Source organism: Bradyrhizobium sp. ORS 86 (assembly GCF_045571475.1).
In the GTDB taxonomy this organism is placed as follows: domain Bacteria; phylum Pseudomonadota; class Alphaproteobacteria; order Rhizobiales; family Xanthobacteraceae; genus Bradyrhizobium.
Map to the genome: position 1 here is coordinate 4,367,620 of NZ_CP120699.1, position 55,726 is coordinate 4,423,345.

A 55,726-nucleotide genomic window follows, 5' to 3' on the forward strand; every position below is an offset into this window, starting at 1 on the left:
CGCTCGAGGGCCTCTATCTCATGGGCTGAGCGATCGAAGCGCTCAGGCCGCGGCCTCGAGTTCGGCATCGAGATCGGCGATCACGTCCTCGAACGCCGAGATCGCCTGCTGGATCGCCGCGATCTGCATCAGTTCCCAGTTGCTCAGCGGACTCTTGCGATTCTGCAATGCGACCACGAGTTCGCGCCGCTGCTCCTTAAGCTGAACGAGCGGTAAACCGTGATCCGGAAGATTTCCCATAGCTGATCCCCTGCCTTGGTCGGTCTCCGCTTTTACGGACAGGGTTCTGCGATCGACTTACGGAACTGCGGCAAATTTTAGCGAACCGGCCGTCCCCCGTAGTCTTACGTAATCGCCTCCGGCGCCAGCGCCTCATCGATCGCACCGAACAGCGCCTGCGTCACGCAGTTGGTTGCCCATTCGCTGGTGTGAAGATGCTCCGGCGCTCCGTCGTCGAGCTCGGAAAGCGGAATCCCGTCGTCGACCCACCGCTTCATCAGCGCGAAGCGACGGAACAAGTTCACCCGCTTGCTTGTGGTGACGTCGGCAATCATCGGCATGATCGTGTTGGCGAGGGTGAGCGCGCCTGATGTCCCGATGATGGCCTCGGTATATTGTGAATCCATCACCACGACATCGAGCGGAAGTGGTGCAAGCACATTGAGCCCCGCCTCGAGCGCGGCTTTCACCTCGGCAGGATTGTAGCTCTTGTAGACGGCATTGGTGCCGATCTGCCAGATCACCAGCACCGGCGCTTCGGCAACGACATCGGACTCGATGCGGGAAAATTCCTCGGGCGCTTCCTGCCCGCCGATCCCGCGGTTGATCACGTCGATCATGCGGCCGAAGAAACGTTGCCGCAGCAGCATTTCGAGCCGCGGCGGGAACGGCAAAATGCCGCCGGCGCCGGCCGTCGAGGACGAACCAAGCGCCACCACCTTGATCTTGCGCTGGCTCCTCAGAGCATCTGCGAAATGCGGCAATCGACGATTCAAGTTGATGATATCGGGATGAGTTTCACATGGCCGTGGCGCGGGCATCGCAAACATCCTTTGCGTGAATGAATTAATGAATACGCGCAGTAGGACGCGGAAATCGCGGCATTGCAAATGAAATTCGCCTGATCATAGTGGGTGCCATCTGCTTTTTGCCTGTACGGAGACCGTCATGAACGGAAAAGCCATCGTCATCACCGGCGCACTCGGCGCGCTTGGCAAGGTGGTCGCCGAAGAAGCGCTCGCGCGCGGTGCGCGCGTCGCCGGTATCGATCATGCAGCCTCGCAGCTTGCGGCGACGCCCGACCGTATCGAGCTCGGCAACGTCGATCTCACTGACGCGGCGCAAGCCAAGGCGGCAATCGACAAGGCAGCGGCGCATTTCGGCCAGCTCGATGCGCTGATCAACATCGCCGGAGGCTTCACCTTCGAGACGATCGCTGACGGCGATCCCAAGACCTGGCAGCGCATGTACGCGATGAATGTGATGACGGCCTTGAACACATCGCAGGCGGCGATCCCGTATCTCGTCAAGGCGCGGGCCGGCCGCATCATCAATATCGGCGCGCTCGGCGCCTTGCAGGCGGCGTCCGGCATGGGCCCCTACGCCGCCTCGAAGGCCGGCGTGCACCGCCTGACGGAGTCGCTTGCCGCCGAGCTCAAGGGCAAGGTCACGGTCAACGCGGTGCTGCCCTCGATCATCGATACCGCGGCCAATCGCGCCGCCATGCCCAAGGCCGACGTTTCCAAATGGGTGACGCCAAAGGAGCTCGCCGACGTCATCCTGTTCCTTGCCAGCGACGTCGCGAGCGCCGTCACCGGCGCGTTGCTGCCGGTCAACGGACGGGTCTAGAGCACTGTCGCACCGGCGTACGGCGCAGCCTGCCGAACCACGATCAGTCCGGGATCAGGAGACGCAGCTTCGACTTGAAGCGGATGCTCTGCTTGCCGGCGAGCGCGATGCCGTCACCTTCGGCGGTCTCGTCGGTATAGGTGCCGGTGAACCCGATGGTCACGACCTTGCGCTCCCACACCGGGCGCTCGCCATAGGTCGGCGAGTGTTCCTGGTTGGTGACCTCGCCCTTCCACTTGCCATTGGCGGCGGTGTAGCTGCCATAGGCAAAAAAGAACGAGTCGCCGCCGCGCATCTGGCCGTCACGCAGCACCATGACGCCCTGATTGCCGCCTTGAACGCCGTCGAGGAATTCGACGGTGATGTGATAAAGCCCGTTCCGGATCATTGAACTGGTCGCGCCTTGTCCCGCCGGCAACCATAGCCGCCCCGGTCCCCCATCGGCAAATCCCGTTCGCGTCGGCAGCCCCGATTCCGGGCTATGCTGCAGCGATGAGTCGCGGCCAGGAGCGCCGCCGGAGCCTTTCCGTTGGAAACCGCGCTATATCTGCCCGTCAAACGCTTCCTCGAAAAGCTCGGCTTCACGGTCAAGGGCGAGATCGGCGGCTGCGATCTCGTGGCGCTCAGCGGCGACGATCCGCCGGTTGTCGTGATCGGAGAGCTCAAGCTCGCCTTCAACCTCGAACTGATCCTGCAGGCAGTCGATCGCGCCGGCGCTGCGGATGAGGTCTGGATCGCTGCGAAGATTTCCGCCCGCGGCAAAGGCCGTGAGAGCGATGCGCGCTATCGCAACCTGTGCCGGCGGCTCGGCTTCGGCATGCTCGGCGTCACCAGTAGCGGCGACGTGGAGGTGCTGGTGAAGCCGCCGACCGCCGCCCCTCGCCGCGATCCGAAGAAGCGCTCGCGCCTGGTCGCCGAGCACCAGAAGCGCAAGGGCGATCCTGTGATGGGCGGCTCGACCCGTGCGCCGATCATGACAGCCTATCGGCAGCAGGCGCTTGCCTGCGCCTCGGCGCTGTCGGAAGGACCACGGCGCGTGCGTGATCTGAGAACCGACATTCCCGATGCCGGTAAGATCCTGCTGCATAATGTCTATGGCTGGTTCGACCGCGCCGAGCGCGGCATCTATGTTTTGACTGACGCCGGCCGCGCCGCGCTGAAGCGCTGGCCGCAGCAGCCGGTGGACCTTGCAGGTGCGACGGGAGCATCGTCGTAGAAGAGGAGATCGCGTGATAGCGCTGACAGTCCGGCCACGATCTCAACCGAACTTTCTCGCGCTCACAAGATTGAGAGACTCTGGTTGCATGGCTGGATTGCCATCTCACTTTCATATTGCAATGCAACATAGGGCCACCTACGTATCTCCCGCGATTCAAACATGAGGCGGCGATGAGCGGAGACTGGAACACCAAGTATGGCACCCGACGCGTGCGGCACGATCCGCCGACGCTGGAGGAAGCGATCTTCGCGGCCATGGGCATCACCGACGATCTCGAGGCCCAGGCCGAAATCGCCTCAGCCCTGATGGGCCTGCCCTATGATGACGTGCTGGCCGAGGTGAAGAAGACGGCGCGCGTCAGCGCCCGCACCGGCACCGCGACCCGGGTGATCGCCGGCGAACAGGGCGCCCAGCGCTCTGTCGTGGTCGAGCGCCGCGTCGTCCGGCGCTTCGCGACCGACAAGCGCACCGGCACCTGAAAAGCCAATCTGATTGCTGAAAACAAAAGGGCAATTCGCTGAGCGAATTGCCCTTTTTACTGCTGCTTCCGACTACGTGCTCAGGCCGCCCGGCCCCAACCGGACATCTGCATCACCATCCGCCAATAGGCGCGGTTCATGTCGACGATCGCGCGCGCGGCCTCGACCGGGGTCACCATCGCAGGTGTAGGCACCGGCTCGGCCTGGCCGTGTTCGCTGAGGTCGATGCTGCCGGTGGATTCGCCGTGGCGGAAGGTGAGCTGCGCACCGAACTTGGTGGCGAGCGCCCGCATGGCGTCGTTCTGTGCGCCGGTGGTGATGCGCAAATTGGTGTAACCCTTGGCGTGGGCTTCCGCGATCAGCTTGCGAAACAGGATGCTGCCGACACCCTTGCGGCGCATCGACCGCTCGACGCTGAAGGCGATCTCGGGCTGGGCGTCCGGTGACTGCTCCGGCGGATGCAATTCGGCTGCTCCGCGCACGACGCCATCCTCGAAATAGGCGATGATGACGGTGCCATCGTTGGCACACCGCTCGGCGTACCGACGGATGAAATTGTCGTCGATGAAGCCATGAAAGCGATCATGACGGCTGGTTCGATCCAGTCTCAGGAGATGATCGCGCAGCAGAGGCAGCTCCTCCTGCTGGCTCAGCGTTCCTACGGTGCCTTTGGCCAGCGCCGAGCTGATCGAATCATCGTTCATTTCATAACTCCTCTTGGTGGCCCTCGAGGAGGCGTTGAGTCCCTAGCAGGTCCTATATTGTGCGACGCACCATATAATTCAAGTCGCTGGATTCACTTAATTGACACACCTTTGAATTCGTTCCGGAATATCCGCCAAATCCTTATCATAATACCATCTGCGTCTGTGTGACAACAGCCACCAGCTTGCCATCCTCGGTCTCGAGCCGGGTCTGCCAGACCTGCGTCCGCCGTCCCCGGTGAACCGGCGTTGCCGTGGCAATCACGGTGGCCCCCTCCTCGGCACCGCCGATGAAATTGGTCTTGCTCTCGAGCGTCGTAGTACCCTTGGCGTCCTCGGGCAGGTTGATCACGGTTGCCGCCGCACCGACCGAGTCCGCAAATGCCATCACCGCGCCGCCATGGATGGTGTGATTGAGGGTGCAGAGCTCCGGACGCACGACCATCCTGGCGACCACGCGATCCTTGTCGGCCTCGGTGAAGGTGACGCCCTTCAGTTCCGCGAACGGCATCTTCATTGACTGGATCTTTTCGAGCAGGGTCATCAAGTCCTCCGGTTTTTTCTCTGGGCGTCATACGCGGGGCCCGCGTATCCATCGTTGCTCGCAAGGAGTTCCCGGCATGATGGATTGCCGGGCCGAGTCCGGCAATGACGTCGGAGGTAATGGAGCAGATGACGTCACGGCCGCAGTGACAATCGCGGGCGAGTCTGCCTAGCCTTAAGCAATGCGCGACTTCCCTCCCCGCCGGATCGTTTGCCTGACCGAAGAGACGGTCGAGACGCTGTACCTGCTCGGCGAGCAGGACCGGATCGTCGGCGTCTCCGGCTATGCGGTGCGGCCACCGCAGGTCCGCCGCGAGAAGCCGCGCGTCTCGGCCTTCATCTCCGCCGACATTCCGAAGATCCTGGCGCTCGCGCCCGATCTCGTGCTCGCCTTCTCCGACCTGCAGGCCGACATCGTCGCGGAGCTCATCCGCGCCGGCGTCGCGGTCCACGTCTTCAACCAGCGTGACCTCGCCGGCATCCTTGCGATGATCCGCAGCCTGGGCGCGATGGTCGGCGCCGCCGACCGCGCCGAGCAGCTCGCGACCGATCTCGCGCGGCGGCTTGCTGCGATCGCGGCAAGGCCGCGCCCCGCTCCGCGGCCGAAGGTCTATTTCGAGGAATGGGACGATCCGCTGATCAGCGGCATCGGCTGGGTGTCCGAGCTGGTCGAGATTGCCGGCGGGGCGGACGTGCTGCCGCATCTGCGCGCGCACAAGGCGGCGCGCGAGCGCATCGTCGCGCCGGACTCCGTGCGCGAGGCGATGCCCGACGTGATCCTGGCGTCGTGGTGCGGCAAGAAGGTCGTGCCCGACCGCATCCGCAAACGACCCGGCTGGGGCGACATCCCGGCGGTGCGCAATGGTCGCATCGTCGAGATCAAGTCGACGATCATTTTGCAGCCGGGACCGGCGGCGCTGACGGACGGACTGGACGCGATCGTCAAGGCGTTGTGGTCGACGAACGCGTAGGTGGGCAAAGCGCAAGCGTGCCCACCATCACGAGCACGACGTCGATGGGTGGGCACGGCGCGTCCGCGCCTTTGCCCACCCTACGCGATCAACGCAATCACGCTTTCTCCACCCCGCACCATTCCGTGACGAACAGCGCGATGGCCTTGGTGGTCTTCCGCAGCGACTCCAGGTCGACATATTCGTTGAAGCCGTGCATCGCCGCGCCGCTGGCGCCGAAGCAAAGGCTCGGGATGTTGTAGTTCAGCCCGTAGAAGCGCGTGTCCGTCAGCGCGGTGAAGGCACGATCTTCCACCGCGCCGCCGTAGACGGCCTGATACGCCCTCGCGAAAGCAGCCTCCGGCGCTGCGGAATTGGTCAGCTCGTAGCCTTCCGACAGAAATCCCGACCATTCGACCTGCGGCGGATTGTTGGAGAGGAAGCGGTGGTCGCGCGCCGCGGCGGCGACGCAGGCGAGGATCTCCTTTTGGCACTCTGATATCGACCAGCCCGGCAGCACCGCGATCCGGCAATCCACGTCGCACCAGGCCGGAACGCTGGAGGCCCAGTCGCCGCCCTTGATGATCCCCGGATTGAAGTTGATCGGATGATTGACGTCCTTGAAGTGGCGATCGGCCTTGGCGCGCTCGTTCCAGGCGATCTCGAGTTTCTCCAATGCGTGGACCAGATGATACGCCGCCATGATCGCGTTCGAGCCCGCGCCGGCCTCGAACACGTGCACCGGGAAGCCACGCACCTTCAGGCGAAACCAGATCACGCCGACCTGCGAGCGGATCATCTTGCCGCTGGTCGGCTCCGGGATGAAGCAGGCATCGGCGCGATAGCCGCGCTGCAGGGTCGAGAGTGCGCCGACGCCGGTGCTCTCCTCCTCGATCACGGACTGGAAGTGAATCCGCGCCGTCGGCTTGAGCCCGGCCTTGGCGATCGCATCCAGCGCATAGAGCGCGGCGATCGTGCCCGACTTCATGTCGCAGGCGCCGCGGCCGTACATCTTGCCGTCCTTGATGACCGGCGAAAACGGCGGCGTCTCCCACATATCGAGCGGACCGGTCGGCACCACGTCGCAGTGCCCCTGCAGGATCAGCGATTTGCCGGCATTGGTAGCCGGACGGTAGGTGCCGACCACGGTGCGTGCCTTGGAGAAATCATGCTCGATCGGGCCGAATCCGCGCAGATCCCTGAGATCGTCGAGATTGATGTGCCAGTCGTCGACCTCATAGCCACGCTCGCGCAGGAGATCGCCGATCATGTCCTGGCATGGGCCCTCGGCGCCGCGCGTCGAAGGGATCGACACGAAATCCTCGGTCGTCGCGAGCTGCTCATCGAACCCTTCGTCAACGGCATCGAGGACTCGTTGTCGCGTATCGGCAGTCATGCAGCAGCTCCATCGGGGATATTGGAAAGGCGGGAGCGCCACCGTAACCCGATTTCAGCCGGCCGGGTATTCCGCAAAATAGGCATCCCGCAATGCATCCTCGAGCAGACGGCCTTCTGAATAGCCGTCGAGCGTCGCAGGCCGCGTCACGCCGTCGAGCAGCCGCGGGCACGGCTCGGGCGCACCGAGCACGGTGCGCACCGGGATGCGCTCGGCATAGATCGGCAATTCGTAATCGTCATCGTCGTCGGCGACGCCCTTGGCGCGAACCTTGGCCGATGCCTCCTCGATCTCCATTGCAATGAACGAGGTCGCCTTGATCTCCTGCGTGCTGCTCGGCCTCAAGGTCGCGGTGCGACCAGGAAAGAAGCGGTCGACCATCGCGACGATCGCGCGCTGCTTCTCTTCCGGGTCGGTGACGAGATAGGCAGTACCGAACGCCATCACCGCGCGATAGTCGGCCGAATGGTTGAAGCCGCAGCGCGCTAGCACGAGGCTCTCGAGATGCGCGACCGTCAAGCAGACCTTCTGCCCTTCCGCCTGGTGCTCCAGCATCCGGCTCGCGCTCGAGCCGTGCCAGTAGAGCCTGGTGCCCTCGCGCCAGAAGAAAGTCGGCGTGCAATAGGGCTGGCCGTCGATCACATAGGACACGTGGCACAGCATCGAGGCGTCCAGGATCCGGTGCACGGTCGCATGATCATAGAAGCCGCGATCGTGGCGGCGCTTCACCCGGTTGCGGGACGACAGCGGGTAGGACGGAGTGGATGCGCCTTCGGTCACGGCAATGCCTCGCGAAAATTTGGAATCTGACGGCAGTTGTAGCGGCCCATTTGGTCTGCGATAGTGCCAATTCCATGCGAAAAATTCCGACCAATTCGCCGAAGCCCTCGCCGCCCCGGACCGAGCTGCCGCTGGACCTCGCGGGCCCCCATGTGACGCAAGGCGCGGCCTCGCAGCAGCGGCTCTATCAGGCGCTGTGCCACGCCATCGTCGGCGGCATCGTCAAGCCGGGTGAACCGCTGCCGCCATCGCGCACGTTGGCGAAGCAGACCGGCTTCCGCCGCAACGCCGTCACCACGGCCTATGAGCGGCTGATCGCCGACGGCTTTGCGGTCGCGACCGTCGGCTCCGGCACTTTCGTGGCCGCGCGCATTCCGGCACAGGTCTCCCCGCCGCGAAAAGCGAAGATCGCGATCGAGCCGCCTCAGCACAGCGCGCTGTCGCTCGGCTGCACGCATATCGACGAGCGCGCGCTGCAGCGCTTCCGCGCCTTCGCCGGCCGCCGGCTGCGTGCCTTCGGACCGGAGCACCTCCACTACGGCGACCCCCGAGGCAATCGTGAACTGCGCGCGGCGATATCAGACCATCTGCTGTCGACGCGCGGGCTGCGCTGCGACCCCGACCAGATCATGCTAGCGTCGGGCACACTGCACGCGCTGCGCATTGTGCTGAGCGCAATCCTCAAGACCGGCGACAAAGTCTGGTGCGAGGATCCCGGCTACCCGGCGGCGCGGCGTGCGATCGAGCATTGCGGCTATCGTCCGGTGTCGGTGCCGGTCGACGCGTCGGGCATGGTTGTCGGCAAGGGGCGGATGTCAGCGCCTCGAGCGCGCGCCGCCTATGTCACGCCGTCACATCAGTTTCCGCTCGGCGTGCAGATGTCGATGCCGCGCCGGCTCGAGTTGCTCGACTGGGCCAAGGACGCCGATGCGTTCGTGTTCGAGGACGACTACGACAGCGAGTTCCGCTATGACGGCGCGCCGCTGTTGTCGCTCGCAGGCATCGATCATTTGCGCCGGGTGATCTACATGGGCACCTTCGCCAAGTCGCTGTTTCCCGGATTGCGCATCGGCTACTGCGCCCTCCCCGAGCAACTGATCGGCCCGGTGACGGCGGCACGCGCCGCGCTCGACCGCTTTCCGGGCACGCTGCTGGAAGGTGCGGTTGCGGACATGCTGAACTCGGGCGCGTTCGCCGCCAATCTGCGCAAGGCGCGCAAGCTCTACCACGAGGCGCGCGACATCCTGGCCTCGACGCTCGCCGTCGCCTCCGAAGGTGAACTCACGGTTCCCGTGCCGTCGCAGGGCCTGCATCTGGTGGCGCGGCTCGCTCCGTCGACCGATCCGCGTATCGCAGCCGAGGCGAAGGCGGCCGCCTGCGTCGGCGGCTGGCTGCTTGCGGAGACCTATCATCGCGCGCGGCCATTACCCGGATTCGTGCTCGGATTCTCCGGTCATCCGATTCCGCAGCTCGTCGCCTCGGCGGAGCAATTGGCGCAGGCGACGCTCGCGGCGCTGCGCGACAACCGGAGCGCGCCGGCGAAGCCGCGGCGCCCTTTGAGAATCGCGACCGGCTGACTAAGCTCATTCGATCTCGGCCCGATGGCCTGAAGATCAGAACAAGTAAAGGAGATCGCGATGCGCCATATCGGACTTGGCGCGATGGTCGCCGTCATCGTGCTGGTTGCGATGGCAGTTCCTGCCTCGGCGCAGACCGTCTCGCGCGAGCAGGACATCGCGGATTTGCGGGTCGGTCAGCGCGTGCTGGTCGATGATGGATCGTGCCCGTCCGGGCAGATCAAGCAAGTCACGGGAGCGCAGTTGAAGGAAACTGGCGTGGTGCGCACCCGCACCTGCGTGCCGCGCCTCGCGCGGAAGTAAGGCGTCGAAGCAGGCTTCTTCGTCGCCTGCTTTCTCATCACCGTCCCGGAAACGCGCTACTCAGTTCGCGGCCTGCGGCTCGAACATGCATTGCAGCGTCGGCTTGGCGATCTTGGTGAAGGTCGGACCGATCTCGGACTGCTTCGACGCCGGCAGCCAGTCGTTCTCGATCGTCGGCACACCGGTCTCGCTGATGCCGCGCAGCACGGCCTGACGCAGGTCGCTATCCTCGATCGTCGCCACGGCGTGATCGTGCAGGCAGCCGCACACGGCTTCGGGATGCGCCCAGCGTCCCGCCATGTGAGGCACGCACTGCCGCACGAATTCATCGCGCGGCTCGGGCATCTTGAACAGTGAGCGGATCTGCATCGACTCCAGCGGGAGCTGCGACTGCGCGTGTGCGGACGAGGCCACGACCAGCGTTGCCAACATCGCCGCGGAACAAATTCGGAGCAACATGCGAAGCCTTTTCCGGCAATTTTCTCGTTTGCTTTGTCGCGGTCAGTTGGCTGCCATCACCATCGGGGCAACAGCGATAGGCGAGCCGTTGTAGGAGAAGGTACCGATGCCGGGCCGACTGCCGTCCGCGGACCCCGCTACGGACAGACCCGCTATCACGAATGCGAAAGCGAGGATGACGCTGATGGTCCGCATTTGACTGTCTCCGCTCCAGCGCTCGTCGTCCGCGCCGCTTGTTGGCGGCTTGATAACCAACTCGCGTTTCCGGAGTTCTGCGGCACAAGCGCAAAATGGTTTCGTCGCGCCAGAGAATTGTTTCGTCGGTCGCCACCCGACGAAACAATCGCCAAAAAAGACCAATGTTTTCAGTAGTGTTCATTGACCATCGTCGTGCCGTGATGGCGGGCTAAGCGCTCGGCGACCTACAGCTCTCTCTCCCTTAACTCTCCACTCCCCCCCCCGCTGAGACCGGCGGCCGCGTCGCAGAAGCCGACGGTGAACCGGGTCGCGGCTCTCCCGACTCATACATGGACCGCGCAACCATCTTCGCGGTGGCACGTTGCCGCCATCCCAATCTCCCACAAGGATGTCAGCCGTGGGCAATGGCAACATGGGCGTCGGCATTGAGTCCCGGGCCCGCGCTGCGGGTCAGCAGCAGCAGATGGCAGCGGCGATGCCGCAGCAAGGCGCTCACGTAATGGGCGACCATGAATGCGCGCCGCAAAAGCTGGTCCAGCTCGTCGGCTGCCGCGACCCGAAGATTCGACCCGAACGATCACGCTTCGAGTCGCGCGCGAAGCAGTTCGGGCAGACCAATCGCTAGATCACTCGTCACCTTAGATCTTCAGCTCAAGTCTTTGCACTGACTACTGAATAAACTCACCGCACTTCTGAACTTCGGTCTCACCGACGCCCCACGGCATGATCGGCACCGTCGAGGTCGAGTTCTTCGGCGAGCCTTCGATCAACTTGTCCGAGTACACCATGTAGACCAGCACATTGCGCTTGGCGTCACAGCCGCGCACGATCTGCATCTTCTTGAAGAACATCGACCGGTGTTGGCGGAACATATCGGCACCCTGGCTCATTCTATTCTTGAAGCGGATCGGCCCGATCTGCCGGCAAGCCAGCGAGATGTCGGACACTTCTTCGGCGAGACCAAGCCAGCCCTTGAAGCCTCCCCTCTCCGGCACCGTGAAGTGACAGGCCACACCCTCGACCTCGGGGTCGTCGACGCCATAGGTGGCCAGCTTGTCGTTAGGACTTACCCATTTGAACACAGTCGAGCGGCGAAAGATCAGGTCCGGCTCGTCAGCCGCTGCCGCAGGACCAAGCTGTCCCGACGCGACCGCGAAAAGCAGCAACGCGCAGCCCCAGCGGCGCAGGGCGCGGATGTCACACAGGTTCACACTTCTCAACGTCGTAGGTCTCCGTAGGTCTCTGCCGATGGGTAGCCGCGGATGCAGTGCGGAACGGCCACCCGGAAAGGCAGTGACAGATTGGTGATCGCAGGAGCGCTTTAACCTTATGTGAGGCTTTTTTGTTACGCTTTCCCCGAAAAGCTGGGGGCCAGGAAAGGTTTGATCGCTTGCGCTGGTGAACGCATTCCACGTTTGCGACAACCAATAGCTAGCTTGGACTGGATTCGGAAAATGCGCGAGAGCGGACGTCGGCCTACAATGCTTGATCTTGCCAATGGGCGCTTTTGGCAATTTGCGATCCTGACCGCGGCCGGTACCGTCGGCGCCTCCACTCAAGCCGACGCAACGGTCTACTATTGGAACGGACCCGACAGCGCCTATTACGGCGACCCTGAGCCGATGCCCATGCCGCACCGGCCGAAGGTGCGGCGCAATCCGACTAAAAAAGACGTCGTCGCGAGCAAGGAGACCGCCGCCAAACCGCAAGGTCCGCTGATCATCGCGATCTCGATCGAGCAGCAGAAGGTGCGCATCTACGACGCCAACGGTCTGTACGCGGAGAGCCCCGTGTCGACGGGCATGAAGGGGCACTCGACCCCGATGGGCGTCTTCAGCGTCATTCAGAAGCAGAAATACCACCGCTCCAACATCTATAGCGGCGCGCCGATGCCGTATATGCAGCGCATCACCTGGTCGGGCATCGCCATGCATGCCGGCGTGCTGCCCGGTTATCCGGCCTCGCACGGCTGCATCCGCATGCCGACGGCGTTCGCGGTCAAGATGTACAACTGGACGCGGATGGGCGCGCGCGTGGTCGTTACGCCGGGCACCATCACGCCCGAGAATTTCTCGCACCCGCTGCTCGTGGCGCAGAAGGTGACGCCGCAGCAGCCGGTCGCCGACGATCTCCTGAAGCAGGATGCGCCACTCGGCGTGAAGAGCGACAAGAGGGCGGACAAGCCGCAGACCAGCCTCGAACTACGGTCGACCGTTGGTCATGCCGACCAGCCAGATTCGCTGCGCGACAACACCCACACCGCCGATGCCAGCGGCACCACGCCGTCGGCAAGCGCATCAGTGACGATGTCCGATGCGCCGTTCTCGATGATCGACAAGCCCGGCAAGACGGCCGGACACGAGGCCAATGCGGCCACGAACAGCGGCTTGACGCCGGCATCGCGGGCCGCCGTCGTTTCTGACGATGACACCGTCGGTGAAACCTCGGTTGGGGAAGGAACGAAGACCGAGGTCTCCGCAAACGACCATGTGAAAGCCGAAGCCAATACTGCTGCGCAGAGCGCTGGCGCCAAGACCAGGCTCGCCGGCGCCGACGCGCCCAAGGTCGATGCCACGGGCAACGGCGCACCGGTCGCTGGTGCAGCAACGGCGACTGACGAGCCGGCCGCAACAGCAGACACACCCGACGCGAAGAAGGATCCGGCGCGGCTGCCGGGCCTCGCAAACCTTGACGTGCCCAAGCGCGGCGGCCAGATCGCGGTCTTCATCAGCCGCAAGGATTCCAAGCTCTATGTGCGGCAGAATTTTGCGCCGCTGTTCGATGTGCCGGTGACGATCGCGCCGAGCGACCGCCCGCTGGGCACGCATGTCTTCACGGCGGAGGCCGACAAGAAGGATCCCAACGTGCTGCGCTGGTCGGTGATCTCGCTGCCGGTCTCGACGCGCAACGCCGCACGCGTCGAGGCACAGGATCGCGCCTCGTACCACCGCAAAATGGCCGGCGCTGCAGCGGTCGAAGCAAAGCCGCTGCCGGATAGCCCGGCGGAAGCGCTCGACCGCATCACGATTCCCGCCGACGCAATGGCGCGGATCAACGAAGCGCTCGGCACCGGCGGATCGATCATCGTCTCTGACCTCGGCGTGAACCAGGGCGAGACCGGCGAAGGCACCGACTTCATCGTACCGCTGCGCTGATCACAGCCCCTCTCCCTGGCAGAATGTGACGGTTTGCGGACGCACATTCTCTCAGTCGTCATGGCCCGCCACCGGGTCGCGCAAACGCGCGCCCGATGACAGGCTCCGGCGGGCCATCCAGTACGCCGCGGCCTCTCGGTTCAAGCACCAGCTTCTCTGGAATACTGGATCACCCGCATGCGCGGGTGATGACACCGCGCTGTTTGAAACGTGAACTTGGAAGCGCCTCTGTCATTGCGGGTTCGGACCGGCGTGACGTCCCGACGAGTTTTAGCCATAACGGCTTCTTGAAGGCTCCTCTCTGCGCTCTGGATTATGCTTCGGCACAAATCCGTCTGGGACATGATCTTGATCGACCGCAGGACACTGATCGTGGCGGGACTGGCCGTAGCAGCGGGCCCGCGCGCGCTGCACGCGCAGGCGCCCGCAATGAGCCCGGTCACCGCCTACGCCTTCTCCTTCCCGGCGCTCGCCGGCGGCGATATCCGCCTCGCCGATTACACCGGTCATCCCATGATGATCGTGAACACGGCCTCGCTCTGTGGCTTCACGCCGCAATACGTGGGGCTGCAGCAGTTATGGACCGAATTCCGCGATCGCGGTTTCGTCGTCATCGGCGTTCCCTCCAATGATTTCGGTGGCCAGGAGCCGGGCGGTCCGACCGAGATCGCCGAGACGGCGCAGCACCAATACGGTGTCACCTTCCCGATCTCGGCCAAAGCGGTGGTGAAGGGCGCGAACGCGCATCCCTTCTACCGATGGGCGGCGGAGGTCCGCCCCAAGGACGTGCCGCGCTGGAACTTCCACAAATACCTGATCGGACGCGACGGCTACATCGCCGACGTCTTCCCTGAGTCGGTCGTACCCGAGGACACAAGGGTCAAGACCGCGATCGCGCGGACGTTGGCGACAGCCTGATTGCGCCGGTAATCCCCCGAATTAACTCGCCAAATGCGGATTTGGTCACAAGACCGCTACCTCCGTTGTCTTGGCGGTCTCGATCCAACTAGGGTATTATTGGGTTAGGGGTGGAAGCGACCCGGCGACGGCTCAATGCCAGCGCCGGGAGCGGGACCAATAAGGAACACGCCATGCGCATTGCGGCAGGTCTGATTTTCGCAGGGACGGTGTCGCTGCTCGCGTCGAGCGCGGCTTGGTCGCAGACTCCACCAGCCAAAAGCGGAGCGGCGCCAGCGCCGGCACCACAGGCGGCAGCGCCCGCACCGGCCCCTGCTCCAGCCGCCGCGCCGGCGCCTGTGCCGCCGCAGCAACCGCCCCAGCCGGCCCGCGCCGCCTGCACCAATCCGAACGCCCTTGGCGTCGGCCGTACCGTCGAGATCGATACAACCGGCGGCCCGGGTTTCGGCTTCGAGCATTTCAAGCAGCTCGACTTCCTGCGCGATCACGAAGTGGTGCTGACCTTCGACGACGGGCCGTGGCCGGTCAACACGCCGGCGGTGCTAAAGGCACTCGCGGACGAATGCACCACGGGCATCTTCTTCCCGATCGGAAAGCACGCGACCTACCATCCGGAAATCCTCAGGCAGGTCTATGCGGCGGGCCATACCATCGGCGCGCACACCTGGTCGCATGCCAATTTGAACAACAAGAAGCTGAACGAGGACCAGAGGAAGGATGAGATCGAGCGCGGCTTCGCCGCGGTCAAATGGGCGCTCGAGACTTCGCCCGCGCCGTTCTTCCGCTTCCCGGCCCTGCAGCATCCGCCGGAGATGGTGACCTATCTCGGCACCCGCAACATCGCGATCTTCTCCTGCGACCTCGACTCCTTCGACTTCAAGTCAAAGAACCCGCAGCAGGTGATCGACAACGTGATGAAGAAGCTCGGCAAGCTTGGCAAGGGCATCATCCTGCTGCACGACTTCCAGAAGCACACCGCCGAGGCGTTGCCGACGCTGCTGCAGCAGTTGAAGGCTGGCGGCTACAAGGTGGTCGCGATGCGCGCCAAATTCCCGGTGACGGTGCTGCCGCAATACGAGCAAGAGCTCGCCAAGGACGTCAAGCTGCCGACCGTGAGCTCGCGGCCGGTGAACAGCGTTGTCACCACGGTCAATCAGTAAAACGGCATCGGCGACGATTTCTGTGCCGACGTTGCGTATCGAGGGCTTTGTCATCGTCTCCGCCGACGGCCGGCTGGCGAACGCACATAACGTGATGCCCGACGACCTCAAGATCGAGGGCGACAAGCGGTTCTTCACCGCAGCCCTCGACCGCGCTGACCTCGTCGTGCACGGCCGCAACTCCCAGGAGGAGCAGCCGAACTCGCCGCAGCGACGCCGCCTCATCCTGACCCACAAGGTGCAGGCGACCGCGCCCGACCCGTCCAATCCTAGGGCGCTGCTGTGGAATCCCGCCGGCTGTTCGTTCGAGGCGGCATGCCGCGCTGCCGGCGTCAAGTCAGGCTTGGCCGCGATCATCGGCGGTCCCGGCGTGTTCGGCATGTTCATGGATCGCTACGACACGTTCTGGCTATCGGTCGCACCGCGCGTGCACATCCCCGACGGCGAGCCCTGCTTTCCCGGCGTCCCTGCCCGCTCGCCGCAACAGGTGCTGGCCGCCCACGGCCTCCACGCCGACGAACCGCAACTGATCGACGCCGCGCACGACGTCAGCGTCACGCCCTGGCGACGGGCTGCTTGAGATCCTGGGCGCTGCTTCGATCGACGTACAACGGTGCGCTAAAAAGCCAGATCATCCCACTTAATGGTCCCGCCGCCGGCCAGCGCAAAGCCGGCTCGCCTATGCGCCGAAAGCCGGCAATCGGCCCCGACGGCGGTCCCCAACACCGCGGCCCGCGCATCGGCTGATTTAGCCGCCGCGTTGCCCCTGCGCGTCGGTGTTCGACGCGTGCGGAGCTATAGCCGGGGTGGAGGGCTCATCGTCAAGCCGAGCTGACGATCAAGACACACCGGATCAATAGACTGAGACAAAAACGCAAAATGGCGTCCGGCCCTGCGGGAGATCTCCGCCGTCGCAAGCATCCTCGGGACGACACGTAGCCGTCCGTACCGCCCGGCCGATGAGCCGCGGCCACTTCTCCCTCTAACAATATCGACCTATACCCAGGGACCCGGGCGGTCGGAGACAATTCGTCAATCGATTGAGACAAAAATACGGGCCGTAGACGAGCCGGCGCGATGGCGCCGATTGTGCCGTCCAGGAGAATTGAACGTCAGCCACCAATGACCGACGACCTCACGACAAGCGGCCGGAGCGAAACGTCCGGACTGGTGGGCGACACTGCGCGCGTATCGTCCCTGCTCCCGACATTCGGTTTTGCAGCCGAACAGATGGATGCCGAGGCGAACATTGCGGCCTGGCGCGAGGCTGTCGCGACGCTGTTCGACGTCGACGAACTGGCGCGTGGCGAGCCGGAGCCGTTTCGAGCTGACCTCTGCTCCTATGCAATGGGGCCCGTGCTGATCGGGCTCAGCCGCGCCAGCGGCCAGCGGTTCCGGCGCACCACCGAAACCATCGCGCGGAGCGGCGTCGATCACATCATCCTGCAACTGTATGCGAGAGGCGGCTTTGACGGCATCGCCAGCGATGTGCCGGTCCGCGTCCGCGCCGGCGACATCTGTCTGTTCGACCTCGCGCAGACTCTCGAAACCAGGGCGACGCCTTTCGAGAACCTCACGCTCGTCATGCCGCGCCCGCTGTTCGGCAGCCATCTCATCCAGGTGGAGGATCTGCATGGCCTTGTGCTGCCGGGCAGCGGTGTGCTCGCTCGCCTCCTGGCCGGTCACCTCACCGCGCTGTTCGAATTTGCTCCGCGCATGACGCTCGACGAATGCCAGTCGGTGGTCGAAGGCACGATCGCGCTGATGGTCGCTTGCCTCCGCAACGAACTGGAGCGTCGCCATGCAGACCACAGCATGGCGGCGAGCACATCGCTGATACGGATTCGCCAGCACATCGAGGCGAGGCTCGGCGATGACGATCTATCGGCCAATTCGATCGCGGTGCATTTCGGCCTGTCCCGGGCCTCGCTCTACCGGCAGTTCAGCCCGGTCGGCGGCATTGCCGAGTACATCCGCAGCCGGCGCCTCCATCGCGCGTTCTTCGACCTCGCTGGTTCCACTGCCCGCGGCCTCAGGATCAGCGAGGTCGCGCGGCGCTGGCAACTCGGCACCGACGCGCACTTCACGCGCTCCTTCAAGGCGACCTACGGCATCACGCCGCGCGCAGCACGCGAGGCGGCCCTGCGCGGCGCACGCATGCGACCCAACCCGGACGCGCCGGACAGCGGCACGATCTCCCGCTGGATGCGTGAGATCGCACCGCCGCGCACGGTCGATTGATCTCCGGATCAGATGTCCGACAGGCTCGCTTCGCCCGGCGCTACACCTCTCCGTAGGTCGGGTCGTTCCTGCGGGGACCGCGACCGTAGCCGGCGATGATGAACAGCGCGCCGATCAACGAGAGGTCCTTCAGCGCATCGATCAACGTCTTGGCGTTATCGGGCGCCGGCTGATTCCAGAAATCGTGCAGATAGAATGTCGAGAAGCACATGAAGATGATCAACAGGATCGCGAAGAACCGCGCCAGCAGGTTCAGCGCGATCATCAGGCCGGCGAGGATCTCGAATGAGCCGATCGTGATCGCCAGGAGCTGCATGAACGGCATCGCGGCGAAGCTCTCGATTTGCTCGGTATAGGGCGCGATGACGGCGGGGATGGTCACCTTGGCCGTCAGCATGTCCGCCGTGGCCTGGATGCCGAGCAGCTTGGTCGCCCCCGAATAGATGAACAGGACGGCGAACAGGAATCGCCCGAAGACGATGAATGCTGGCATGGGTCGGCCTCACGGATGGCGGGAGTCGGACGGAGCAGGCGAAGCGATTATGGTCGCTCCGCCTGCTTCGATCAAATCGAATCCGCCCCGTCTCCTCCCCTTAGCCGAACAGCGTCGGCTGCGCGCGGCCGGCGCGCTCCTGGGCCTCAACCGCGGCAACCGCCGTCATGTTGAGCACGCCGCGCGCCGTCACGCCGGGGGTGAGGATGTGAGCCGGCCGCGCCGGTCCGATCAGGATCGGGCCGACCGGCAAGGCATTTCCCAGCACCTTGATGGTCTGATAGGCGATGTTGGCGGCGTCCAGCGTCGGCATGATCAGGATGTTGGCCTCACCCTCCAGCCGCGACTGCGGCAGCACGGCCTTGCGCGCGATCTCCGAGAGCGCGGTATCGGCCTGCATCTCGCCGTCGGCTTCGATCTCCGGATGCCTGTCCTTGAGAAGCTGAGTGGCGCGGCGCATCTTGCGCGCCGAGTCCGTATCATAACTGCCGAAGTCGGAATGCGACACGAAAGCGACCTTGGGCTTGAAGGCGAAGCGCTGAGCGTGGACCGCCGCCAGTGACGCCACCTCGGCGAGTTCCTCGGCGCTGGGATTCGGCCGCACCTGGGTGTCGGCGAGGAAATAGGCGCCCTTGGTCGTGATCATCAGCGACAGCGCCGCGTAGTCGCTGATCCCCGGCAGGAAGCCGATGATTTCGCGGACATGGCGCAGATGGCTCATGAAGCGGCCCTCGACCCCGCACAGCATCGCATCGGCCTCGCCGCGCGATACCGCGAGCGCCGCGATGACCGTGTTGTTGGTGCGGACCACCGTGCGTGCCGCATCCGGCGTGACGCCGCGCCGGCCGGCGACATCGATATAGGACTGCACATAGGAGCGGTAACGCGGATCGTCCTCGGGATTGATCAGGTCGAAATCGCGGCCGGCCTTGATCGCGAGGCCGAAGCGCTTGATCCGGGTCTCCACCACCGACGGACGTCCGACCAGGATCGGCCGCGCCAGCTTCTCCTCGAGCACCACCTGGGTGGCGCGCAGCACGCGCTCGTCCTCGCCTTCGGCGTAGATCACGCGCACCGGCTGGGTCTTCGCCTTGGCGAACACCGGCTTCATGGTGATGCCGGAACGGAATGCATAGCGCTGCAGCTCGGCGCAGTACTCATCGAAGTTCTTGATCGGCCGGGTGGCAACGCCGGATTCGATCGCGGCCTTGGCCACCGCCGGCGCGATGCGCAGGATCAGGCGCGGATCGAACGGGCTCGGGATCAGCGAGCCCGGACCGAACCCCTGGGTCTCGGTGCTCTCGAAGCCATGGGCCACGGCGTCCGACGGCGGATCGCGCGCGAGCTGCGCGATCGCATCGACCGCGGCGTGCTTCATCGCCTCGTTGATCGCGGTGGCGCCGACATCGAGCGCACCGCGGAAGATGAACGGGAAGCACAGGACATTGTTGACCTGGTTCGGGAAGTCCGACCGTCCGGTGCAGATCATCGCGTCGGGCCGCGCCTGGCGCGCCTCGTCCGGCATGATCTCCGGCACCGGATTGGCGAGCGCCATCACCAGCGGCTGGTCCGCCATCTGCTTGACCATCTCGGGCTTGAGCACGCCCGGTGCGGACAGGCCGATGAAGATGTCGGCGCCGGGAATGACGTCCGCCAGCACCCGCGCGCTGGTGTTCTGCGTATAGACCGCCTTCCAGCGGTCCATCGTGGTGTTGCGGCCCTCATAGACGACGCCGTCGATGTCGCAGACCCAGATGTTCTTGCGCTGCGCGCCCATCGACACCAGCAAATTGAGGGTTGCGATCGCGGCCGCGCCTGCGCCCGAGCAGACGATCTTCACGTCAGGAAGCTTCTTGCCGTTGAGCAGCAGCCCGTTGACGATCGCGGCCGCGACGATGATCGCGGTGCCATGCTGGTCGTCGTGGAACACCGGGATCTTCATGCGCTCCTTGAGCTGCGCCTCGATCTCGAAACACTCCGGGCCGCGGATGTCCTCCAGATTGATGCCGCCGAAGGTCGGCTCCAGCGCCGCGACCGTTTCGACCACGCGCTCGATCGTGTCGGCCTTGATCTCGATGTCGAACACGTCGATGCCGGCGAACTTCTTGAACAGCACCGCCTTGCCTTCCATCACCGGCTTCGAGGCCAGCGGCCCGATATTGCCGAGGCCGAGCACCGCGGTGCCGTTCGACACCACCGCCACCAGATTGGCGCGGGCGGTCAACGTGGCGGCCTCGGCCGGGTTGGTGGCGATCTCGGTGCAGGCAGCGGCGACGCCGGGCGAATAGGCCAGCGCCAGGTCGCGCTGGTTGGCGAGCGGCTTGATCGCCTGAATTTCGAGTTTGCCCGGCCGCGGCAGGCGGTGATAGGCGAGCGCCGCGTTGTGGAGTTCTTCAGACGATGACGACATGCACTCCCCCCTCGGCCCCGCACTGAAATTCGATGGCCGGACGTAAGACTTAAGGCAAAAGCGGGATGACGTTTCCTGGGAAGCGTCATCCCGTCACGATGGTCGCGGCATGCTCCGAACGGCCCGCGTAATCCGGGTATGCGCCGATTATTTCTGCGGCAGATTGGTCCGGATGTGAAGCTCCCGCAACTGCTTCGGTGTTGCTTCCGAGGGCGCGCCCATCAAGAGGTCCATGGCCTGCTGGTTCATCGGGAACAGCGAGATCTCGCGCAGGTTCGTGGTGCCGCACAACAGCATCACGATACGGTCGAGGCCCGCCGCCATGCCGCCATGCGGCGGCGCACCGTACTGGAAGGCACGGTACATGCCGCCGAAGCGGTCGATCACTTCCTGCTCGCCATAACCCGCGATCTCGAACGCCTTCACCATCGCTTCCGGCTTGTGGTTGCGGATGCCGCCGGAGGCGATCTCGTAGCCGTTGCAGGCGATGTCGTACTGGAACGCCTTGATGGTTAGCGGATCCTGCGTCTTCAGCGCGTCGAGCCCGCCCTGCGGCATCGAGAACGGGTTGTGCGAGAAGTCGATCTTCTTGTTCTCCTCGTCATACTCGTACATCGGGAAGTCGACGATCCAGGCGAGCTCGAAGCGGTCCTTGTCGATCTGGTTCAGCTCCTCGCCGAGCTTGGTGCGCGCAAGGCCGGCGAACTTCCAGAACTTCTCCGGGTCACCAGCGACGAAGAACGCCGCATCACCTTCCTTCAGGCCGAGCTGGTCGCGGATTGCCGCCGTACGTTCCGGGCCGATGTTGTTGGCAAGCGGGCCGGCGCCCTCGCCGCCCTCGCGCCACATGATGTAGCCGAGGCCGGGCTGGCCTTCGCCCTGCGCCCACGAGTTCATGCGGTCGCAGAACGCGCGCGAGCCGCCGCCCACGCCGGGGATCGCCCAGACCTGGTTCTTCGGGTCCTCCAGCATCCGCGCGAACACCTTGAAGCCAGAGCCGCGGAAGTGCTCGGAGACCTCCTGCATGATGATCCTGTTGCGCAGGTCGGGCTTGTCGGAGCCGTATTTGCGCACCGCCTCGGCGAACGGGATGCGCGGCCAGTTCTTGGTCACCGGCTTGCCCTTGGCAAAATCCTCGAACACGCCGGTGATCACAGGCTCCATCGCAGCGAATACGTCGTCCTGGGTGACGAAGCTCATCTCGACGTCGAGCTGGTAGAACTCGCCCGGCAGGCGGTCGGCGCGCGGGTCCTCGTCGCGGAAGCACGGCGCGATCTGGAAATAGCGGTCGAAGCCCGACATCATCAGGAGCTGCTTGTACTGCTGCGGCGCCTGCGGCAGCGCGTAGAACTTGCCGGGATGGATGCGCGAGGGCACCAGGAAGTCGCGCGCGCCTTCCGGCGACGACGCAGTCAGGATCGGGGTCTGGAATTCGAAGAACCCCTGCTCCTTCATCCGCCTGCGCATGGAATCGACGATCGCGCCGCGGGTCATGATATTCTGATGCAGCTTCTCGCGACGCAGGTCGAGGAATCGGTACTTAAGCCTTATGTCCTCAGGATATTCCTGCTCGCCGAACACTGGCAGCGGCAGCTCGGCCGCGGGGCCCAGCACCTCGATCTCCTTGATGTAGACCTCGACCATGCCGGTCGGCAGTTCAGGATTGTCGGTCCCCGCGGGGCGGCGGCGCACCTTGCCGTCGATCCGAACCACCCACTCCGAGCGGAACTTCTCGACCTCGGCGAATGCCGGCGAGTCCGGGTCGGCCACGCACTGGGTGATACCGTAATGGTCGCGCAGGTCGACGAACAGCACACCACCATGGTCGCGGACCCGGTGCACCCAGCCGGAGAGCCGGACCGTCTGGTCGATATCGCCCTCTCGGAGCGCGCCGCATGTGTGTGACCGGTAGCGATGCATCTTAGTCCCAAAAACTGATGTCGGAGGAAACGAATCGGCGGGGCCGTCAGGGCCGGTGCCGAAGTTGCGCAGGGTTTACCTGAGCCGGCCGGGTGCGGCAACCAAGGGAACGCCCGGTTTCGGGCCGAAACCGCACATTTTGACCGCGCCGGGCGGCAGGTGGTTTGCCTATTGGCCCCGCTGGCCTATCTTTTGGATATGACCGTCCATTTCCCATTCCAGAACACCTATTCGGCGCTGCCGGCGAACTTTTTCGCCCGCGTCGCGCCGACCCCGGTGGCAAGCCCTCGGCTGATCAAGCTGAACCGGCCGCTGGCCCTCCAACTCGGGCTGGACCCGGACCTGCTCTCGACGCCCGAGGGCACCGAAATCCTCGCCGGCAAGCGTCTGCCCGACGGCGCGGACCCGATCGCCATGGCCTATGCCGGTCACCAGTTCGGGACCTTCGTGCCGCAGCTCGGCGACGGCCGCGCCATCCTACTCGGTGAGGTCGTCGACCGGGACGGCGTCCGCCGCGACATCCAGCTCAAGGGAAGTGGCCCCACCCCGTTCTCCCGCCGCGGTGACGGCCGCGCCGCGCTTGGTCCGGTCTTGCGTGAATACATCGTCAGCGAGGCAATGTTCGCTCTGGGCATCCCGACCACCCGCTCGCTCGCCGCTGTCGTCACCGGCGAGCCCGTGATGCGCGAGACCGCGCTGCCGGGCGCGGTGCTGACCCGCATCGCGTCGAGCCATATCCGCGTCGGCACCTTCCAGTTCTTCGCCGCCCGCGGCGACACCGACGGCGTGCGCGCGCTCGCTGACCACGTCATCGCCAGGCACTATCCGGAGCTGACGAGCGCCGAGCGTCCCTATCACGCCCTGCTCGCCGGCGTCGTGGCGCGGCAGGCCGACCTGATCGCGCGCTGGCTTCTGGTCGGCTTCATCCACGGCGTGATGAACACCGACAACACCTCGATCTCGGGCGAGACCATCGACTACGGCCCCTGCGCCTTCCTCGACGCCTACAACCCGGCGCAGGTGTTCTCCTCGATCGACGAGATGGGCCGCTACGCCTACGCCAACCAGCCGCGCATCGCGCTATGGAACCTGACGCGGCTCGCAGAGTGCCTGTTGAAACTGTTTTCCGACGATCAGGAGAAAGCGATCGAGCAGGCGCAGGAGATCCTCGGCGAATTTCCGCAAGCATTCACGGCGGCCTATAATTCCGGCCTGCGCCGCAAGGTCGGCCTGTTCACCGCGCGCGACGGCGACGAGGCGCTGATCCAGGACCTGCTCGACGCCATGGCGAAGAACGAGGCTGACTTCACGCTGACCTTCCGCCAGCTCGGCGAGGCCGCAGCCGATGAGGCCGCCGACGTCCGTGCGCAGTTCACCGATCCCGCCGCCTTCGACGAATGGGCCGGCCGCTGGCGGCAGCGCCTCGCGCTGGAGCCGCAGTCTGCGGCCGAGCGCAAGGCCGCGATGCACGCGGCCAATCCCGCCTTCATCCCGCGCAACCACCGCATCGAGGCGGCGATCGCCGCCGCGGTCAACCGGGACGACTATGCACCGTTCGAGGAGCTGCTGACGGTGCTGGCGAAGCCGTATCAGGATCAGCCGCACTATGCCGCGTATGCCGACCCGCCGCTGCCCGAGCAGCGCGTGACGCAGACATTCTGCGGGACGTGAATTCTCTCGGCACCGTCATTGCGAGTTGTAGAGTTGGGTAGAGCGAAGCGAAACCATCCTACTCAACTCTCATACCGTCACCACGATCTTCCCGAACTGCGCGCTCGATTCCAGGAAGCGGTGCGCTTCCACAATCTCGTCGAACCGAAACGTCCTGGCGATCACCGGCTTCAACGCACCGGCCGCGAGCCCGTCAAGGATGAACGTCTTCGCCGCCGCAAGCCGGGCCGGATCGCGGACGATCTCGTGCACGAGGTAGCCACGCAGCGTCAGGGTCTTGCTCAGCACGCTCGCGAGCGGAAACGGCGTCGGCTCCGGGCTAAGCCCGCCATACTCGATCAGGATGCCGCCCGGCGCCATCGCTGATGTCAGCGGCACGAAGGCCGGGCCGCCCACCGCATCGAGCACCACGCGAACGCCGTTCGGCCCCGCGATCTGCTCCAAGCGGATTTGCAGGTCCTCGTCCGCCGAGGCGATGACATGCGCGGCGCCGGCCTCGCGCAGCGCCGGTGACTTCGCCGATGTCCGCGTGACCGCGATTGGGACCGCGCCGATCCGGTTGGCGATCTGGATCGCGGCAAGTCCGACGCTGCTCGAGGCCGCCGTGATGACGACGAACTCCCCTCTCCCGAGCCGGGCAACGTCGACGAGCGCACCATAGGCCGTGAGGTATTGCATCCAGGTCGCGGCCGCCTCCTCGAAGCCAAGCCCGGGCGGAATTTTTACGACCAGTTCGGCCGGGTACGTCACCAGCTCGCCATAGGCCGGCCATCGCACCATCGAGATCGGCGGCACGATGCTGACGGCGTCGCCGAGCGCGAAACCGCTGACATCGTCGCCGATCGCCTCGACGAGGCCGGCGGCCTCCAGCCCCAGCCCGGACGGCAACGTCGCCGTCTCGATGTAATTCCCCGCGCGCAGCAAGGCCTCTGCCCGATTGAGCCCGAGGGCCTTGACCCGGATCCGAACCTCGCCGCGCCCGGGCGGTGCGACCTGGACCTCGTCGATCCGCAGCACCTCGGGACCACCATGCCGGTGAAAGCGAACGACGCGAGCCATAGCGCAACTCCAAAACAATTGAATTGAATGACGCTATGCCCGGCGAAACCGAACGGATAAATGACCTCACCGACCAGACAGTCGAAAGCAGGAGTTTCGAATTGGACCGCCTCGCCAGCATGGCCGTGTTCGTCAGGGCCGTCGATCTCGGCTCGTTCGCGGCCGCCGCCGACGCGCTCGAAATGTCGGCGCCGATGGTCGGAAAGCATGTGCGCTTCCTCGAGGAGCGGCTCGGCGTCCGCCTGCTCAACCGCACCACGCGGCGTCAGAGCCTGACCGATGCCGGGCAGGCTTATTACGAGCGTTGCCGCGTCGTGCTGGCCGAGGCTGATGCCGCCGACGCGCACGCCTCCGGGCAGTCGTCGGAGCCGCGCGGCCGGCTCCGGGTCACGATGCCGGCGCTGCTCGGCCGGCACTGCGTCGTCCCCACGCTGCTCGATCTGGCGCGGAAATATCCGGCGCTCGAGCTCGACCTCTCGTTCGGCGATCCGATCGCCGATCTCGTCGAGGGCGGTTACGATCTTGCGATCAGGACCGGCGATCTCAACCCTCAGTCGGGCGTGATCGCGCGGCGCATCGCCCGCCAGCGCATGGTGATCTGCGCCTCGCGTGCCTATCTGCGGGCACACGGCAAGCCGCGCGCGCTCGAGGAGATCGCGCAGCATCACGCCATCATTTATCGCCGATCGGGACGCGTGCGCCCGTGGCTGTTCCCGCGCGACGGTCAGCCGCCGCTTGAGATCTGGCCGGCCGGCAGGTTGCGGCTCGACGACCTCGAAGCGATCGCGGACGCGGCAACCAAGGGCATGGGCCTCGCCTGGCTGCCCTCATGGCTGGTCCGCCAGCGCCTGCAGAGCGGCGCGCTCGTCACCGTGCTGCGGGATCAGCCGGAGTTTCCTTACGATTGCCACGCACTCTGGCTGCCGACGCCCCGGCTGCCGCTGAAGGTTCGCCTCGCGGTGGACGCGCTGGCGGCAGCTCTGCCGAAGCTCGTGGCATGAGTTTCACCGGAGCAGCGGGCATCGGCGCCGTCAGCACCGCCGCCTCGAATTTTTAGCAACGATTTCCAGCGCTAATCGTTGGCCGGACATCGCGGGACGCGTGGCCGCGAGGTCTCGTTCCGCCTCGATGACGGAGAGCCAGGATGAACGAGCGCGATCAGAGCCGCAAAGCCGCGATCGAGCGCAGCAATCCAAACGGTATCGAGCCCGCCTTCTCGGAGGACGACCTGCAGCGGCAGGAGCTCGGGCCGCGCGGCGTGCCCGGGCAACCCGACCCGGCGAAGATGACGCCGCAACGGGCGAAGAAGACGCCGATCGATTCCGGTTCCGGCGGTCACACCGCGTGAGAATGGAGGAACCGCAATGACGATGACGTTGAGCCGGACCTGGTTCGACGAGCGGAGCAACGAGCTCGGTGACCGCGGTTTTTTCGTCGCCCCGCTCGACGATCTCGTGACCTGGGCCCGCTCGGGATCCCTGATGTGGATGACATTCGGACTTGCCTGTTGTGCGATCGAGCAGATGCAGGTGTCGATGCCGCGCTATGACGTGGAACGCTTCGGCGCGGCACCGCGCGCCTCGCCGCGCCAATCGGACGTCATGATCGTCTCTGGAACGCTATGCAACAAGATGGCCCCCGCCCTGCGCCGGGTCTATGACCAGATGCCGGAGCCGCGCTACGTGATCTCGATGGGCTCCTGCGCCAATGGCGGCGGCTACTATCACTATTCCTACTCGGTCGTGCGCGGCTGCGACCGCATCGTCCCGGTGGACATCTACGTGCCAGGCTGTCCGCCCACCGCGGAGGCGCTGCTGTACGGCATCATGCTGTTGCAGAAGAAGATCCGGCGGACCGGCACGATCGAGCGATAGATTCTGATCCAGCGAACGGCGCGTCGAGCTGACGCTCTCGCGCCTGTGTGTGTGGAGACGAGAGAGGTGCCCAGCATGAAGATGACGACCTTCAAGGACATGTACATCGCCGAGCTCCAGGAACTGGTCAGCGCCGAGAGCCAGCTCGCCGCCGCCCTGCCGCGCATGGCGGAGGTTGCGTCGCATCCCTCGCTGAAGGATGCGTTTGGCAACCATGCGCGCGAAACCATCGTGCAGGGCGAGCGGCTGAAATCGCTGCTGAAGATGCATGGCGCCGATCCTGGCCTGCACACCGACCAGGCCATGCAGGCATTGATCGGCGAGACCGCCAAGATGGTCTCGATATTGCCCGACGACAATCTGCGCGATGCCGCCCTGATCGCGTCCGCGCAGAAGCTCGAGCATTACGAGATCGCGGCCTATGGCAGCGCGGCGGCGCTCGCGGGCCAGCTTGACCTGCGCGACGACCAGCGCTTGCTGCACGACAGCCTCGACGAGGAACGCCAAACCGACGCGCTGCTGACGAAGCTGGCCAAAGGCGAGATCAATCAGGACGCCCTGGCGGCGTGATCGCGCAACGAGGATCCCGTTGCGAACGGGCTTCCATCGGAGGCGCACGCAAGCGCCTTCGATGGATGCTGCGCCAGATTGCGGGAAGCGCGGCATGTCGTGAGCATTAACTCACCTTCCACCATGCCTCGCACCCTCGTGCGGTAACCATAAGGTTTAACAAGTCGTCAACGCTCCCCCAACAAGTCTAAATGTTTCCAAAGGGGAGAATGAGCCGTGGACGCGTTTGCCTTTGAATTCATCGGACTGGCGATGATCGCGCTCTGCCTCGTCGTGCTGGGGATGCCTGCGGCACGCCGGCCGTCGAAGAACATCCGTTACGATTGAGCGGCCGGTCGCTGCACTAGGAGACCGCATCGACGGCAGCTCACATCAGCAAGCGTCACTGGCGCGCTCGCGGCCAGAGCCTGCGCGTATAATCTCGCGAGGCCCGCTGCGGTCGCCTCGGCGCGACGCATCCATTTTTCAGCACCTCAGCCCAGCGGGAATCCGCTACGACGCAGCCTTCGGATTCAAACTGGTCGAGCGCTCGGTCTGAACTGTGTCACGGCAACACCCGAGATCGCCAGCAGCGCACCAATAATCAACTTCGGGGTCATCGGCTCGCCAAGGAATAATGCGCTCGACATCAAGGCGAACACCGGCAGCAGCAGACCGAAGGGGGCGACGCGCCCCATGGAGCAGCGAGCGATCAGCCAGAACCAAAGGCCAAATCCAACAATTCCTCCGATGAAAATCGTGTAGGCGAGCGCCAGCCAGCCACGTTCATCCGCAGCAACGAGGCTCGCCAGTTGTCCATATTCCAGGAGCAACGACATCAACACCACCTGCGGCACTGTGAACAGCGACGACCAACCCATCAACATCAACGGGTCAAAAGGGCCGTACCGTTTCGTCAAGACGTTGGAGACCGCGAACGCGAAGGCAGCTCCGACCACCAGCAGAAGTGGTAGCCCGTTTGACGACAGGCCGGGGTCCGCCCTCAACACGAGGACGCCGGCGAATGCAAGCACCACACCGGAGACGGTCGTGAGAGACGGCCTTTCCGCCAGCAGCGGCCAGGCCACCAGGACTGTGAAGGGCGTGGAGAGTAGATATGCGACAGCCGTCATGCTTCCCGAGCCGAGCCCAAGGCCAACGTAGAAGAGCCCGAAGTTCAGTCCGCCAAGAAAAAGCGAGATAGCTGCGATAGGACGCAACTGTTCACGCGTGGGCTTTTTGACGAACGGAATAAGCAGGAGCGCGGTGGCCAGGAAACGCAGCGCAAGGAAAAAGAACGGCGGAAACTCCGCAACGCCCACTTTGATGACCACGAACTGATAACCCCAGAGCAAAGGAACGGCCACCGCGCAAACAATCTGGATCGCGGACATGACATTCTCCTTTAAAGACCGATCAGTCCAGATATCGGCACGCCGATCGCGAGGACGGTCCCGGATTTGCTTACCTGATGAAACGATCGAGCAGAGCGTCGGCCGCGGCTTGGGTTATGGCTCCCGTCGGTGCCGTCTTGCTGATCACTCGCAGCCCCTCAACGAAACAGACGAGAATGCGGGCAGCATTTGCAGGGTCGACACCGTCGGCTAACTTGCCCGCCGCCTTCGCACGGGAAAGCGCATCCGCCACCCGCGCTTCCATGGCTCTGAAAAAGCTCGCAATGCGACGATTAACGTCAGCGTCACGCCCGGCCAGTTCCATGGTCGTGGCAATCACCAGACATCCGCGCCGACCGTGGGCGCCGCCCGCGCGGTCAACATATCCAGCAAGGTAGGCCCGCAGGCCGTCCACCGGGTCCTTGCGAGGGTCTAGCTCGATATCCATCCGTGTCACGGCATCGGCAATGTAACGATCGAGCGCGCGCAGGAAGAGCGAGTGCTTGTCACCGAAAGCAGCATAAAGGCTGCCACGCGAGAGCTTCGTCGCACGAAGGAGGTCTGGCAGCGCTGTGGCATGATAGCCACGCGACCAGAACACACCCATCGCGCGTTCGATAGCGGCTTCCGCATCGAAACTCCGCGGGCGACCGCGGGGCAACGGCACTGAGATTCGGTTGCTCATTCCATATATATATAGACCAAACGGTCTTTAAATCAAGCGACCGCTTTGCAGATCGCCGATCACTGAGTTGCCCGACGGCGCAAGCCCCCGCTGCAAAAATATTTCGGTTTTCAAGAAGTACAACTCAGTGTATGAACAGCCCGTCTCACCCGCTTGAGGGGCGCTTCGCGATCGTCACGAGTGCCGGGTCGGGATGCGGTGGACGCCGCGCGTGTGACTGACGAGCATATGCGAGGCGGACGGCGAAGTCGTGCAGGCCTGACGCCCTAGTGGCAGGTGTCCTGTTGCAAGACGCAATTGCGTCTTGCAACAGCGGTGACAACCAAGCCCAGTCTCGCCGGGGCGAGCACGTATAAGCCGTAACCCATCGCGCAGGGAAAGCCGGAGTGTTTCCGGTACACCTGTGGTCCTACCCCCGAGCTTTCTACCCTTGCTCGGGGCCCATGGGTGCGATCGGCACCCGGCTTTCCCTGCGCCCTCTTCCTTCGAGAGGGCGAAAACGCAGCAAACCTCGGGCGCAATCAGTGCCGCGGGACCGCCAAGACATGGAAAAAGGCCCAGGTCTGTCCCATATGCAGAGTTAAAATCCCAGCAAGACCCTTGACATAGCTGCCCTTTCGGCAGAACGCCTGTGTTGAGCGTCATGGACATTTCATGGATCTGATTACCACCACATCGGAACTTGCGGTCGCCTGCGACCGCCTCGCCAAACACAAGGTTATCACCGTCGATACCGAGTTCCTGCGAGAAACGACCTATTACCCGCTGCTCTGCGTCGTGCAGATGGCGAGCGCGGAGGAAGCGGTCGTGATCGACGCGCTGGCGCCGGGCATTGATCTCAAACCGTTCTTCGACCTGATGTCGAACGAGGCGGTGCTGAAGGTCTTCCACGCCGCGCGTCAGGACATCGAGATTGTCTGGCACCTCTCCGGCACCATTCCGCATCCGATCTTCGACACCCAGGTTGCCGCCATGGTGCTCGGCTATGGCGACAGCATCGCCTACGATCAGCTCGTCGATCGCGTCACCGGCCACCGCCCCGACAAGACGCACCGCTTCACCGACTGGTCGCGCCGTCCGCTGAGCCAGGAGCAACTTCACTACGCCGTCTCCGACGTCACCCATTTGCGCGACGTCTTCGCCGCGCTCGACGCCGATCTGAAAAAGCGCGGCCGCAACGACTGGGTCAGCGAGGAGATGGAGATCCTGACCTCGCCGAAGACCTATGACTTCCATCCCGAGCGCGCCTGGGAGCGGCTCAAGACCCGCGTGCGCAAGCCACGCGAGCTTGCGGTCCTGATCGAAGTCGCGGCATGGCGGGAACAGGAAGCGCAGAGCCGCGACGTGCCGCGTTCGCGCGTGCTGAAGGACGACGCGGTCGGCGACATCGCAACCCACGCCCCGACATCGCTCGAGAAGCTCGCCAATCTGCGCTCGCTGCCGAAAGGCTTCGAGCGCTCGAAATGGGGCGGCGATATCATTGCGGCCGTGCAGCGCGGACTCGCGCGCGACCAGGCCTCGCTGCCGAAGCTGGAAAAGCCGCGCAACAATGCCAATGGCGCAGCGACCGTCGAGCTGTTGAAGGTGTTGCTGCGGATGACCTCCGAGCGGCACGCGGTCGCCAGCAAGGTGATCGCGACCGTCGACGATCTCGAGCAGATCGCGGCCAGCGACAACGCCGACGTCGGCGCCCTGCACGGCTGGCGACGTGAATTGTTCGGTGAGGCCGCGCTGAAGCTGAAGCATGGCCAGCTCGCGCTCGCCATCGACAAGGGGCGCGTGGTGCGGGTCGATCGGGGGTAGCGCGCGCTGCGCCCGGAGATTCCGCACCGCGATGAGCGCAGCGGGCCGTCGGCCATTGGCCCAGCGAAACAGACGGTTCCCGGCGACCACAGGCTCCGGTTGCGCCATATGAAACAATCGCTCCGCGGCAGAGGCTTGCTAACCCGGAATTTTCATGTTGCAATCTCTGCGCAATCGGACTGCAGCCGTTCGACTGTGCGTTTCGCGACGTTGAGATCCAAGGCTTCGAGACACAAGACTTCGCACTTGAAGATTCGAGACTTGAAGAATCGGGGATTGAACAGACACCGGGAAGCCCGTTTGTGGCGTGGCACGTGCAAAACGTGGCCGCGTCTTTTTTATGTCTAAACTGGGAGAGAGGCGATGCCGAAGGGTACCGTCAAGTGGTTCAACCCGACCAAGGGTTACGGGTTCATCAAGCCGGCAGTCGGAGAGAAGGACGTGTTCGTCCACATCTCGGCAGTCGAACGCGCAGGCCTTACCACGCTCAACGAGAACCAGACGATCGAGTACGAACTGGTGGAGAGCCGTGGCAAGACGTCGGCGGAAAACCTCAAGATCAACTGAACGTCGGCGCTGTCGGCGCAACCATTCCTGATGCCTCCCCCCGGCTGCATCACCCCGGGGGATTTCTTTTAGGCTTGCGCGCCTCAGCCCGCCGGCGCGATCAAGGTGCGATCGGACGCTGCGCTTCCCAGCGTTTTGCAGCGATCACCGTCCAGTTCCAGCCGGCCGCTTGCCAGCAGCCGCAGCGCCTCGGGGTAGATGCGATGCTCGATGGTGATGACACGCGCCGCGAGCGTCTCGGGCGTATCATCGTCGGCAACGGGGACCGCCCCCTGCATCACGATCGGACCCGCATCGGTCTCCGGGATCACGAAATGCACCGTCGCACCGGACAGCTTGACGCCTGCACGCAGGGCCTGGCCGTGCGGATCAAGGCCGGGGAAGCACGGCAGCAGCGAGGGGTGGATGTTCAGCATCCGCCCGTACCAGCGGCGCGCGAAATCGGCCGTGAACAGCCGCATGAAGCCGCCCAGGCAAATCAGCTCGACCTGCTTCTCGTCGAGCGCCCGCTGCAGCACCGCCTCGAAACCGGCGCGATCCTTGCCGAACGGCTTGCTCTCGACGACGACGGTCGGAATGCCGCTCGCGGCCGCCCTCTCAAGCCCGGCGGCGTCGGCCCGGTTGGAGATCACGACCACGATCTCGGCCGGAAAGTCCGGCCCCCTCGCGGCCTCGATCAGCGCGGCCATGTTGGAGCCGCGGCCCGAGATCAAGATGGCGACGCGGCGCTTCATTGGGCGAGATCGAGATGACCGTTGTAGACCACGCGATGCTCGTCCTTGGCCGCGATCACCTCGCCGAGAACAGCCACGGTCTCGCCGCTTGCGGTGAACACCTCGGTCACCCGGTCGACGGCATCAGGCTTGACGATCGCGATCATGCCGATGCCGCAGTTGAAGGTGCGCAGCAGTTCGAGTTCGGCAATGCCGCCCAGCTCCGCCAGCCATTTGAACACCGGCAGCACCGGGAGCCGCGCCAGATCGATGCCGACGCCGAGATGCTTCGGCAGCACGCGCGGGATGTTGTCGGTGAAGCCGCCGCCGGTGATGTGGGCGAGGCCCTTCACCGCGCCGGTCTCGCGGATCGCGCGCAGACAGGATTTCACGTAGAGCCGCGTCGGGGTGAGCAGCGCCGCGCCCAGCGTCATCACCGGCGAGAACGGCGCCGGTGCATCGTAGGGAAGCCGGGACTGCTCGACGATCTTGCGCACCAGCGAATAGCCGTTCGAGTGCACGCCCGACGAGGCCAGCCCGATCACGGCGTCGCCCACGGCGATATCGGGGCTCGGCAGCAAGGTGCCGCGCTCGGCCGCGCCGACGGCAAAGCCGCCGAGGTCGTAGTCGCCGTCCTTGTAAAGCCCCGGCATCTCGGCGGTCTCACCGCCGATCAGGGCGCAGCCGGATTCCCGGCAGCCCTCGGCGATGCCGGCGACGATCGCCGCGGCGGCCTCCGGATCGAGCTTGCCGCAGGCGAAATAGTCGAGGAAGAACAGCGGTTCCGCGCCCTGCACGACAAGATCATTGACCGACATCGCGACCAGATCGACACCGATGCCACCGTGGATCCCGGTTTCGATCGCGATCTTGAGCTTGGTGCCGACGCCGTCGGTCGCCGCGACCAGGACGGGATCCTTGAAGCCGGCCCGCTTCAGGTCGAACAACCCGCCGAAGCCGCCGATCTCGGCATCCGCGCCGGGGCGCGCGGTCGCCCGCACCATCGGCTTGATCAGATCGACCAGACGATTGCCGGCGTCGATGTCGACGCCCGAATCCGCGTAGGTGAGCCCGTTTTTGCGCTCGGTCATGCCCAATTCCAGATGATCAGGGGCTGGTTACGAGGAATTCCGCCGCCGCGCAATGGCTCGCGGCGATGCGGTCACGATACTATGTAGATAACACCCGTCCGCTGCTGCCAAGAGCCGGATATTGAGTAAAATCAGGCTTCTAGCCGGGAAGCGACCAAGTTGAGCATTCCGAACATCATCACCCTCGGCCGCATCATCCTGGTGCCGGTGATCGTCTGGGCCATCGTCTCCAGCCAGATGGAGATCGCGTTTGCGATTTTCGTGATCGCCGGCGTCTCGGACGCGGTCGACGGGTTTCTTGCCAAGCGCTTCAACATGACGAGCGAGCTCGGCGCCCTCCTCGACCCGCTCGCCGACAAGGCGCTGCTGGTGTCGATCTATGTCTCGCTCGGTATCTGGGGCGCGGTGCCGCGCTGGCTCGTGATCCTCGTCGTGTCGCGCGACATCATGATCGTGTCCGCCGTGATCGTGTCATGGTTGTTCGACAAGCCGGTGGAGATGAAGCCGTTGATGGTATCGAAGTTCAACACGGTGGCGCAGGTGGCGTTTGCAGCACTGGTGCTGGCCTCGCTCGGCTTCGGCTTCGAGCCGCATCCCTACGATGGCATCCTGATGGGACTGGTCACGATCTTTACTTTGGTTTCCGTGTCCCTCTATCTCGTGGAGTGGCTGCGGCACATGAGCACGATTGAAGCCCGGTAGCCTGAAGCCCGATAGCCTGGTTTGGAGATTTGTGTGGCAGGTAGCGTTCAACCTCGACAATTGGCCCTGGCGCTGCCACACGAGGAAAGACTGACGCGCGACGACTTCCTCGAGGGGCCGGCGAACGAAGCCGCACTGACGCTGATCGATCGCTGGCCCGACTGGCCGAACCGCATCATGCTGCTGGTCGGGCCGGAGGGCTCCGGCAAGAGCCACCTCGCCGCGATCTGGGCCGAGCACGCCGGCGCGCGCTCGACCTCGGCACATGCGCTCACCGCGGATGCCGTCCCCAGGGCGCTGGCGACCGGCGCGCTGGTGGTTGACGATCTCAGGCCGTCCGATTTCGACGAGCGAGCGATGTTTCACCTGATGAATCTCGCGCGCCAGGATGATGCCTTCGTGCTGCTGACGGCCCGCGTCCCGCCGTCGGCCTTCGAGATCGAGTTGCGCGATCTGCGTTCGCGCCTCCGCGCCGTGCCCACAGTGACGCTGCTGCCGCCCGATGATCACCTGTTCCGCGGCCTGATCGTGAAATTCTGCGCCGACCGCCAGATGACCGTGGACGAGCAGCTCGTGAGCTACCTGACCACCCGGATCGAGCGGTCCTATGCCGCCGTCCGACAGGCGGTCGAGCTGTTGGATACCGAAGCGCTGCGGCTCGGCAGGCCCGTCACCCGGGCGCTGGCCGCCGAGTTGTTGCGCGATGCTTGAACGGAGCTGCCCGGCTTGACGGCGGAAATCGCCGGAACATCAATGTCATCGAAACGTCATCGCAATATCACATGGTTTGTGCGGCTCTCGGCTAGACCGCTCAGGGCCGATACCCCGGATTGGATTGACACTTGATGGACGCCCCTCAAGCCATTGAAATAAAAGAGAAAGAGCCGGACGCCGCCGCACTGCCCGCGATTGCGACCAGCCCCGAGCGATTCATCAATCGCGAGCTCTCCTGGCTACATTTCAATCGCCGGGTGCTTGAAGAGTCAGTCAACACCGGCCATCCCGTGCTGGAGCGCGTTCGATTCCTGTCGATTTCAGCCAATAACCTTGACGAATTCTTCATGGTCCGCGTCGCCGGCATCAAGGCGCAGGTCCGCGAAGGCATCCCGGAGCGCAGCCCTGACGGCCTCACCCCGTCCGAGCAGCTCGTTGTGATCAACAAGAACGTGTCACAGCTTGCCTCCGACCAGCAGGCGATCTGGCGCGACCTCCGGACCATCCTGTCCGAGGTCGGCATCCAGCTCGTCGACGGGCGCGACGCCACCAAGTCGGAGCGGGCCTGGATCGAGGATCACTTCCTCCACAACATCTTCCCGCTGCTGACGCCGCTGGCCATCGATCCGGCGCACCCGTTCCCGTTCATCCCGAATCTCGGTTTCACCGTCGCCCTGCAACTGTCGCGGATCTCCGACGGCAAGCCGATGAACGCGCTGATCCGCATGCCGGGCAAGATCGACCGCTTCATCCGCTTCCCCTCCAACAAGGAGGGCGGTCCGGCCCGTCTGATCACGCTGGAACAAGCGACCGGCCTGTTCATCGGTCGACTGTTCCCAGGCTACACCGTCAAGGGCCAGGGTGCGTTCCGGATCATCCGCGACTCCGAACTCGAAATCGAAGAAGAGGCTGAAGATCTGGTCCGCGTGTTCGAGACCGCGCTGAAGCGCCGCCGGCGCGGATCGGTGATCCGGCTCGAGATCGAGGCCAAGATGCCGGAGGAGCTGCGCAGCTTCGTGCAGCACGCATTGTCGGCGTCCGACGACGAGGTGTTCCTGGTGGACGGCGTGCTCGCGATGAACGAGCTGTCGCAGCTCACCCGCCTCGATCGTCCCGATCTCGAATTCTCGCCCTACGTCCCGCGCCATCCCGAGCGCGTGCGCGATCACGGCGGCGACATCTTCGCGGCGATCCGGCAGAAGGACCTCATCGTCCATCATCCCTATGAATCGTTCGACGTCGTGGTGCAGTTCCTGCAGCAGGCCGCGCGCGACCCCGACGTCGTCGCAATCAAGCAGACACTCTATCGCACTTCGAACAACTCACCGATCGTGCGCACGCTCGCGGAGGCCGCCGAAGCCGGCAAATCGGTGACGGCGCTGATCGAATTGAAAGCGCGCTTCGACGAGGAAGCCAACATCCGTTGGGCGCGCGATCTGGAGCGCGCCGGCGTGCAGGTCGTCTACGGCTTCATCGAGCTGAAGACGCACGCCAAACTGTCGATGGTAGTGCGCCGCGAGGCCGGCAGTCTCACCACCTATGTGCACACCGGCACCGGCAACTATCACCCCGTGACCGCGCGCATCTATACCGACCTCTCCTACTTCACCTCCGACCCGATCATCGGCCGCGACGTCGCGCGCGTGTTCAATTACATCACCGGCTATGCCGAGCCGAGCGACATCGAGAAGATGGCGGTGTCGCCGCTGACGCTGCGCAAGCGCATTATCGAGCACATCCGCGACGAGATTGCCCATGTCCGTCACGGCCGGCCCGGCGCGATCTGGATGAAGATGAACGCGCTGGTCGACCCCGACATCATCGACGCGCTGTATGAGGCTTCGCAAGCCGGCGTCTCGATCGAGCTCGTGGTGCGCGGCATCTGCTGCTTGCGCCCTGGTCTGCCCGGATTGTCGGAGAACATCCGCGTCAAGTCCGTGATCGGCCGCTTCCTGGAACACGGCCGAATCTACTGCTTCGGCATGGGGCAAGGCCTGCCGAGCACAAAAGCTGCTGTGTATATCTCGTCCGCCGACATGATGCCGCGGAACCTCGACCGTCGTGTCGAGGTTCTCTGTCCGCTGCAAAATCCCACGGTGCATCAGCAGGTTCTCGAACAGATCATGGTCGCGAACCTGAAGGACACCGAGCAAAGCTGGCAATTGTTGCCGGATGGGTCGTCAACGCGTATGAAGGCCGCGAAAGGCGAAGAGCCATTCAACCTGCACGACTACTTCATGACAAATCCGAGTCTGTCCGGCCGTGGTAAGTCTCTCAAGGAATCTTCGCCGCGCCGGCTCACGCGTCGTAACGAACGTCAGCAGGCATCGTCATAAGGGGGCTTCAAGGTGAAGCGGCCGCGGAAGCGCGCTTCCAGCGTCGCTGTCATCGATATCGGTTCGAACTCGGTGCGTCTCGTGGTCTACGAGGCGATGGCGCGCAGTCTCGTCACCATCTTCAACGAGAAGGCGTTGTGCGGGCTCGGTCGCGAGGTGCAGAGCACCGGCCTGCTTGCGACCGATGCGGTCAACAAGGCGCTGACCGCGCTTCGCCGCTTTCGCGCCTTGTGCAGGATTCAGCAAGTCGGCCGTGTCCATGCGATCGCCACCGCCGCCTGTCGCGATGCCAAGAATGGCCCCGACTTCATCGCCAGGGCTGAACGCATCTGCGGCGCAAAGATCGAGATTTTGTCCGGGCCGCGCGAAGCAAAGCTGTCGGCGCTCGGCGTCGTCTCCGGCGTGCACAATCCGAACGGCATCGTCGGCGATCTCGGGGGCGGCTCGGTCGAACTGATCGACGTGAAGGGCAATCGCGTGCGCAGTGGCGTCACGCTGCCGCTCGGCAGCCTCGCGCTGCAGGACCTGTCGCACAAATCGCTCAAGCGCGCCGAGCGCATCGTCAAGAACGAATTGCTCGGCGTCGCCCAGCTCAAGGCTGGGCGCGGCCGCACCTTCTACGCGGTCGGCGGCACCTGGCGTGCGCTGGCGCGCATCCACATCATCCAGAGCGGCTATCCGCTCAAGGTGATGCACGGCTATTCGATTGCGGCTGCCGACGCGCTCGATTTCGCGCAGCGGCTGCGGCGGCTCGCCGCCACCAACACGCTCGCCAATATCGAGGCTGTCGCCGACGCTCGGCGGCCGCTGCTGGCTTATGCCGCGCTGGTGCTCGAATACATCATCCGCGTCGCGCAACCGAAGACCATCGTGTTCTCGACCTTCGGCGTACGCGAGGGTCTGCTGTACGAGATGCTGCCGCCAGCCGAGCGCGCCAAGGACGGTCTGGCCTGTGCGGCGCAGGACCTCAACGAATTGCTGTCACGCTCGGCCCGTCATGCTCAGGAGCTGACCGCCTGGACCGATCGTCTGGTGCGCGTGGTGAAGCTGCGCGAAAGCGAGGAAGACCGCCGACTGCGTCACGTTGCCTGCCTGCTCTCCGACATCGGCTGGCGCGTGCATCCGGATCATCGCGGCGAGGAAACCCTCAGCCTGATCATGAACGGCAATTTCGGCTCGATCACGCATCAGGGACGCGCGTTCGTCGCGCTCTCGGTGTTCTATCGCTACGCTGGGCTAAGCGAGGAAAACGAACCGCCGTTGCAGATCCGCGAACTTGTGACGCCGGCGATGGACGAGCGCGCCCGCGTGCTGGGCGCGGCGTTCCGCGTCGCGCATCTAATCACAGCGGCGCGCACCGGCGTGTTGCCGGCGACGCATTTCCGGACCGAGGGACGCAAGCTGATGCTGGTGTTCGAGCATCGGATGGTCGATCTGGTCGCCGACCGGGTCGGCAGCCGCTTCCGGCAATTGGCGCGCCTGGTCGGGCGGTCCGGCTCGATCGTCAGGCGGTAGACGATCGCCACCTCAGGCTGCTTCCACGGAACGCTTGGCCTTGCGCAGCGCCCGCCGGCGCCAGATCGAGCCCGCGACCAGCACCACGATGACGCCAAGCACGGCAAGAAGGATCTCGCCGCCGCTGCCGCCATGGCCGAACTGCGGCGCCATCCCGACTGAGGCCAGCAACGAATCGAGCTTGGCGCCGAGCGATCCGGCAAACAGCGCATCGAGCCGCGGATGCACGGCCGGATCGGTCGCGATGACATCGCCCGCGATCCAGCCGAGCAGCGCGGCGCCGGCCCAGACCAGGATCGGCAATTTGTTGAGCAGCGCCATGATCAGCGCGGCACCGGCGACGATCAGGGGAACGCTGATCGCAAGCCCCAAGACCAGCAGCGGCACGCTGCCATTGGCGGCCGCCGCCACCGCGATCACATTGTCGAGGCTCATCACGATGTCGGCGACGACGACGATCTGCACCGCCGCCCACAGATGGGAGGCCGCATCCACGCTGTCCTCGTCCTCCTGCTCAGGCACCAGGAGCTTGGCCGCGATGACGATCAGCGCCAGCCCGCCGACCAGTTTCAGATAGGGCAGCCCCATCAGGCTGGCGACGATACCGGTGAAGATGACCCGCAACAGCACCGCGGCAGCGGCGCCGAGGATCATGCCCCACAGGCGCTGGCGCGGCGCCAGACCGCGGCAGGCGAGCGCGATCACGAGCGCGTTGTCGCCCGACAGCAGGACATTGATCCAGATGATCTTGCCGACCGCGACCCAAAAGGTTGCCGTCGCCATCTCGTTCTTGAACTCGGTGAAGAACGCCCCAACATGCGCGGGATCAAAGATCTGCCACAGCCAGTCCACAGCGCGTCCTTTTCGGCCTCACGGCCGCACCTGGCGGCGAACGCTCGCCGCACCCCTAGTCTAATCGGGCGCGGTCTCTTCGGCGGACCGCAGCCCTCGTCCTCGGATCGGCCTCAGCCGACGATTTCGTTGCCGGAGAAGAACTGCGCGATCTCGACCACCGCGGTTTCCGGCGCATCCGAACCGTGCACCGAATTTTCGCCGATCGACTTCGCGTAAAGCTTGCGGATCGTACCCTCGGCGGCCTTCGACGGATCGGTCGCACCCATCACATCGCGATATTTAAGGATGGCGCCCTCGCCTTCCAACACCTGGACCACCACCGGACCGGAGGTCATGAACTCGACCAGTTCGCCAAAGAACGGGCGCGCCTTGTGGACGGCGTAGAAGGTTTCGGCCTGGCCGCGGGTCATGCGAATGCGCTTCTGCGCCACGATCCGCAGGCCCGCCTTCTCGATCACCGCGTTGACCGCACCGGTCAGATTACGCTCGGTGGCATCGGGCTTGATGATCGAAAAGGTGCGTTCAATCGCCATGATTTCGTCCTTGCAAAGGGTGGCTGGGAGTTGCCGGGGCTTATATCGGCGCGATGCTGTGACGGCAAGCGACCCTGTGACGCGTTAGCCTTTAGTTTTGACGTGTTCTCACAACGGAAGCCGGCCGTCTCCGGCAAGGCCCTCGCCCCAGCAAAATTACGACGATTTCACAAAGGTGAACCCAATCTGTCGCGGCCGTGCCGCTGCTGTTCAGCTCCGTCTCGCTAGGCTCCTGACCGATCGGACGCCTTGCTGGCCCATCCGCAAGCCTCACAGGACGTCCCGGGAAACGATGTCACCGCGGGCGCCTGGTGTGCGCCCAAACCTCGAGGAGACGATCATGTTGCGCAAACTCTCGCTTGCTGCAGTCGCCGCGATTTCGCTGGGCGCGGCCGCGCTCGCCCCGACCTCCGCCTCTGCCTGGGGTGGCTGGCATGGCGGCTGGCACGGAGGATGGCACGGCGGCTGGTGGGGCCCGCGCGTCATCGTCGGTGGTCCCGCCTACTACGGCGGCTATCCCGCATACGGCTATGGCGGCTGCTACGTGCGGCGCGTGGTGCCGACGCCCTGGGGCCCTCGCTGGCGCCTGATCAACCGTTGCTATTGACCTGACGAAACCCTCCCCTGACTGGTTCAGCCCCGGCTTTGTGCCGGGGCTTTTTTTGCCCGCGGGAACCCGTCGCGGCGAGCCTCTACCTCAAGGCGAATACCGGAAGGATCGGACTACCGGAAACCAAATTCGGGGTCACGACTTGTTATGGCACGGAAATCACTCGAACCTTGCGAGGTGGAACTCGCCACGAGACAAACCATGACGCCGACTCACACCAACAACGATCTTGACCAGATCGATCACAAGACCTGCCGTTACATCTGCGATGCCGTAGGTGAACGGCTTCAGCAGAGCATGCGTCCCGAGACCTCGCTATCATCCCACTTGCAGCAGCTTTTGGATGAGCTGCGCCGACGAGAGAACGATCATCATTAGACATTGCTGGGCGGGACAAGGCGCCCGAAGTAGGTTTTCCGAGACATACCCGAACAGATTTTACCGCTTGGCGGGTTGCGTTTGGCAGCGGGCCCGGTGACAAGGCTGCATGCTCTCCATCACCGATATCTCGATCCGGATCGCAGGGCGGCTGTTGATCGATCACGGTTCCGTGCAAATCGTGCCCGGCGCACGCGTCGGATTCGTCGGCCGCAACGGCGTAGGCAAGTCGACGCTGTTTCACGCCATCCGCGGCGACATCCCGACCGAGAGCGGCAGCATTGCACTTCCGCCGCGCTGGCGGATCGGCAGCCTGGCGCAGGAAGCGCCCGACGGGCCCGAAAGCCTCATCAACGTCGTGCTCAAGGCTGATCTCGAGCGCGACGCGCTGCTGCGCGAGGCCGAGACCGCGCACGATCCGCATCGCATCGCCGAGATCCAGACGCGACTGGTCGATATCGACGCCCATTCCGCTCCCGCCCGTGCCGCGGCGATTCTCAGCGGCCTCGGCTTCTCGACGGCCGATCAGGCGCGGCCTTGCGCGGAATTCTCCGGCGGCTGGCGCATGCGCGTCGCGCTGGCAGCAACGCTGTTCGCGGCACCCGATCTGCTGCTGCTCGACGAGCCAACCAACTATCTCGACCTCGAGGGGACCCTGTGGCTCGAGAATCACCTCGCCAACTATCCGCGCACGGTGATCGTGATCAGCCACGACCGCGACTTGCTGGACACGTCGGTCGATCAGATCCTGCACCTCGATCAGGGCAAGCTGACACTCTACAAGGGCACCTATTCCTCGTTCGAGGAACAGCGCGCAGCCCGCGAATTGCTCGACGCCAAGCATGCCAAGCGGCAGGCCGACGAGCGCAAGCGCCTGCAGGCCTTCGTCGATCGCTTCAAGGCCAAGGCCTCCAAGGCGCGCCAGGCGCAGTCGCGCGTCAAGATGCTGGAGCGGATGAAGCCGGTCACGGCACTCGTCACCCAGGATGTGCACGAGATATCATTCCCGGCGCCGGAGAAATTACTGTCGCCGCCGATCATCGCGGTGGACGACGTTTCGGTCGGCTACGAGCCCGGCAAGCCTGTCCTCAATCGCGTGACGCTGCGCATCGATACTGACGATCGCATTGCGCTGCTCGGCGCCAACGGCAACGGCAAGTCGACCCTGGTCAAGCTGCTGGCGGGCAAGCTCGCGCCGTTCTCGGGAAGGATCGTTCGGGCGGAAAAACTGTCGATCGGCTACTTCGCCCAGCATCAGGTCGATGAGCTCAATCTCGACGGCTCACCCTATGACCACATCCGCAGGCTCATGCCCGATGCACCCGAGAGCAAGGTGCGTGGCCGCGTCGGCGCGATCGGCTTTTCCGGCAAGGCGGGAGATACGCTGGTGAAGAGCCTGTCCGGAGGTGAAAAGGCACGGCTGCTGCTCGGGCTCGCGACCTTCTTCGGCCCAAACATGATCATCCTGGACGAGCCGACCAACCATCTCGACATCGACAGCCGCGCGGCGCTCGCGGAGGCGATCAATGATTTCCCCGGCGCCGTCATGATGGTCTCGCACGACCGCTATCTGATCGAGGCCTGCGCCGAGCGATTGTGGATTGTCGCCAACCAGACCGTGACGGCGTATGACGGCGATCTCGACGAATATCGAAAGATGGTCCTTGCCGCCAACGACGGCCGGTCGGCGTCACGCGAGCGCATCAAGGAGGCCGCAAGGCCCGAGCGCGGCAGGAACGAGAGGCGGACGCCACCGAAGCAGCGGATCGCGCAGGCGGAGGCCGAAATCGAGCGTATCACCGGCATCATCGCCAAGATCGACACTGCACTTGCGCTGCCCGATATCTTCACCCGTGATCCCAAGCAGGCGGCGCAGCTCGCCAAAGCGCGCGCCGGCGCCGAAAGCGCGCTGCAGCGCGCAGAGGAAGAGTGGCTGGAAGCGAGCGCCGAACATGACGAGGCGACGAGCTAAAGCACGACGAGAGTTGAATCGACTCGCGGCGGCTTCGGTCGACCTCTCCCAAGGGAGAGGTGACCTCCGCCGCTAATTCAGATCAAGCTGATCCCATCATGCTCCAAAGCGCGACGAGATTGAGTTGTTCGCGATCGCGCTTTTGCGACGAAGCGTCACAGCGCTCCGTTGATTCGGTGCGGCTCAACCGTTCGAAGTGGCCGCGTGCTTTTTCGGCTTCTTCTTTGACTTCGCAGCCTTCGGCTCCGGCGTAGGATCCGGACCGCGCTCGACCGAGGTCAGCCGTCCTGCCGTGAAGGTATAGATGCCGGCGCGCGGCCCACGCGACCAGGTCACGACCGCAACGCGATCGCCGCTCGGGCTGCTTGAGAGGTTCACGCTGTCGGGTGCACCGATGCCGCGCACCACGTCGCACTCGGTGTGGCCGAGTGCGACGCTGCCGGTCCGTGCCGGCTGCTCAGGCGGAGGCGCTGCGGCGGCACCATTTGCCAGCGCGTTCGCGTCGGCAGCTCCGGGCGGCGGTCCCATGCCTGGACATCCGCCGTCGGCACTGACGAGATCGTCGTTGGTCACCGGCTTGTCCGGTGTCAGGGGCGGCGCGTCGATCGAGATGTTGCGAATGAACAGCCGGCCGGGACGCGAGAACCAGTTCGCGTCGCGCGACAGCAGGTCCGACGCGCTTGAACAGCCGGCCAGACCAGACGCGAGGACAAGCAGCGCCAGCACCGATTTCCGACTGAATGTTCCGTCCCGCACGATCCGCAAAGCTCCCGCCCCTTCCACGCAAAGGGTTGTCCGAACATCACTTTGCGGCATGACCATGGCTCGCCGCACGAAACCTCGAATTATCATTAATTACTTGGAATCACTATTGCCGCCGCTGCCAACGCCCCCGTTCATCGGCCTGCCAATACGTGACCTCGAAGCCGCGCGCCTTGCAGGCGGTCCAGCTCTCGCGCGCCGCGGCCACCGCATCGGGATCGTCGCCGTTGAACACGAGGACCACCCGCTCGTAGCTATCGCAGTCGGCCGGCAGCGCCGCGTTGTCGATCAGGAATCGGACATTGGCCCGGTTAGGATTGCCCTCTTCGATCGACAGAATGATCGGCTGGTCCTGCGCGTCGCCGACCCGCCAGGTCGCGTGCGGCAAAAATGAATCGTCGCTGTAGGTCCACAGATGCGCATCGAGCGTCTCGGTGCGCTCCGGCGACGTCGATTGCACGACCACGCGCCAGCCGCGCTCGAGCGACTTCTCGAGCAGCGGCGGCAACACGCTCTCCAGCGTCATGTTCTGCAGATGATAGAACAGGACCTCGGTCATGCCTGGTCAGTCGCTTCACTTCCTCGATTCATAGTAGTCCGCGACCAGCCGCTCGAGCAGGCGGACGCCGTAGCCCGATCCCCAACTCTGGTTGATCTCGGTCTTCGGCGCCCCCATCGCGGTGCCGGCGATGTCCAGGTGGGCCCATGGCGTGCCGTCGACGAAGCGCTGCAGGAATTGCGCGGCGGTGATCGAGCCGCCGTTGCGCCCGCCGGTGTTCTTCATGTCGGCGAACTGCGAGTCGATCTGCTTGTCGTATTCGGGACCGAGCGGCATGCGCCAGACTTTCTCGCCGGTCTCGAGCCCCACCTTGGCCAGGCGTTCGGCGAGTTCGTCATTGTTGGAGAACAGGCCGGCATGATCGGTGCCGAGCGCAACCATGATCGCGCCGGTGAGCGTTGCGAGATCGACCATGAATTTCGGCTTGAACTTCTTCGCGACGTACCAGAGCACGTCGGCGAGCACGAGGCGCCCCTCGGCGTCGGTGTTGATGATCTCGATGGTCTGGCCGGACATCGAGGTCACGATGTCGCCGGGGCGCTGGGCGTTGCCGTCGGGCATGTTCTCGACGAGGCCGATGGCGCCGACAGCATTGACGCGCGCCTTGCGCGCCGCGAGCGCATGCATCAGCCCGACCACGCAGGCCGCGCCGCCCATGTCGCCTTTCATGTCCTCCATGCCGCCGGCCGACTTGATGGAAATACCGCCGGTGTCGAAACAGACGCCCTTGCCGACGAAGGCGACCGGCGCGTCGCCCTTCTTGCCGCCGTTCCAGCGCATGATTACGGTGCGACCGGGCCGGTTCGAGCCCTGCGCGACGCCGAGCAGCGCCCCCATGCCGAGCTTGGTCATCGCCTTCACGTCCAGCACCTCGACGGTGACGCCGAGCTTGCGGAGCTGGCCGGCACGGCGCGCGAACTCTTCGGGATAAAGGACATTCGGCGGCTCGTTGACGAGCTCTCGCGCCAGGTGGACGCCGTCGACGATCGATGTACGCGGCGCAAAGCTCTTCTTCGCGGCCGCCGCGTCCGCAACGGCGATCGAGACGTCGGCGCGCACCGCGCCGCTCTCGCCGTCCTTCTTCTTGGTCTTGTAGCGGTCGAACTTGTAGGCGCGCAGGCGGATACCGGTCGCGATCGCAGCCGCCTGATCCGTCGTCATCGCCTGCTCCGGCAATTCGGCAATGAGTGTCATGGCAGTACTGCCGGCGTTGAGCTTGCCGGCCGCGACACCGCCGAACTTGAGAAAGTCCGTCTCCTTGAGCTCGGACGGCTTGCCGGCGCCGATCACGATCAGCCGCTCGGCCTTGAGGCCTTGAGGCGCGAGGATATCCAGCACGGCGCCGCTCTTGCCTTTGAATTGGTTGGCGGCGGCAGCCCGCTTCACCGTCTCGGCGGCAGCCCCCAGCGCCTTGCGAGTCGCCGTCCCCAGCTTCAACTGCCCGTCGCAAAACGCGACCAGAATGCCGCGAGCGGGCGCGGAGAATGGGACAAAGCCGACCTTGACGGCGTCGGACATAGGAAAATCCTCCAGAATTCAGGGTGTTGGCCGGGGCGTATGAGGTGGCCCCTAAGACACTTGCGACACGGGTTGCGGGAGTGGCCGGAAGTGGTCCGGACCGCGTTGGCCACACTATGGCCTGTCGGCCGCGCCGCTGCCAAGCGCCGGAGTGGCGGGAAGGTCACAAAAGCGAATAATTAACCATAAATTAAGCGCGCCTTGGCGCGGCCATTTTGTTGACGGATCAAAGGGATGGTAGTGAGAGAGTGAGCCGGACGGATCCGCGGCTCGACCATCGGGGAGCCCGGTTTGACGGGGTTGGTCGAAAGCCGTGCGTTTTGGCGCGTCAGGGGGTCGTGCGGTAGCGACATGGGGTCGATCGACAAGTACATCTTCAAGACGACGCTGGCGTCGTTTGCGCTTGTCCTGGTCAGCCTCACCGGGGTGATCTGGATTACGCAGGCGCTGCGCGGCATCGATCTGATGACGAGCCAGGGTCAGACCATCCTCACCTTCCTCGGCATCACAGGTCTGGTCATCCCGGCGCTCGTCCTGATCATCGCCCCGATCGCGCTGATGATCGCGATCTCGCACACGCTGAACAAGCTCGCGACCGATTCCGAAATCATTGTGATGAACGCGGCGGGCTTCTCGCCGTTCCGGCTGTTCTATCCATTCTTCTATGCCACCTGCGTGGTGGCGGCGCTGGTCGCCTTTATCGGCGCCTATCTCGCCCCCGACGGCATGCGGCGCATCAAGCAATGGGATGCCGAGATCACTGCCGACGTGCTGACCAACATCCTGCAGCCCGGCCGCTTTGCCCAGCTCGACCAGAATCTCACGATTCGAATCCGCGAGCGTCTGCCGGGCGGCGTGCTCGGCGGCATCTTCGTCGACGACCGCCGCGATCCGCAGGAACGTGTCACCATTGTCGCCGACCACGGCACCGTGCTGAAGAACGAGAGTGGCTCGTACCTCGTGTTGGAGGACGGCAACCTCGAGCGATTCGAGGTCGGCAAGCGCGATCCGGCGCTGGTCGCGTTCCAGCGCTACGCCTTCGACATGTCGAAATTCTCCAATCAGGGGCGCGACGTCACGCTCGGCATTCGCGAGCGTTACCTCTGGGAGTTGATCTCCCCGCCCGAAGACGATCCGGTCTACAAGCAGATTCCCGGCCAATTCCGTGCCGAGCTGCATGACCGCTTCATGGCGCCGATCTATCCGTTCGCCTTCGCCGCGCTCACCTTCGCGTTCCTCGGTGCACCGCGGACCACGCGCCAGAGCCGCAATTTCTCCATCGGCGGATCGGTGCTCGCGGTTTTCGGCCTGCGCATGGTGGGATTCGCATGTTCGGTCATGACGGTGAAGACCCCGTGGGCCGCGCTTGTTCAATACCTGATGCTGTTCGGCGGAATCGGCATCGGTATCTGGATGATCGTCGGCGGCGTGATCGTCGAGCCGCCGCCGGCCCTGATGGAGGCGATCAACAGGAATAACGAGCGCATTGCCCGCTTCTTCCGACGGCCGGTGACCGCATGAGCATGGTCACAAACACGCTCGGGCGCTATTTCGCCGGCCGTTTCGTGATCTCGGCGGTCGGTGTGTTCGCGAGCATCTTCGTGCTGCTGGTACTGGTCGACTATATCGAGATGGTGCGCAAGACGTCGGGGCTGGTCGACGTCTCGGCGATCACGGTAGCGGAAACCTCGCTGTTCCGGGTGCCGCAACTGCTCGAGAAGCTGATGCCGTTCTGCGTACTGATCGGCGCGATGACCTGCTACCTCGCCTTGTCGCGCCGGCTGGAGCTGGTCGTGGCGCGGGCGGCCGGCGTCTCGGCCTGGCAGTTCATCTCGCCTGCCCTCGCCAGCGCGATCCTGCTCGGCATCATCGCGACCACCGCCTACAACCCGATCTCGGCGAATCTGCGCGAGCTGTCCAAACGGATGGAGGCCGAGCTGTTCGGCTCGGCGCCGGGCGGCGGTATTCAGGACGCGTCCGGCTTCTGGCTGAACCAGATCAACAACGAAGGTCAGGCGATCATCAATGCGGCCCGCAGCGAGCAGCAGGGCGTGCGGCTGACCGGCCTGACCGTGTTCCGATTCGACACCGAGTTGCAGTTCAAGGAGCGAATCGAGGCTCGCGAAGCGACCCTCGAAGAGGGGCGCTGGGTGTTCAAAGGGGTACGCAGATACACCCTCGACAAGGCCCCGGTGGACCAGGACACCTTCTACCTGGCCACCACCCTCACCCCGGCGCAGGTTCGTAACAGTTTTTCGACCCCCGAAACTGTGTCCTTTTGGCAACTACCGAACTACATCCGTTCGTCGGAGAGCTCAGGGTTCGCGACCGCCGGCTATCGCTTGCAGTATCACAAGCTCATCGCACAGCCATTTTTGCTGGCTGCAATGGTGATGTTGGCGGCTTCCGTGAGCCTCCGCTTCTTCCGGATGGGCGGCGTGCAGAAGATGGTTTTGAGTGGCGTGGGTGCGGGCTTTCTGCTCTACGTGCTCTCGAAAGTAACTGAGGATTTGAGCAAGGCTGAGTTGATGCATCCCATCGCTGCGGCGTGGCTGCCTGTCGTTGTCGGCGGCCTCACCGGTTTCTTGGCCTTGCTGTATCAGGAGGACGGGTAGTGGCCGTTGTCGCCGCCCGCCAGTTGAGGTCGCCTGTGTTCGGGCGGCGCAGTGTCCTGCGCCGTCCTCGCAGCCGCATGGCCGCGCTTGGCGTCTCACTCTCCACGCTCGTCGCCGCGTTTATCGCGGTCGGCGCGCTCGCCGTTGCCGTGCCCACGCCGGCCGCCGCGCAGAGCTTCACCTACAATCCGCGCCCGCCGAAGCCGACGCGGCCGCCGGCCAAGAATGACGGGCAGATGCTCGTTCAGGCCAACGAGGTCGATTACGACTACAACAATCAGCGCGTGTCGGCGGTCGGCAACGTGCAGATGTTCTACAACGGCACCAGCGTCGAGGCCGACAAGGTCATCTACGACCAGAAGACCAAGCGCCTTCACGCCGAAGGCAACATCCGCATGACGGATGCGGAAGGTAAGATCACCTACGCCAACATCCTGGATCTGAGCGACGACTACCGCGATGGCTTCGTCGACTCGCTGCGCGTCGATACCGAAGACCAGACCCGGATGGCGGCGACCCGCGCCGATCGCTCGAGCGGCAACTACACCGTCTTCGAAAACGGTGTTTATACCGCCTGCGCCCCCTGTAAGGACGATCCGAAGAAGCCGCCGCTCTGGCAGGTCAAGGGCGCGCGCATCATCCATAATCAGACGGAGAAGATGCTCTATTTCGAGAACGCCCAGCTCGAATTCTTCGGCGTTCCGATGGCGTATCTGCCCTATTTCTCGACGCCCGATCCGACGGTGAAACGCAAGAGCGGCTTCCTGATGCCCGCTTTCACCACCTATTCGGCCTACGGCGTCGGCGTCGAAATCCCCTACTATTTCTCGCTCGCGCCGGACTACGACGTGACTTTCAATCCGCGCATCACGTCGAAGCAAGGCGTCCTGCTGCAGGGTGAATTCCGTCAGCGCCTGTCGAACGGCGCCTATCAGATCCGCGTCTATGGCATCGACCAGCTCGATCCCGGCGCCTTTGCCGGCCAGCCCGGCGATCGCCAGTTCCGTGGCGGCATCGAGACCAAGGGTCAGTTCGCGCTGAACGACAAGTGGACCTTTGGCTGGGACGGCGTGCTGCTGTCCGACTACTTCTTCATGTCCGACTATCGGCTGGCCCAGTACAAGGATCCGTTTGGATCGTTCATGTCGCTGCCGACGGAAGCGATCTCGCAGCTTTATCTGACCGGCGTCGGCAACCGCAGCTTCTTCGACGCGCGCGCGATCTATTACCTCAGCTTCTCCGGCAACCAGGACAAGGTGCCGGTCGTCGCGCCGGTCATCGACTACAACAACGTGATCAACAGCCCGATCCTGGGTGGTGAGTTCAGCTACAAGATGAACTTCACCAACCTGACCCGCGAAACCGCGGTGTTCGATCCGATCACGACGCTCGCCAACACCGCCGGCCTGTGCACGACCGCATCGGCCGATCCGATGGCGCGGCTGCCCACGCAGTGCCTGCTGCGCGGCATGCCCGGCACCTACACCCGCTTCACCGCCGAGGCGCAGTGGCGCAAGTCCTACACCGACCCGTTCGGTCAGATCTGGACACCGTTCGTCAGCGTCCGTGGCGATGCGATCAACGCCGACATCTCGAACCAGCCGGGCGTCTCCAACTTCCTGCCGGTCGGCGACACCCAGACGGTCCGCCTGATGCCGGCCGTCGGCTTCGAGTACCGCTATCCCTTCATCAACGTGCAGCCGTGGGGCACCACCACGATCGAGCCGATCGCCCAAGTCATCATCCGGCCTAACGAGCCCGATGCCGGCAGACTTCCGAACGAGGACGCCCAGAGCCTGGTGTTCGACACCAGCAACCTGTTCGCGGTCGACAAGTTCTCCGGCTACGACCGTGTCGAGGGCGGCAGCCGCGCCAATGTCGGCGTGCAGGCCACCACACAGTTTGATCGCGGCGGCAGCGTGAAGGCGATGTTCGGCCAGTCCTACCAACTGTTCGGGCTGAACTCGTTCGCGGTCGCCGACGTCACCAACACCGGCGTCGACTCCGGCCTGCAGAACGCGCGATCGGACTATGTCGCGAGCGTCGCCTATTCGCCGAACCGGACCTACACGTTCAGCGTCCGCTCGCGGATGGACGAGGCGACGTGGAACGTGAACCGGTTTGAGGCCCAGGGTACCGCCAACTTCGATCGCTGGTCGGTCAGCCTGATGTACGGCAACTATGCGGCGCAACCGGAACTCGGATATCTGACGCGCCGCGAAGGCCTCCTCGCCAGCGGATCGGTCAAGGTGGCGTCGAACTGGGTGGTCCAGGGTGCGGCGCGCTGGGACCTTGAAGCGAACAAAATCAACCAGTATGTGGTCGGCGCAGGCTATGTGGACGACTGCTTCGTGCTGGCCGCCAACTATGTCACGTCCTACACATATCAAGCTGGCAGCACGCCGCCCGTTCTCAGCCACGCTTTCATGTTCCAGATCGGGCTGCGGACCATCGCGCAATCGTCGACGACGAGCAGCTCGGCCGGCATGCAGTAACGTGGAAGCGAGCCTGGACTGGCCGCAGCCCGCGGCTCCAGCTTGAATGGGTTTAACGGCTGACATGACAATGACGACAGCTAGCCTGCCAGCTCGCCGCTATTCGTTCCTGCTGAGTTCCGTGCTGGCCCTCGTTCTCCTCCTCGGCGGTGGCGCTCGCTTGCACGCCCAGACCATCGCCGTCATGGTCAATGGTGATCCCATCACCAATTTCGACATCGAGCAGCGCGCCAAGCTGAACGCCCTGACCGGCACCAAGAATCCCGATCGGAAAGCCATCCTCAACGATCTCATCGACGAGAAGGTGAAGATCAAGGAAGCCAAGAAATACGGCGTCGATCCCTCCGCCAGCGATATCGACCAGGCCTTCAGCGGAATGGCGCAGCGGATGCGGTTGTCGGGCGACCAGCTCACCAAGGTGCTGGAGAGCAAGGGCATCAGGCCTGATACGCTGAAGCAGCGCATCAGGGCCGACATGGTTTGGACCAGCTTGGTCCGTGGCCGCTTCAAGGAAAGTCTCCAGGTCGGCGAGAGGGACGTGAATACTGCGGTCAAAGCGGCTGGCGAGGCCGCCGACGCCGACGCCTTCGAATACAGGATGCAGCCGGTCGTCCTGATCGTGCCGCGTGGCGCGCCCCAGTCCGAGTTCGAAGGACGGCGCAAGGAAGCAGAGAGCCTGCGCGAACGCGTGACCAGTTGCGAGGAGGCCAACTCCTTCTTCAAGTCGATGCGCAACGCCGCGATCCGCGAAATCGTCGTGAAGACCTCGGCAGACCTGCCTCCCTCGCTGCGCGAGGTCCTGGACAAAACGCCAATCGGCCATCTGACTGCTCCCGAAGTCACCAAGCAGGGCATCGAGATGGTTGTGCTCTGCGGCCGTCGGGCGACCACTGTGGATACGCCGAAGAAGCGCGAGATCCGTGAGAAGATGTACGCCCAGAAGTACGAGGCGAAGTCGAAGTCCTACCTGCAGGAAGTCCGCAAATCCGCGATGATCGAATATCCAGGCGGGCGATGATCGACTATCGTTGACGCATGGCCAAACCTCTCGCGCTGACATCCGGCGAGCCCGCGGGCATCGGCCCCGACATCACTCTCGCCGCGTGGCTGCGACGGCGCGAGCTCGATCTCCCGCCGTTCTATCTGCTCGGCGATCGCACTTCCCTTGCCGAACGTGCCAAGGCGCTCGGGCTCACGGTCGAGCTTGCCGACGTCAGCGCCGAGGAATCATCGGCAGCATTTTCGCGCGCCCTGCCTGTCGTCGCCACCGGCAAGGTTGCGACGGCACGACCGGGAAAACCCGACGGAACGAGCGCGGAGGCCGCGATGGCCTCGATCCGCCAGGCGGTCGCCGATGTCGTCGCCGGCAAGGCCGGCGCCGTCGTCACCAACCCGATCGCCAAGAACGTGCTGTATCGCGCCGGCTTCCGCCATCCCGGACACACCGAATTCCTCGCAGAGCTTGCGGCCAAGGGAGCGCGCGCGCCGCAGCCGGTGATGATGCTGTGGTCGCCGGCCCTCGCCGTCGTCCCGGTGACGATCCACCTGTCGGTCCGCGAGGCACTGGCGCAGCTCACAACCGATCTGATCGTGTCGACCGCGCGGATCGTCGTCACCGACATGAAGGCACGGTTCGGCCTCGCGGCGCCGCGCCTTGCCATCTCGGGCCTCAACCCGCATGCCGGAGAACACGGCACGCTCGGCCGGGAGGACATCGAGATCGTCGCGCCGGCTGTCGAGACCCTGCAACGCGACGGGATCGCCGCCCGAGGCCCGCTGCCGGCCGATACCATGTTTCACGAGGTCGCGCGCAAGACCTATGACTGTGCGATCTGCATGTATCACGACCAGGCGCTGATCCCGATCAAGACCATCGCGTTCGAGGACGCCGTCAACGTCACGCTCGGACTGCCGTTCATCCGGACCTCGCCCGATCACGGCACCGCATTCGACATCGCCGGCACCGGCAAGGCCAATCCCGCGAGCCTGATCGCCGCCCTCCGGCTCGCCGCGCGCATGGCCGCTGCGGCGCCGCCGCGATGAGCGCGATCGACGACCTGCCGCCGCTGCGCGACATCATTCGCGAACACTCCCTGTCGGCGCGCAAATCGCTCGGTCAGAACTTCCTGCTCGACCTCAATCTCACCGCGCGGATCGCGCGCGCCGCGGGTCCGCTCGAGGACTCAACCGTGATCGAGGTCGGGCCCGGTCCCGGCGGATTGACGCGCGCGTTGCTTGCGCTCGGCGCCAAGCGCGTGATCGCCGTCGAGCGCGACGAGCGGGCGCTTGCCGCGCTCGACTACATCGTCAAGCGCTATCCCGGCCGCGTCGAGATCGTGCATGGCGACGCGCAGCGCTTCGATCCGCGTCCGCTGCTCGACGGCGGCAAGGCCAAGATCGTCGCCAATCTGCCCTACAACATCGCGACCCAGCTTCTGGTCGATTGGCTCTCGATCGAGCCGTGGCCGCCCTGGTACGACATGATGGTGCTGATGTTCCAGCGCGAGGTCGCCGAGCGCATCGTCGCGCATCAGGACGAAGAGGCCTATGGCCGGCTTGCGGTGCTCGCCAACTGGCGCGCCGAGACCAAGATCCTGTTCGACATCTCGCCCGCCGCGTTCGTGCCCCAGCCGAAGGTCACGTCCTCGGTGGTGCGATTGATACCGCGCGCGGCGCCCGAGGTGTGCGACCGCCGCATGCTCGAGCAGGTGGCGGCAGCCGCCTTCGGCCAGCGGCGCAAGATGCTGCGCCAGAGCCTGAAATCGCTGTCGGTCGATCCGGCGCGGCTCGCCGCGGCCGCCCACATCGATGCCACGCGCCGCGCCGAAACCATCCCGGTCACCGGCTTTGTTGCCATGGCACGTGAATTGGCCGATATACGGTCCACAAAATAGAACATCAGGAGAAACGTAATGGCGCGTATGGTTCGCCAATCCCTCGTCAAATTCGATGCACCACTGTGCGAAACCATCGTGGACACGCCGAAGCCGCAGGGACGCGAGGTTCTCGTTCGCATCGAGCGTTGCGGCCTGTGCCATTCCGATCTCCACATCCAGGACGGCTACGCCGATCTCGGCGGCGGCAAGAAGCTCGACACCACCCGCGGCATGACCCTGCCCTTCACGCTCGGCCACGAGATCGCCGGTATCGTCGACGAGGTCGGCTCCGAGGTATCGAAGGACCTGATCGGCTCGAAGAAAGCCGTCTTCCCCTGGATCGGTTGCGGCCAGTGCCGCGACTGCCAGAACGGCGACGAGAACCTCTGCATCAAGCAGCGCTTCCTCGGCGTGTCCATCGACGGCGGCTTCGCCACGCACGTCCTGGTGCCCGACGCGAAATACCTGCTCGACTATGATCCGCTTCCGGTCAATCAGGCCGCGACACTGATGTGCTCTGGTGTCACCGCCTACGGCGCGCTGAAGCGCCTGGTCGATCGTCCACGCCAGCGCAATCTGCTGCTGATCGGCCTTGGCGGCGTCGGCATGATGGGTCTGTCGTTCGCGCAGGCGATGTTCAAGCAGCCGATCACGGTTGCCGATCTCAGCCCCGCCGCACGCGAGACCGCGCTGAAGAACGGCGCAGCGGCCGCCTACGATCCGGCGGAGCCGGACGTGGTCAAGCGCATGCTGAAGGAGAGCGACGGCGGCTTCGATGGCGTGGTCGACTTCGCCGGCAATGAGAAGTCGATGGCGTTTGCGGTGTCGACAGTGGCGCGCGGCGGCAAGATCGTGGTGTCCGGCCTGATGGGCGGCAACTTCAGCCTGCCGATGGTGCAATGGGTCTACAAGCGTATGACCATCGAGGGCTTCATGGTGGGAACGCTGGCCGAGGGGCAGGAATTGATGGCGCTCGCCCGCGCGGGCAAGATCAAGCCGACGCCGATGAAGGAAGAGCCGATGGCCGACGTCCAGAAATGGATCGATGAATTGCGGGCCGGCAAAGTCGTGGGACGTATCGTCTTGAAGAACTAGAGCCTGATCGCGCTTTAGCGGACGTCCCGCCG

The 55,726-nt window shown here is 64.5% G+C and carries 55 protein-coding genes and 1 pseudogene (1 of these 56 cut by a window edge); 34 read left to right on the forward strand and 22 right to left on the reverse strand.

All coding sequences use genetic code 11. The features are described from left to right. Positions 1–29, forward strand: partial view of a tyrosine-protein phosphatase gene (locus P6U25_RS20380; protein ID WP_407146545.1) — the 3' end only. It extends 715 nt beyond the left edge of the window; only the last 29 of its 744 coding nucleotides appear in the window; its start codon lies off the left edge, out of view; it ends in the stop codon at positions 27–29. A gap of 13 nt (positions 30–42) precedes the next feature. On the opposite strand, the gene P6U25_RS20385 is transcribed toward P6U25_RS20380, so the two are convergent. Both P6U25_RS20385 and P6U25_RS20390 read right to left on the reverse strand, forming a co-directional pair. Continuing rightward, the gene (locus P6U25_RS20385) at positions 43–240 is read right to left on the reverse strand and encodes a hypothetical protein (RefSeq protein ID WP_407146546.1); all 198 of its coding nucleotides are present in this window, start codon (positions 238–240) and stop codon (positions 43–45) included. A 104-nt stretch (positions 241–344) separates the two neighbouring features. Beyond that, positions 345–983 carry an SGNH/GDSL hydrolase family protein gene (locus tag P6U25_RS20390; RefSeq protein WP_407146547.1) on the reverse strand — a complete coding sequence of 213 codons (639 nt, stop codon included), beginning with the start codon at positions 981–983 and terminating at the stop codon, positions 345–347. A gap of 184 nt (positions 984–1,167) precedes the next feature. Here P6U25_RS20390 and fabG point away from each other — a divergent pair, with 184 nt between their 5' ends. Next, positions 1,168–1,848, forward strand: a complete 681-nt coding sequence (gene fabG / locus P6U25_RS20395) for a 3-oxoacyl-ACP reductase FabG (protein ID WP_407146548.1) — start codon at positions 1,168–1,170, stop codon at positions 1,846–1,848. A 43-nt stretch (positions 1,849–1,891) separates the two neighbouring features. On the opposite strand, the gene P6U25_RS20400 is transcribed toward fabG, so the two are convergent. Beyond that, entirely contained in the window at positions 1,892–2,236 is a 345-nt protein-coding gene (locus P6U25_RS20400) for a hypothetical protein (RefSeq protein ID WP_407146549.1), read from the reverse strand. Positions 2,237–2,377: 141 nt separating this feature from the next. Between P6U25_RS20400 and P6U25_RS20405 the strand changes: the two genes are divergently transcribed. Continuing rightward, the gene (locus tag P6U25_RS20405) at positions 2,378–3,064 is read left to right on the forward strand and encodes a DUF2161 domain-containing phosphodiesterase (RefSeq protein ID WP_407146550.1); all 687 of its coding nucleotides are present in this window, start codon (positions 2,378–2,380) and stop codon (positions 3,062–3,064) included. 173 nt (positions 3,065–3,237) lie between these two features. After that, the gene (locus P6U25_RS20410) at positions 3,238–3,546 is read left to right on the forward strand and encodes a hypothetical protein (protein ID WP_407146551.1); all 309 of its coding nucleotides are present in this window, start codon (positions 3,238–3,240) and stop codon (positions 3,544–3,546) included. 80 nt (positions 3,547–3,626) lie between these two features. Here P6U25_RS20410 and P6U25_RS20415 read toward each other — a convergent pair whose 3' ends face one another. Then, a complete protein-coding gene (locus tag P6U25_RS20415) occupies positions 3,627–4,250 on the reverse strand; it encodes a GNAT family N-acetyltransferase (RefSeq protein ID WP_407146552.1) in 624 nt (207 codons plus the stop codon). 145 nt (positions 4,251–4,395) lie between these two features. Continuing rightward, a complete protein-coding gene (locus P6U25_RS20420) occupies positions 4,396–4,794 on the reverse strand; it encodes a PaaI family thioesterase (RefSeq protein WP_407146553.1) in 399 nt (132 codons plus the stop codon). Between the two features lie 181 nt (positions 4,795–4,975). On the opposite strand from P6U25_RS20420, the gene P6U25_RS20425 reads away from it, so the two are divergent. Beyond that, complete coding sequence (locus P6U25_RS20425) at positions 4,976–5,764, forward strand: cobalamin-binding protein (protein ID WP_407146554.1); 789 nt, start codon at positions 4,976–4,978, stop codon at positions 5,762–5,764. Positions 5,765–5,861: 97 nt separating this feature from the next. Here P6U25_RS20425 and P6U25_RS20430 read toward each other — a convergent pair whose 3' ends face one another. Beyond that, positions 5,862–7,139: an ArgE/DapE family deacylase gene (locus P6U25_RS20430; RefSeq protein ID WP_407146555.1), complete on the reverse strand. Its 1,278-nt coding sequence runs from the start codon at positions 7,137–7,139 to the stop codon at positions 5,862–5,864. A gap of 54 nt (positions 7,140–7,193) precedes the next feature. After that, complete coding sequence (locus P6U25_RS20435) at positions 7,194–7,919, reverse strand: pyridoxamine 5'-phosphate oxidase family protein (protein WP_407146556.1); 726 nt, start codon at positions 7,917–7,919, stop codon at positions 7,194–7,196. A 74-nt stretch (positions 7,920–7,993) separates the two neighbouring features. Here P6U25_RS20435 and P6U25_RS20440 point away from each other — a divergent pair, with 74 nt between their 5' ends. Together P6U25_RS20440 and P6U25_RS20445 are read left to right on the forward strand one after the other, a co-directional pair. Further along, positions 7,994–9,496: a PLP-dependent aminotransferase family protein gene (locus P6U25_RS20440; RefSeq protein WP_407146557.1), complete on the forward strand. Its 1,503-nt coding sequence runs from the start codon at positions 7,994–7,996 to the stop codon at positions 9,494–9,496. 60 nt (positions 9,497–9,556) lie between these two features. Next, the gene (locus tag P6U25_RS20445; RefSeq protein WP_407146558.1) at positions 9,557–9,799 is read left to right on the forward strand and encodes a DUF6719 family protein; all 243 of its coding nucleotides are present in this window, start codon (positions 9,557–9,559) and stop codon (positions 9,797–9,799) included. 60 nt (positions 9,800–9,859) lie between these two features. On the opposite strand, the gene P6U25_RS20450 is transcribed toward P6U25_RS20445, so the two are convergent. Next, the gene (locus tag P6U25_RS20450; protein WP_407146559.1) at positions 9,860–10,258 is read right to left on the reverse strand and encodes a hypothetical protein; all 399 of its coding nucleotides are present in this window, start codon (positions 10,256–10,258) and stop codon (positions 9,860–9,862) included. A gap of 586 nt (positions 10,259–10,844) precedes the next feature. On the opposite strand from P6U25_RS20450, the gene P6U25_RS20455 reads away from it, so the two are divergent. Further along, entirely contained in the window at positions 10,845–11,081 is a 237-nt protein-coding gene (locus tag P6U25_RS20455; protein WP_407146560.1) for a hypothetical protein, read from the forward strand. A gap of 43 nt (positions 11,082–11,124) precedes the next feature. Here P6U25_RS20455 and P6U25_RS20460 read toward each other — a convergent pair whose 3' ends face one another. Further along, positions 11,125–11,667, reverse strand: coding sequence for a CreA family protein (locus P6U25_RS20460; protein ID WP_407152563.1), 543 nt, complete (start codon positions 11,665–11,667; stop codon positions 11,125–11,127). A gap of 270 nt (positions 11,668–11,937) precedes the next feature. Between P6U25_RS20460 and P6U25_RS20465 the strand changes: the two genes are divergently transcribed. The 5 genes from P6U25_RS20465 to P6U25_RS20485 all read left to right on the forward strand — a co-directional run bounded on the left by P6U25_RS20465 (position 11,938) and on the right by P6U25_RS20485 (position 17,930). After that, positions 11,938–13,611, forward strand: coding sequence for a L,D-transpeptidase family protein (locus P6U25_RS20465; RefSeq protein ID WP_407146561.1), 1,674 nt, complete (start codon positions 11,938–11,940; stop codon positions 13,609–13,611). A gap of 348 nt (positions 13,612–13,959) precedes the next feature. After that, positions 13,960–14,529, forward strand: coding sequence for a glutathione peroxidase (locus P6U25_RS20470; RefSeq protein WP_407146562.1), 570 nt, complete (start codon positions 13,960–13,962; stop codon positions 14,527–14,529). Positions 14,530–14,702: 173 nt separating this feature from the next. Further along, positions 14,703–15,689: a polysaccharide deacetylase family protein gene (locus P6U25_RS20475; protein ID WP_407146563.1), complete on the forward strand. Its 987-nt coding sequence runs from the start codon at positions 14,703–14,705 to the stop codon at positions 15,687–15,689. A 22-nt stretch (positions 15,690–15,711) separates the two neighbouring features. Next, complete coding sequence (locus tag P6U25_RS20480; protein ID WP_407146564.1) at positions 15,712–16,269, forward strand: dihydrofolate reductase; 558 nt, start codon at positions 15,712–15,714, stop codon at positions 16,267–16,269. A gap of 542 nt (positions 16,270–16,811) precedes the next feature. Then, complete coding sequence (locus tag P6U25_RS20485; RefSeq protein WP_407146565.1) at positions 16,812–17,930, forward strand: helix-turn-helix domain-containing protein; 1,119 nt, start codon at positions 16,812–16,814, stop codon at positions 17,928–17,930. 40 nt (positions 17,931–17,970) lie between these two features. Here the strand turns inward: P6U25_RS20485 and P6U25_RS20490 are convergent, their stop codons facing one another. From P6U25_RS20490 to aspS, 3 genes are all read right to left on the reverse strand, one after another. After that, entirely contained in the window at positions 17,971–18,423 is a 453-nt protein-coding gene (locus P6U25_RS20490) for a DoxX family protein (protein WP_407146566.1), read from the reverse strand. A 100-nt stretch (positions 18,424–18,523) separates the two neighbouring features. Beyond that, positions 18,524–20,833: an NADP-dependent malic enzyme gene (locus P6U25_RS20495; protein WP_407146567.1), complete on the reverse strand. Its 2,310-nt coding sequence runs from the start codon at positions 20,831–20,833 to the stop codon at positions 18,524–18,526. Positions 20,834–20,980: 147 nt separating this feature from the next. Then, a complete protein-coding gene (aspS, locus tag P6U25_RS20500) occupies positions 20,981–22,753 on the reverse strand; it encodes an aspartate--tRNA ligase (RefSeq protein ID WP_407146568.1) in 1,773 nt (590 codons plus the stop codon). Between the two features lie 198 nt (positions 22,754–22,951). Here aspS and P6U25_RS20505 point away from each other — a divergent pair, with 198 nt between their 5' ends. Next, complete coding sequence (locus tag P6U25_RS20505; RefSeq protein WP_407146569.1) at positions 22,952–24,424, forward strand: protein adenylyltransferase SelO; 1,473 nt, start codon at positions 22,952–22,954, stop codon at positions 24,422–24,424. A gap of 69 nt (positions 24,425–24,493) precedes the next feature. On the opposite strand, the gene P6U25_RS20510 is transcribed toward P6U25_RS20505, so the two are convergent. Next, positions 24,494–25,483 (reverse strand): zinc-dependent alcohol dehydrogenase family protein, encoded by a 990-nt coding sequence (locus P6U25_RS20510; protein WP_407146570.1) that lies wholly within the window; start codon positions 25,481–25,483, stop codon positions 24,494–24,496. Between the two features lie 101 nt (positions 25,484–25,584). Between P6U25_RS20510 and P6U25_RS20515 the strand changes: the two genes are divergently transcribed. From P6U25_RS20515 to P6U25_RS20530, 4 genes and pseudogenes are all read left to right on the forward strand, one after another. After that, entirely contained in the window at positions 25,585–26,484 is a 900-nt protein-coding gene (locus P6U25_RS20515; protein ID WP_407146571.1) for a LysR family transcriptional regulator, read from the forward strand. A gap of 143 nt (positions 26,485–26,627) precedes the next feature. After that, positions 26,628–26,831, forward strand: coding sequence for a hypothetical protein (locus P6U25_RS20520; protein WP_407146572.1), 204 nt, complete (start codon positions 26,628–26,630; stop codon positions 26,829–26,831). 49 nt (positions 26,832–26,880) lie between these two features. Next, positions 26,881–27,357, forward strand: a pseudogene (locus P6U25_RS20525) (NuoB/complex I 20 kDa subunit family protein); the annotation flags it as partial. A gap of 75 nt (positions 27,358–27,432) precedes the next feature. Then, entirely contained in the window at positions 27,433–27,927 is a 495-nt protein-coding gene (locus P6U25_RS20530; protein ID WP_407146573.1) for a ferritin-like domain-containing protein, read from the forward strand. A gap of 512 nt (positions 27,928–28,439) precedes the next feature. Here P6U25_RS20530 and P6U25_RS20535 read toward each other — a convergent pair. Together P6U25_RS20535 and P6U25_RS20540 are read right to left on the reverse strand one after the other, a co-directional pair. After that, positions 28,440–29,300, reverse strand: coding sequence for a DMT family transporter (locus P6U25_RS20535; protein ID WP_407146574.1), 861 nt, complete (start codon positions 29,298–29,300; stop codon positions 28,440–28,442). 70 nt (positions 29,301–29,370) lie between these two features. Further along, complete coding sequence (locus P6U25_RS20540) at positions 29,371–29,907, reverse strand: TetR/AcrR family transcriptional regulator (RefSeq protein ID WP_407146575.1); 537 nt, start codon at positions 29,905–29,907, stop codon at positions 29,371–29,373. A gap of 732 nt (positions 29,908–30,639) precedes the next feature. On the opposite strand from P6U25_RS20540, the gene rnd reads away from it, so the two are divergent. Both rnd and P6U25_RS20550 read left to right on the forward strand, forming a co-directional pair. Next, positions 30,640–31,788, forward strand: coding sequence for a ribonuclease D (rnd, locus tag P6U25_RS20545; protein ID WP_407146576.1), 1,149 nt, complete (start codon positions 30,640–30,642; stop codon positions 31,786–31,788). A 363-nt stretch (positions 31,789–32,151) separates the two neighbouring features. Beyond that, positions 32,152–32,355: a cold-shock protein gene (locus P6U25_RS20550; protein ID WP_407146577.1), complete on the forward strand. Its 204-nt coding sequence runs from the start codon at positions 32,152–32,154 to the stop codon at positions 32,353–32,355. Between the two features lie 83 nt (positions 32,356–32,438). Here the strand turns inward: P6U25_RS20550 and purN are convergent, their stop codons facing one another. Next, positions 32,439–33,089 carry a phosphoribosylglycinamide formyltransferase gene (gene purN, locus P6U25_RS20555; RefSeq protein WP_407146578.1) on the reverse strand — a complete coding sequence of 217 codons (651 nt, stop codon included), beginning with the start codon at positions 33,087–33,089 and terminating at the stop codon, positions 32,439–32,441. Continuing rightward, positions 33,086–34,159 carry a phosphoribosylformylglycinamidine cyclo-ligase gene (gene purM, locus P6U25_RS20560; protein ID WP_407146579.1) on the reverse strand — a complete coding sequence of 358 codons (1,074 nt, stop codon included), beginning with the start codon at positions 34,157–34,159 and terminating at the stop codon, positions 33,086–33,088. The genes purN and purM overlap by 4 nt, the downstream gene beginning before the upstream one ends. A gap of 159 nt (positions 34,160–34,318) precedes the next feature. On the opposite strand from purM, the gene P6U25_RS20565 reads away from it, so the two are divergent. The 4 genes from P6U25_RS20565 (at position 34,319) to ppx (ending at position 39,426) form a co-directional block, all read left to right on the forward strand. Beyond that, complete coding sequence (locus tag P6U25_RS20565) at positions 34,319–34,861, forward strand: CDP-alcohol phosphatidyltransferase family protein (protein WP_407146580.1); 543 nt, start codon at positions 34,319–34,321, stop codon at positions 34,859–34,861. A gap of 33 nt (positions 34,862–34,894) precedes the next feature. Continuing rightward, the gene (locus P6U25_RS20570) at positions 34,895–35,572 is read left to right on the forward strand and encodes a chromosomal replication initiator DnaA (RefSeq protein WP_407146581.1); all 678 of its coding nucleotides are present in this window, start codon (positions 34,895–34,897) and stop codon (positions 35,570–35,572) included. 134 nt (positions 35,573–35,706) lie between these two features. After that, positions 35,707–37,911, forward strand: coding sequence for an RNA degradosome polyphosphate kinase (locus P6U25_RS20575; RefSeq protein WP_407146582.1), 2,205 nt, complete (start codon positions 35,707–35,709; stop codon positions 37,909–37,911). 12 nt (positions 37,912–37,923) lie between these two features. Then, a complete protein-coding gene (gene ppx / locus P6U25_RS20580; RefSeq protein ID WP_407146583.1) occupies positions 37,924–39,426 on the forward strand; it encodes an exopolyphosphatase in 1,503 nt (500 codons plus the stop codon). A gap of 12 nt (positions 39,427–39,438) precedes the next feature. Here the strand turns inward: ppx and P6U25_RS20585 are convergent, their stop codons facing one another. Further along, on the reverse strand, positions 39,439–40,278 hold the full coding sequence (locus tag P6U25_RS20585; protein ID WP_407146584.1) for a TerC family protein: 840 nt from the start codon (positions 40,276–40,278) through the stop codon (positions 39,439–39,441). Positions 40,279–40,391: 113 nt separating this feature from the next. Then, positions 40,392–40,814, reverse strand: coding sequence for a nucleoside-diphosphate kinase (gene ndk, locus P6U25_RS20590; protein WP_407146585.1), 423 nt, complete (start codon positions 40,812–40,814; stop codon positions 40,392–40,394). A gap of 340 nt (positions 40,815–41,154) precedes the next feature. Between ndk and P6U25_RS20595 the strand changes: the two genes are divergently transcribed. From P6U25_RS20595 to P6U25_RS20605, 3 genes are all read left to right on the forward strand, one after another. Further along, positions 41,155–41,421, forward strand: coding sequence for a sulfur globule protein precursor (locus P6U25_RS20595; RefSeq protein ID WP_407146586.1), 267 nt, complete (start codon positions 41,155–41,157; stop codon positions 41,419–41,421). Positions 41,422–41,625: 204 nt separating this feature from the next. Then, positions 41,626–41,802 carry a hypothetical protein gene (locus tag P6U25_RS20600; protein WP_407146587.1) on the forward strand — a complete coding sequence of 59 codons (177 nt, stop codon included), beginning with the start codon at positions 41,626–41,628 and terminating at the stop codon, positions 41,800–41,802. A gap of 109 nt (positions 41,803–41,911) precedes the next feature. Beyond that, a complete protein-coding gene (locus P6U25_RS20605) occupies positions 41,912–43,774 on the forward strand; it encodes an ABC-F family ATP-binding cassette domain-containing protein (RefSeq protein WP_407146588.1) in 1,863 nt (620 codons plus the stop codon). A 183-nt stretch (positions 43,775–43,957) separates the two neighbouring features. Here P6U25_RS20605 and P6U25_RS20610 read toward each other — a convergent pair whose 3' ends face one another. The 3 genes from P6U25_RS20610 to P6U25_RS20620 form a co-directional block, all read right to left on the reverse strand. After that, positions 43,958–44,539, reverse strand: a complete 582-nt coding sequence (locus P6U25_RS20610; protein ID WP_407146589.1) for a hypothetical protein — start codon at positions 44,537–44,539, stop codon at positions 43,958–43,960. A gap of 103 nt (positions 44,540–44,642) precedes the next feature. After that, entirely contained in the window at positions 44,643–45,095 is a 453-nt protein-coding gene (locus P6U25_RS20615) for a DNA polymerase III subunit chi (RefSeq protein ID WP_407146590.1), read from the reverse strand. A 15-nt stretch (positions 45,096–45,110) separates the two neighbouring features. Next, entirely contained in the window at positions 45,111–46,613 is a 1,503-nt protein-coding gene (locus P6U25_RS20620; RefSeq protein WP_407146591.1) for a leucyl aminopeptidase, read from the reverse strand. Between the two features lie 351 nt (positions 46,614–46,964). Between P6U25_RS20620 and lptF the strand changes: the two genes are divergently transcribed. The 7 genes from lptF to P6U25_RS20655 all read left to right on the forward strand — a co-directional run bounded on the left by lptF (position 46,965) and on the right by P6U25_RS20655 (position 55,694). Further along, positions 46,965–48,134, forward strand: a complete 1,170-nt coding sequence (gene lptF, locus P6U25_RS20625; protein WP_407146592.1) for an LPS export ABC transporter permease LptF — start codon at positions 46,965–46,967, stop codon at positions 48,132–48,134. Then, complete coding sequence (lptG, locus tag P6U25_RS20630) at positions 48,131–49,228, forward strand: LPS export ABC transporter permease LptG (RefSeq protein ID WP_407146593.1); 1,098 nt, start codon at positions 48,131–48,133, stop codon at positions 49,226–49,228. The genes lptF and lptG overlap by 4 nt, the downstream gene beginning before the upstream one ends. Positions 49,229–49,305: 77 nt before the next feature. Beyond that, complete coding sequence (locus tag P6U25_RS20635; protein ID WP_407152564.1) at positions 49,306–51,723, forward strand: LPS-assembly protein LptD; 2,418 nt, start codon at positions 49,306–49,308, stop codon at positions 51,721–51,723. 70 nt (positions 51,724–51,793) lie between these two features. After that, entirely contained in the window at positions 51,794–52,741 is a 948-nt protein-coding gene (locus P6U25_RS20640) for a SurA N-terminal domain-containing protein (RefSeq protein ID WP_407146594.1), read from the forward strand. A 17-nt stretch (positions 52,742–52,758) separates the two neighbouring features. Then, positions 52,759–53,766 carry a 4-hydroxythreonine-4-phosphate dehydrogenase PdxA gene (pdxA, locus tag P6U25_RS20645; RefSeq protein ID WP_407146595.1) on the forward strand — a complete coding sequence of 336 codons (1,008 nt, stop codon included), beginning with the start codon at positions 52,759–52,761 and terminating at the stop codon, positions 53,764–53,766. Beyond that, positions 53,763–54,617: a 16S rRNA (adenine(1518)-N(6)/adenine(1519)-N(6))-dimethyltransferase RsmA gene (rsmA, locus tag P6U25_RS20650; RefSeq protein ID WP_407146596.1), complete on the forward strand. Its 855-nt coding sequence runs from the start codon at positions 53,763–53,765 to the stop codon at positions 54,615–54,617. The genes pdxA and rsmA overlap by 4 nt, the downstream gene beginning before the upstream one ends. An 18-nt stretch (positions 54,618–54,635) precedes the next feature. Beyond that, entirely contained in the window at positions 54,636–55,694 is a 1,059-nt protein-coding gene (locus P6U25_RS20655) for an alcohol dehydrogenase (RefSeq protein WP_407146597.1), read from the forward strand. The last annotated feature ends 32 nt before the right edge of the window (positions 55,695–55,726 follow it).

What these genes read in the sequence shown, in the direction of transcription:
- P6U25_RS20655 (WP_407146597.1), top strand. Translation starts at nt 54,636, where the DNA reads ATGGCGCGTATGGTTCGCCAATCCCTCGTCAAATTCGATGCACCACTG.
- P6U25_RS20510 (WP_407146570.1), bottom strand. Translation starts at nt 25,483, where the DNA reads ATGGCTCGCGTCGTTCGCTTTCACCGGCATGGTGGTCCCGAGGTGCTG.
- purN (WP_407146578.1), bottom strand. Translation starts at nt 33,089, where the DNA reads ATGAAGCGCCGCGTCGCCATCTTGATCTCGGGCCGCGGCTCCAACATG.
- P6U25_RS20420 (WP_407146553.1), bottom strand. Translation starts at nt 4,794, where the DNA reads ATGACCCTGCTCGAAAAGATCCAGTCAATGAAGATGCCGTTCGCGGAA.
- P6U25_RS20520 (WP_407146572.1), top strand. Translation starts at nt 26,628, where the DNA reads ATGAACGAGCGCGATCAGAGCCGCAAAGCCGCGATCGAGCGCAGCAAT.
- P6U25_RS20495 (WP_407146567.1), bottom strand. Translation starts at nt 20,833, where the DNA reads ATGTCGTCATCGTCTGAAGAACTCCACAACGCGGCGCTCGCCTATCAC.
- P6U25_RS20530 (WP_407146573.1), top strand. Translation starts at nt 27,433, where the DNA reads ATGAAGATGACGACCTTCAAGGACATGTACATCGCCGAGCTCCAGGAA.
- P6U25_RS20400 (WP_407146549.1), bottom strand. Translation starts at nt 2,236, where the DNA reads ATGATCCGGAACGGGCTTTATCACATCACCGTCGAATTCCTCGACGGC.
- P6U25_RS20640 (WP_407146594.1), top strand. Translation starts at nt 51,794, where the DNA reads ATGACGACAGCTAGCCTGCCAGCTCGCCGCTATTCGTTCCTGCTGAGT.
- P6U25_RS20430 (WP_407146555.1), bottom strand. Translation starts at nt 7,139, where the DNA reads ATGACTGCCGATACGCGACAACGAGTCCTCGATGCCGTTGACGAAGGG.
- P6U25_RS20505 (WP_407146569.1), top strand. Translation starts at nt 22,952, where the DNA reads ATGACCGTCCATTTCCCATTCCAGAACACCTATTCGGCGCTGCCGGCG.
- P6U25_RS20550 (WP_407146577.1), top strand. Translation starts at nt 32,152, where the DNA reads ATGCCGAAGGGTACCGTCAAGTGGTTCAACCCGACCAAGGGTTACGGG.
- lptG (WP_407146593.1), top strand. Translation starts at nt 48,131, where the DNA reads ATGAGCATGGTCACAAACACGCTCGGGCGCTATTTCGCCGGCCGTTTC.
- P6U25_RS20620 (WP_407146591.1), bottom strand. Translation starts at nt 46,613, where the DNA reads ATGTCCGACGCCGTCAAGGTCGGCTTTGTCCCATTCTCCGCGCCCGCT.
- P6U25_RS20410 (WP_407146551.1), top strand. Translation starts at nt 3,238, where the DNA reads ATGAGCGGAGACTGGAACACCAAGTATGGCACCCGACGCGTGCGGCAC.
- P6U25_RS20415 (WP_407146552.1), bottom strand. Translation starts at nt 4,250, where the DNA reads ATGAACGATGATTCGATCAGCTCGGCGCTGGCCAAAGGCACCGTAGGA.
- pdxA (WP_407146595.1), top strand. Translation starts at nt 52,759, where the DNA reads ATGGCCAAACCTCTCGCGCTGACATCCGGCGAGCCCGCGGGCATCGGC.
- rnd (WP_407146576.1), top strand. Translation starts at nt 30,640, where the DNA reads ATGGATCTGATTACCACCACATCGGAACTTGCGGTCGCCTGCGACCGC.
- P6U25_RS20450 (WP_407146559.1), bottom strand. Translation starts at nt 10,258, where the DNA reads ATGTTGCTCCGAATTTGTTCCGCGGCGATGTTGGCAACGCTGGTCGTG.
- P6U25_RS20425 (WP_407146554.1), top strand. Translation starts at nt 4,976, where the DNA reads ATGCGCGACTTCCCTCCCCGCCGGATCGTTTGCCTGACCGAAGAGACG.
- P6U25_RS20540 (WP_407146575.1), bottom strand. Translation starts at nt 29,907, where the DNA reads ATGGGTGTGTTCTGGTCGCGTGGCTATCATGCCACAGCGCTGCCAGAC.
- P6U25_RS20600 (WP_407146587.1), top strand. Translation starts at nt 41,626, where the DNA reads ATGACGCCGACTCACACCAACAACGATCTTGACCAGATCGATCACAAG.
- P6U25_RS20595 (WP_407146586.1), top strand. Translation starts at nt 41,155, where the DNA reads ATGTTGCGCAAACTCTCGCTTGCTGCAGTCGCCGCGATTTCGCTGGGC.
- P6U25_RS20635 (WP_407152564.1), top strand. Translation starts at nt 49,306, where the DNA reads ATGGCCGCGCTTGGCGTCTCACTCTCCACGCTCGTCGCCGCGTTTATC.
- P6U25_RS20445 (WP_407146558.1), top strand. Translation starts at nt 9,557, where the DNA reads ATGCGCCATATCGGACTTGGCGCGATGGTCGCCGTCATCGTGCTGGTT.
- P6U25_RS20475 (WP_407146563.1), top strand. Translation starts at nt 14,703, where the DNA reads ATGCGCATTGCGGCAGGTCTGATTTTCGCAGGGACGGTGTCGCTGCTC.
- P6U25_RS20615 (WP_407146590.1), bottom strand. Translation starts at nt 45,095, where the DNA reads ATGACCGAGGTCCTGTTCTATCATCTGCAGAACATGACGCTGGAGAGC.
- P6U25_RS20440 (WP_407146557.1), top strand. Translation starts at nt 7,994, where the DNA reads ATGCGAAAAATTCCGACCAATTCGCCGAAGCCCTCGCCGCCCCGGACC.
- lptF (WP_407146592.1), top strand. Translation starts at nt 46,965, where the DNA reads ATGGGGTCGATCGACAAGTACATCTTCAAGACGACGCTGGCGTCGTTT.
- P6U25_RS20385 (WP_407146546.1), bottom strand. Translation starts at nt 240, where the DNA reads ATGGGAAATCTTCCGGATCACGGTTTACCGCTCGTTCAGCTTAAGGAG.
- P6U25_RS20535 (WP_407146574.1), bottom strand. Translation starts at nt 29,300, where the DNA reads ATGTCCGCGATCCAGATTGTTTGCGCGGTGGCCGTTCCTTTGCTCTGG.
- P6U25_RS20490 (WP_407146566.1), bottom strand. Translation starts at nt 18,423, where the DNA reads ATGCCAGCATTCATCGTCTTCGGGCGATTCCTGTTCGCCGTCCTGTTC.
- ndk (WP_407146585.1), bottom strand. Translation starts at nt 40,814, where the DNA reads ATGGCGATTGAACGCACCTTTTCGATCATCAAGCCCGATGCCACCGAG.
- purM (WP_407146579.1), bottom strand. Translation starts at nt 34,159, where the DNA reads ATGACCGAGCGCAAAAACGGGCTCACCTACGCGGATTCGGGCGTCGAC.
- P6U25_RS20485 (WP_407146565.1), top strand. Translation starts at nt 16,812, where the DNA reads ATGACCGACGACCTCACGACAAGCGGCCGGAGCGAAACGTCCGGACTG.
- P6U25_RS20605 (WP_407146588.1), top strand. Translation starts at nt 41,912, where the DNA reads ATGCTCTCCATCACCGATATCTCGATCCGGATCGCAGGGCGGCTGTTG.
- aspS (WP_407146568.1), bottom strand. Translation starts at nt 22,753, where the DNA reads ATGCATCGCTACCGGTCACACACATGCGGCGCGCTCCGAGAGGGCGAT.
- fabG (WP_407146548.1), top strand. Translation starts at nt 1,168, where the DNA reads ATGAACGGAAAAGCCATCGTCATCACCGGCGCACTCGGCGCGCTTGGC.
- P6U25_RS20465 (WP_407146561.1), top strand. Translation starts at nt 11,938, where the DNA reads ATGCTTGATCTTGCCAATGGGCGCTTTTGGCAATTTGCGATCCTGACC.
- P6U25_RS20575 (WP_407146582.1), top strand. Translation starts at nt 35,707, where the DNA reads ATGGACGCCCCTCAAGCCATTGAAATAAAAGAGAAAGAGCCGGACGCC.
- rsmA (WP_407146596.1), top strand. Translation starts at nt 53,763, where the DNA reads ATGAGCGCGATCGACGACCTGCCGCCGCTGCGCGACATCATTCGCGAA.
- P6U25_RS20455 (WP_407146560.1), top strand. Translation starts at nt 10,845, where the DNA reads ATGTCAGCCGTGGGCAATGGCAACATGGGCGTCGGCATTGAGTCCCGG.